The organism is Citrobacter sp. Cc139 (assembly GCF_030334645.1).
Taxonomy (GTDB): Bacteria; Pseudomonadota; Gammaproteobacteria; order Enterobacterales; family Enterobacteriaceae; genus Citrobacter; species Citrobacter werkmanii.
Genome location: NZ_JAOWDM010000055.1, coordinates 57,179 through 99,086, shown reverse-complemented (window position 1 = coordinate 99,086; position 41,908 = coordinate 57,179). Strand labels below are relative to the sequence as shown.

Here is a 41,908-nt window from a genome sequence, read left to right as displayed (position 1 = left end):
CGCACCACCGGTTCGGTATTGGAAGAGCGTAAATTGAAGCGCCAGTCGACAAACGACATGCTGATGCCATCCGTTCTGTCCACCGTCAGCGCTTCCCGGGAAAAGTGCTGCTCCACCCGCGCTATCGCTGCCGTCGGATCCGCCAGCGTGCTGTTTATTTCGCCACTCGCCGGGTATGCCGCCATCCGGTCACGGACCAGTTCGCCCAGCGACTGTCCTTTCAGACACAGCAGCTCCGCCACCAGCAGCCACGGGATCATCCCACTGTCGCAGTACGCAAAGTCGCGGAAATAGTGATGCGCGCTCATCTCGCCGCCGTAAATGGCATCTTCATGGCGCATCCGCTCTTTGATAAACGCGTGTCCGGTTTTTGACATCACCGGTTTACCGCCTGCCGCCGTCACCACATCCACGGTGTTCCAGGACAGGCGCGGGTCGTGGATAATTTTCGCCCCCGGATTCTTCTCCAGAAACGCTTCCGCCAGCAGACCGACAATGTAGTACCCTTCTATAAACTGGCCTTTTTCATCAAACAGGAAGCAGCGGTCAAAATCCCCGTCAAAGGCAATCCCCATATCCGCACCGTGTGCAATCACCGCGTTACGCGTGTCTGCCCGGCACTCCGGCAGCAGAGGATTGGGAATACCGTTGGGGAAATTGCCATCCGGCGTGTTGTGAATTTTGATGAACTCGACCGGCACGCCCAGCGCCTTAAAACGGGCTTCAATGGCATCCACCACCGGGCCTGCCGCGCCGTTACCGGCATTGAGCACCAGCTTCATCGGTTTCAGGTTGCCGGGATTGATGTAACCCAGCAGGTGGTCGATGTAGGCATCGCGAGGATTGATCCGCTGGTAGCGGCCACGTTTGCTCTCATCAACCGCCGGGAAGTCATTCGCTTCCGCCAGACGCTGCACGTCGCGCAGACCGGTATCACCGCTGATGGGCCGTGCCCCTTCCCGCACCAGCTTCATGCCGTTGTAATCCAGCGGATTATGGCTGGCGGTCACTTCAATGCCGCCATCAACGCCAAGATGGAAAGTGGCGAAATAAATCTCTTCGGTGCCCGACATGCCAATATCCAGCACATCCACCCCTGCATCCTGCAGGCCTTTCGCCAGCGCCAGCTTTAGCGCCTCGCTGGTCAGGCGGACATCGCCGCCGAGGACGATGGTTTTAGGCTGCAAAAACTCGCCGTAAGCGCGGCCAATACGCCACGCAATCTCTTCATTTAACTCTTCGCCCAGTCGGCCGCGGATGTCATACGCTTTAAAACAGGTCAGTTTTGTCATGATTTACCCTTTTTCAGGCAACAGGAGGCCCTGACTCTTAGTGAGCCTTTTTAATAAGTGTTAATGCATTGCCCGGTGCGCTTCCCTTACCGAGCCTACGCTGTTGCAGGCCGGATAAGCGCATCCGGCATCAGGCGCGCCCGTATCTGTCCGCAAACCGCACCACATCATCCTCATCGAGGTAAGATCCGGAGCGTACTTCAATCAGATCGAGCGGGATTTTTCCGGGGTTTTCCAGACAGTGGGTCGCTCCCAGCGGAATATAGACAGACTCGTTTTCAGCGAGCAGTTTGATATCATCATTAATTGTCACTTTCGCGGTACCTGCAACCACAACCCAGTGCTCAGCCCGATGATGATGCATCTGCACGGACAATCCCTCGCCAGGCTTGACGGTAATTCGCTTGACCTGGTAACGGTCTCCGGCATCAATGGAGTCATATTTGCCCCACGGACGATAAACTTCGCGGTGAATGTGGTGCTCATGGCGCCCGTCAGCTTTAATTTTCTCCACCACTTTTTTGACATCCTGTACCGCGTTGCGATCGGCAATCAGTACCGCGTCTTTGGTCTGCACCACCACCAGATCTTTCACCCCGACGGTTGTTACCAACCCGGATTCGGCATAGACGTAGCTGTTTTCCGTTTTGTGGCTAATGACATCGCCGTGATGCACATTACCTTCAGCAGTATGGGCGCTGATTTCCCACAATGATGACCAGGAGCCGACATCGCTCCAGCCTGCATTCATAGGCATCACCACCGCATCGGCCGTACGTTCCATTACCGCATAGTCCACAGACTCTTCCGGGCAGGCGAGAAACGCCTGTTCATCAACGCGAATAAAATCGAGATCGGGGTCGACGGTGCTCATGGCGTTTTCGCAGGCCTCAAGAATATCGGGACGATACTTTTTCAATTCTTCCAGGTAACGGCCTGCCCGGAACAGGAACATCCCGCTGTTCCAGTAGTAGTCGCCGCTTGCCACATACGCCTGTGCGGTTTCCAGATTAGGTTTTTCAACAAACTGCGCGACCTCAAAAGCCACCGCGTCAGTATTCGACGGTGAAACCTCGCCTCGACGGATATAGCCGTAGCCAGTCTCCGGTTGGTCCGGGACGATACCAAACGTCACCAGCTTACCCGCACTGGCATACGGCATTGCATTGCGAACCGCTTCGCGAAATGCCTCTTCGTCGGCAATCATGTGATCGGCCGCCAGCACCAGTAGCAGCGGATCGTCACCCGGACACTGACGTTTTGCCGCCAGCGCAGCCAGCGCTATGGCTGGCGCAGTGTTGCGTCCGGCTGGTTCGAGAATAATGTTCTCGGTCAGTTTGTGCAGTTGCCGTAACTGTTCCGCAACGATAAAACGGTGTTGTTCATTACAGATAACAACCGGGCTTTCGCACTCCACACCGTTCAGACGGCAAATCGTCGTCTGCAACATGGTGAGATCGCCTTTCAGACACAGGAACTGCTTTGGATACAGTACGCGGGACAGTGGCCATAAACGGCTACCCGAGCCACCGGCCATGACTACCGGAAAGAGTTTGTTTTGACTCATCATGTACCCCGAATATCAGCAATAAATTGATTCAGCACGTTTTCTTTATCCAACGAGCGTTCGGCATACTCACGTGCCACCGTGTTAACTTTTGGCATGGTTAGCGCCTGTTGAATCCCGCCAACCAGCGCATTGACTGATTCCGGCTCGACACACACCGCGATGCCAGGATAAGCGTCACACAACTGACCCAATTCGGTCTCAGGCTCAGCGGTAATCACCGCGTTACCGCCAACGGCGAGGATATTAGTCAGTTTGGACGGCAGTACTGCATCCGCCGCGCCACGCTTTTGTACGACCAGATGACAGTCCGCGAGCTTGAGCAGCGCAGGCAGCGCTGCATAAGGTTGCAGCGGAAAGAACATTACGTTGCGCAGGTCGCGTTCGCTGACCATAGTCTCCAGTCGCGCTTTGCCCCCGCCCTGCCCGACGATCGCAAACAGCCAGGGTTGCTCACTCAATTGGGCCGCCGCGTCGATGACGCACTCAAGCCCCTGCTTTTCACCGATATTGCCCGAGTAGAGAATGATTTTTTGATCCGCGGGCAATCCCAGTTTCTGGCGCAACGCCAAAGCATCGGCGTCGGTCACGTCACGAAAGCGCGCCACTTCCGACCAGTTCGGAAAGAAAATAACCTTGCGTGGCGCAACGCCTTTTTCCATGGCTTTGCGCATCATGGAACGGGAAATCGTCGAAATATTGTCCACGTTGTGCAAACCACTGCGTTCAAACACGCTGGCCAATTTCGCCACCATACCGCGCTTACCTTTGCCTGCCATGCCAAGTCCCAACATGGCATCGACTTCATAATCCTGAATGTGCAGCAGCGTGCGCGCGCCGCTGAGTTTTGCCAGCAAGCGCATCCCCGGCGTACAAAACAGCGTCGGCACCACGCCGATGATGCGATCCGGCTTCCAGCGACGTTGCGCCAGCAGCGGGAAGAAACTGCTCAGGGCGAAACTGCCCAAATGCAGCAGACGCTTGAGCGTTGAGGGTTGCTCAGGCACATACAGCGGACAACGCCAGACGGTGGCATCCCCCTCCTCGCGACGATAGCGCCAGGATGAATAGCGACCATTAACTTTCCATTGCGGATAATAAGGTGGTGCGGTGATCACCCGCACGTCATGACCTTGTTGCGCCATCCACTCCACCATTTCACCGGTGTACTTGCCGATACCGGTCAGCTCCGGCGAGTAGTTAATGCCATACACCAGGATCCTCATAGCCCAGGTACTCCGCTCTGACTTGCCTGGCAGAAGTAAGCCCGGCTGTTGGCGTGTACGCTGTCACTGGCCTGAATATCTGTCGCCGCCAGCCAGCGGTAGGCATCATGTTGTGCATCAGGCAGTTGCAGGTCGTTTTCTGATACGCGCAGACGAAATCCCAGCACGATGTAATGCGTTGAGAAATCATCCCCGGAAAAGTTGTCGTCATAGAAGTGCTGCCAGACACCATAAAACTCAGCGGCGGACAGCGGTAGACGCAACCCCAACTCAGCTTCAGTCAGCCGTTCAAAAGCCGCATGTAGCGATTCATCTTTTTGCACACGACCGCCGGGAACGAACCAGTAGCCCTGCGCCGGACGATTGAGACGCTTACCGAGCAGAAACTCTCCCTCGGCGTTTTCCACGATCAAGTCGATAGAAATCAGCGGGGTTGAACGTACGACGGTGGCAAAATCCTCATGACGTAAAAACATGCTTACCCCCGATAACGCTGCTGGTTTTCAAGGAACCACTGCCAGGTGCTGGCAAGCCCTGCCTCAAGTGATATCTCGTGATACCAGCCCAACTGATGCAAACGCGTAACGTCGAGTAATTTGCGCGGCGTCCCGTCAGGTTTGCTGGCGTCAAACACCACGCGCCCCTTGTAACCCACTACCTTGGCGATGGTCTGGGCCAGTTCACGGATGGTGCAGTCCACGCCGGTACCCACATTGATATGCGACAGCATCGGCTGGGTATATTCCTGCCAGACTTCATGAGCCAGCTCCATTACGTGGATGCTGGCCGCCGCCATATCATCCACATGCAGAAACTCGCGCATCGGCGTGCCGCTTCCCCACACCACCACATCCGGCGCATTTTGCTCGCAGGCTTCGTGAAAGCGGCGCAGCAGCGCCGGGATCACATGCGAATTGCTTGGATGAAAGTTGTCATGCGGCCCGTACAAATTCGTCGGCATCACCGAGCGATAATCACAGCCATACTGACGGTTATACGATTCACACAGCTTGATGCCAGCTATTTTGGCAATCGCATACGGCTCGTTGGTCGGCTCCAGTTGCCCCTGCAAGAGTTCGCTTTCGGCTATTGGCTGACTAGCATGTTTGGGATAAATACAGGATGATCCGAGAAACAGCAGTTTATTCACGTTATGCAGATGCGCCGCATGAATAATGTTGCTCTCAATCATCATATTTTCGTAAATAAAATCAGCGGGATACGTGTTATTGGCCACGATCCCACCCACTTTTGCCGCCGCCAGGTACACCTGGTCAATACGTTCAGCGGCGAAGAAGTGACGCACCGCGTCTCCATCCAGCAGGTTAAGCTCATCTCGGGTACGCAGCACCAGTTCGACATTATCTCGTTGGGCCAGCTGTCTTACGATGGCGGCCCCCACCATCCCGCGATGGCCCGCCACAAAAATACGTTGTTTCTTCATCCTCAGTACTCCAGCGCGATGGCAACCTCGTAACCGTGCGACTTCAGCAGGGAATGTTTCTTCGCTGCTTCAAGGTCGTTAGCGACCATTTCAGAGATCATCTGGCGCAGCGTAATTTCCGGTTTCCAGCCAAGTTTTTCATGTGCTCTGGCCGGGTCGCCCAATAGCGTTTCTACTTCTGCCGGACGGAAATAGCGCGGATCGACGGCGATTATCACGTCCCCAGGTTTCACGCCTGGCGCATCGTGTCCGGTCACGGAAACCACAATGCCTTTTTCATTCACGCCTTCACCTTCAAAACGCAGTTTGATACCCAGTTGCGCCGCCGCCATTTCTACAAACTGACGCACAGAATATTGCACGCCGGTGGCAATGACGAAATCTTCCGGCTGATCCTGCTGCAGCATCATCCACTGCATCCTGACGTAATCTTTGGCATGCCCCCAGTCACGCAGCGAATCCATGTTGCCCAGGTACAGGCACGACTCCAGGCCCTGAGCGATGTTGGCAATGGCGCGGGTGATTTTACGGGTGACGAAAGTTTCACCACGGCGTGGAGATTCGTGGTTAAACAGGATGCCGTTACAGGCATACATACCGTAGGATTCGCGGTAGTTAACGGTAATCCAGTAGGCGTAGAGCTTAGCCACCGCATAGGGCGAACGCGGGTAAAACGGCGTGGTCTCTTTCTGCGGAATTTCCTGTACCAGGCCGTAGAGTTCTGAGGTGGAGGCCTGATAGAAACGGGTCTTCTTTTCCAGACCAAGGAAGCGGATAGCCTCCAGCAAACGCAACGTACCTATTGCATCGACGTCCGCGGTGTATTCCGGTGAGTCAAACGACACCGCGACATGACTCATGGCGCCCAGGTTATAGACCTCATCCGGTTGGACCTCTTTTAAAATACGGGTCAGGTTGGATGAATCCGTTAAATCGCCATAGTGCAGATGGAATTTGGGGTTGCTTGAATGTGGATCCTGGTAGATATGGTCCACACGTTCGGTGTTGAATGATGAAGCGCGACGCTTAATGCCGTGCACTTCATACCCTTTTTCCAGCAGGAATTCTGCCAGGTAAGAACCATCCTGCCCGGTTACGCCAGTGATGAGAGCGACTTTTGACATGTTATTACCTCTTAAATGATCCCCTCAGGGAGTAACTTTCTCGACGCGTTCGCGTGTGACTACTGCGGGGTTTCCCCGACAAACGACATTTGCTGGCAGCGATTTAAATACGCTGCTGCGTGCTCCAACGACGGTGCCATCGCCAATCGTCACGCCTGGCGCGACAAAGACATCTGTCGCCAGCCAGCATTTATCGCCAACCACAATCGGTGTGGCGTTAATATCAAAATATTGGCTGGCGTAATCATGACTTCCGGTACATAAATAACTTTTTTGCGAAATAACCGCGTGTGCGCCAATCGTAATATTACCCAACGTATATAAAACCGCGTCATCACCCACCCAGGCATAATCTCCCAGGGTTAATTTCCACGGATAAGTAATTTTTACTGAAGGTCGAATAACTACGTTTTTTCCTATTTTTGCACCGAACATGCGTAATAAAAACGCACGCCAGCGATACATTACCTGGGGTGACCAGCGAAACAGTGTTGCCTGTACCGCCCACCATAATTGCACTTTAATGACACCGCTACCGCGAAAACCTTTCGGCACGCTGAAGCCGCTTAAATCCTGCATAATGCGCCCTTACGTTTTGCCATATAAAGTTTTTGTTTTACCGGTTGTACGCAGCCGTAAATATTCAGAAACCCCAGTCAAAAAACCTGGCATATGTAATATCTGCCGCTGAACTTTTTTTGCATCGCGGCATAATTCCAGATTATTCGTCGTTGACACTCCGCCCATCGAAAACTCCGACACCAGCCCGTCCAGTTTTTTGAAAGCGTAACCAGATTTATATAGTCTGGCAGCCAGCGCGTAATCGGACGATATTTTATATTGCAAATCATAGCGCCAGACATTCAGTCCTGAGAGCGGAAAAAAGATGGCCTGATGGCTGGCAGGCAGGCTGTGATAAATATACCAACCCGGCTTTGCCCGGCGCTTAATTTTGTTGCCATTGCCAAAATCCAGCAACGCGTCGCCGATAACCATGGCTTTATCACTCTGCGTTTTTAACTGGCGGATGAACTGAGCCGCATCGGCATGCAGAATATCCCCGGAATTGAGGAACAGCGCAAAGCGCCCGCACGCCATCGCAATGCCTTTGTTCATCGCATCATAAATGCCGTTATCCGGCTCGCTGACAAACCGCAACCGATGTTCATCACCGAGACCTTCAAGAAACACCGACGTACCGTCAGAGGAGCCGCCATCAACAACAATCCACTCAAAACTGATATCGCCTGCCTGCGCCAGGTGTGCCAGCGAGGCGTGAGTTTTGACGATCCCTTCCAGGTTGCGAAAGGCGACGGTAATAATACTAAGCAGCATGTGATTTACCTCGCGATATTCAGCGCCTTGCGCAAAATAAACGGACACACAATTAAGAAAGCGTATTCCGGACTAAATACTGACCCTGTAAAAAACATCGACAGCGGCGTAAAAAGATATAGCTGCACCCGATAATTCTGATTATCGCCAAAAGCAGTAATCATCATCTTCATGACTTTCCCCATATACCACAGGGTTAATATCACGGCGAACCACGAAAAATTAATAATCAGCAGATACAAACCATTGTCTATCGTTTTACCCACATCCGCACCGTTAAAAATTCCGAATGACGCGACATATTCATAAAGCGAACCGAATCTTACGACGCCATCAACATGCATTAACGAATAACCGACCATCACTAGCGGTCCCACGATTCGATAATACGATGACGACCCCTCGGTGCCTAAATCCCCAAGGCGCGTTGCGATGTATGGAAACGCAAATATCACACCGACTAAAAACACGCTTAATGAGATTATCGCCAGCGGCAACTTCTTTTTAATCGCATCCTTATTCAGGTACTGGAACGCCCACTCCAGGAGATAAAACAAAATAAACGTCATCACCCCGGAAAACGACCCTGATAATATTATCCCTGCCAGAATCATAGCATCGGACTTAGGCGTTTTGATACCAAACTGTTTGATACTGAGCCAAATTGAGATTAACGCCAGAGCGAAGAATGCCGGTTCGAAATAAAGCGCAGTGGTGCGTTTTCCGCCAAACTTAATAAAGTTCAGAACATAGCTGTTACTGTAAATAAGATATTTCGAAATAACTTCCATTAAACTGCTGCCGCCGCTGAGAATGATCTGCGCCATTTCAACTGCCGCTAACCCTACCACCAGCCCGACAACCAGCCAGAAAAAGCGCAGGATCTTAATATAGTTATGCGGCGAAATGGTTTTGAAGCGAATACTCCACACCATGCCAATAATCACCACGGTATAGACAAACAGCATCGCGGACGTGACGTACTTACTGGCATTCAGCGATTGACCGAACAGGTAGTTAAACGCCGTAAGCCCTCCCCCCACGCCCAGCGCAATCATTAATTTTTTAATATTGATGCGCTCGACAAACAGCAACAGCAGAACGGGCAAGAATGTGACAATCGTTATCGGGAAGCTCTCGCCAAGCTGGGCAAGTTTGACGTTAACCAGCAGATAAAGCAGCGGTAGCAGCAGATAGCTACAGATTCTGATAGAACGAGACATATTCCTCCAGCATCTGTTGTCCACTGTATGCCACCCGGCTGCGCTGGCTGAACGCGGCAAGCGATGTGTCGAATACCGCCTGCGCAATGTCTGATTTTTTCAGTTGTACCAGCCGCAATACATCCGCTTCACTGAACGTTTTACCGCCCGCTTTCGCCAGTACCTCTTGTGCCGCCTCGCTGTGCGTAGCAATCACCGGTACCCCGATGGAAAGCGCTTCGCACAGAATCAGCGGGTAATTATCAACGCGGGAGCTGAACACCAGTCCATCCATCTCGTTAAGCGCGCTCATCAACGCTCGCTTATCGCTTTCGAAGCCATGATTGATGACGTTATCGCCAGCAAAGGGAGAAAATTTGCCGAAGGTATGCAGCTCAATTTTTTCCCCGAGCGCCATCATCTCCTGCACCAGGCGCTGATTGGTTTTACCGTCATAGCGCAGGTCATGAGCCACCACCGCGATTTTCGGTCTGCCGTGTGGTTCATGTCTGGCGGGCAGTTCGGCAAGAATGGCTTCGGTTGCCACATCAATACCGTTGTTAATAATGCGGCAGCGCCCCATGCCATACAGACTGTTGAACGCGTCGGCCACATGCTGGCTGGGAGAGATAAACTGGCAGCCAAGCGCTAACATGTCGCGAAACCTCTGCCGCTTAGCGGGCACCTGCTGATGGGCTTTGTCGATTTTTACCGGCGGATAGTTGCTTAACATCGGGCATTTCTGGCAGCCTGTTTTCCAGCTTTCACACCCGTCTGTGAAAGCGCAACGCCCGGTCACGCTCCAGTGATCGTGCAGCGTCCAGACAAAGGTGATGTCCGGTTTATGCGCCTTCACCTTTTCGCAAAAGGTCACGACCTCTTCCAGGTTCAACCAGTAACTGTGCAGCACATGAAAATGCAGTACCAGCGGGCCGGATGTGCGGGTCACCGTACGATATAAACTGTTAAGATTGCCAAACAGGTCGCGGTTAGCGAAACGAAATAGCGCAATATTCGCCGCCGACGTCAGGCGCGGCGTATGTTTGATAACATGCGGATAATTACCGTGGCTGGCGCTTTTCTTGCCGCCTTTGCCATAGCCGTACACAAAGCGTGACGTCAACCCTTTCGCCAGCGCGCGCAGATGCAGATCTAACGCCACACCTGCCGCTCCACCTTCTGCGAGTCGCACATTAAATTGTAAGATATTCATTTTGTTACCTTCACTCGTGCTTTCTCGCCCACCACCAGCGTGTTGTCAGGGATGCTATCCACTACCACGCTCCCGGCGCCAATGGTCACGTTATCGCCAATAGCGACATCGCCGAGCACAGTGACGTTGGCCCCCAGTTCGACACCGTTACCGATGACCGGACAGGACAAATCTTTGCCGCCAGGATTACCAATGGTGACACCGTGGCGCAGAGTTAAATCGTCCCCTGCCACCACGTGTTTATTGATCACTACGCCATAACCATGATGGATAGTGAAACGACGACCGATAGATGCAGCGGCCTGAATTTCATAACCAAACAGGCATTCAGTAATCAGGCGATACAACACCAGCACCGGCGCAGCCCACAGGTTGTTCAAGATATTTTTTTTACGCCAGACGGAGCAAAAATGGGCAATCCGATAGGCCACTACCATGCAGCAGGGGCGCAGACTCCAGCCGTTCGCACGTAAATCTTCCAGCATACTTAGCGTCCTCGCAGTCCGTCGGCCAGACGCTTACTGTTGCGAATGGAAAGCAACGTCAGCAGCGTGCGCCAGTTCATTCGTTTATTGCGGATCTGATAGAGCGTAAACAGCTGATATTTCTTACTCGCCCGGTCAAATTTACCTTTGTGCTTACGATAGAACTGAAAGTAGCCGGAGAATTTATGCGGTGACGAGGTAATGCGCATCTCACCGTGGTTCACATGCAGGATCTGCGTCGCCTCTTTGACCTTCCACGGTTTGCCGTACGCCACCACCATCCTGAGAAAAATGTCGTAATCCTGCGCGGCTTTCAGTGTGGTATCGAACAGGCATGCTTTAAAACGCCATGCCCACGTAAAGACCTGATTACCAATAATATTGCGCTTGTAAAACTTGCGTCGGGAGTAAACTGACTTCGGATAGAGCGGCAGACTGGCCGGTTGCGAATACACTTCGCCTTCACAAACATAATCATTGGCATACAGAAACGCGTGCGTAACCAGTTGATGACGATGCTGCAGAAACACGCTCAGGCGATTCGGCGTCCATTCATCATCATCATCAATACCCGTAATATATTGCCCATTAGCCTGCATGATGGCCTGATTGCGCACCGCGCAGGCCCCGGAGTTCGTCGCGTTATGCGTATAGCACACGCGTGGGTCGTTCAGTTCCTCAACGAACTGCTGTAGTTGCTCATACGAGGAAGAACAGTCATCCACGATGATCATCTCCCAGTGAGGATAGTCCTGGCGCAACACCGATTTAATCGCCCGAATGGCCAGCTGTTGGCGATTCCAGGTTGGCATATAAATTGAAATGAGTGGGTTTTCTGTCGTCATTTTCGTTTCCCAAATAAAGTTGCCTGATGGCGCTACGCTTATCAGGCCTACATTCGATATGCGTTGCTGTTCGTTATCTATTTCGAATCCGACGTGTATTCGTATTCGTAGTAACCGTAATCCTGATAGCCACTGGCACGGCGGAAGATCGAGTTGAGGATCACCCCTTTAACCTGAATGCCGTTTTGCTCAAACCGACTCAGGCTGGTTTCCACCTCTTTCAGCGTATTGACCGCATAACGCGCCACCATCAGCGTGGTGCCGACATGGCGGCCAACAATTGCCGCATCGGTCACCGCCAGTATTGGCGGGGTATCTATCAGGACCAGGTCATAGTGCTCGCTGGCCCACGTAATCAGTTCGCCAAAGCGTTCACTCATCAGAAGCTCAGATGGATTAGGGGGGATTTGTCCGCGAGGGATCAGATCAAAATTCGCAATGGAGGTCGGTTTCGCGCTGGAGGAGATATCCCCCTTACCGACGAGGATCTCGGACAGACCGTTGACGTTACTGGTCCCCAGCAGTTCGTGGGTATAGCCTTTGCGCATGTCACAGTCGATCAACAGCACGCGCTTGTGGGTCTGGCTAATGACCGCCGCCAGGTTAGCGCAGACAAATGTTTTACCTATCGACGGGCTAACGCCGGTCAGCATCAACACGTTGTTGCGCGCCTGCATCATGGCGAAGTGCAGACTGGTACGCAGGCTACGGACCGCTTCTATGGCGAGATCCGTTGGATTCCCCACCGCCAGTAACTGGGTTTGTTTGTAACGCTTCACACCTTTAATGGTCTGAACGTTATCGCGCGCTTTTTGCCATTCTGAAAGCGGGATGCTGGCATAAACGCTGATGCCATGCTCTTCCAGCACCTGCGGGCTTTCGATGCCGCGGTTAAACAGGGAACGCAGCAATACGCCCACCACCGAAAGCATCAAACCAAGAATAATGCTACCGAGAATAATCAACGCCTTTTTCGGCTTCAGCACGCCTGGCTGGGCAATCGCGGGATCGACGATGCGCACATCTCCGACCGTACTCGCCTCGGTGATCTTCAGTTCCTGTTGCTTATTTAACAGCTGCATATAGACCTGCTGACCGGACTCCACATCGCGGGTCAGCCGGACAATTTCCTGCTGCGTTTTCGGCATTGCCGTAACACGCCCGTTCAGCTTGCTTTTCTCATCTTCCAGCGCCTGGCGTTTTTCCAGCAATGTGCGATACGCCGGGTGCGCTTTGGTGAATAACTTTGAGATTTCCGCTTCTTTAAAGGTCAGTTCGTTGAGCTGCGCATCGATATTTACCATGGAATCGAGCACCGCTTTAGCTTCCAGCGGCAAATCCACGGAGTCTTTATCCTGACGGAAGGCATTCAGCTTGTTTTCGGCAACGTCCAGCCGGTTACGCACCTCAGGTAACTGTTTTGCCAGAAACGCCAGACTTTTAGCGGCCTCTTCTGACTTACGTTCTACGTTTTGTTGCAGATAGTTGCGGGTAATACTGTCGAGGATCTGGCGGATTTGTTCGCGGTCTTCGCCGGTAAAAGTCAGGCTCAATACGCCAGTATCTTTGCCGGTTTCTGTCACCATCAGGTTATTTTGCAGGGTGTTAATCATGCCCAATGTGGAAAATTTGTTGACGGTAAATTGGCTCTCAGGGCTGGCATGAATCGCCTCAACCAGCATCGTCACGCCATCGTGATTCAACAATTGCCCAACCTGACCGCGGGCGCTAAATCCCCCATCACTGACTAATTGATAACTTTTATCGTTCAACACGCTTAGCGTAAAAGTCTGTTCCTTCATCGCCTTTGGCAGCGTAAAGGTGGTGACATTAACGGTTTCATTCTGGCGCCCCATCAACCGATCCCAGCCTGCGCCAAAAATCGGAAATGTATCTTTCGTCACCGCGATATCCAGATTGAGATCGTCTACCGTTTTTCCCAGTACCAGCCGTGACTGAATGAGCTGAATTTCCGCTTCCGAAGCCGGCGGTTTATTCGACAACGCCGAGCCAATATCCTGCACCAGGGAATTCCCGGTATTTTGCTCAATTTGCACCAGCGCATCCGCACTGTAGATCGGCGTGGCAAACAGCGTGTAGACCGCCGCACATAACGCAAACGTCGCCGTAATACCAAGCACCCACCAGCGAGCTTCCACCACCGTTCCTACCAGACGGCCAATATCGATTTCATCATTGCCCGTAACCGGCGCGGCAGACTGTTTTACTTTTTCTGTCATTGTTTTCCCTGCTCCGCGTTCAATGCCTGAGCCCACTGGCGGGCAGACCGTTCAAGTAATGCGTACACCGCGTCAAACGCATCCCGACTTTTACGGTATGGGTCGGGAATTTCACGTTCGCTGTCCCAGTGACCAAAAAGCATCACTTTGCCGCGCATCTCCGGCACCATTTCGCACAGGGCTGAAATATGGCGTTTTTCCATGGTCAGGATCAGGTCATACTCCCGGCACATGCGTCCTGAGATCTGGCGGGCACAATGATTTTCCAGTGACAGGTTGTGCGCCTGCGCGACGCTAATAGCACAGGGATCCGCACCTTTACCCACCAGCGCCCCGAGACCTGCAGAAGAGACCGTCAACGCCGGATGAAACTTCCTTAACAAGCGTTCTGCCGTCGGGGAACGGCAAATGTTCCCCACACAGACAACCAATATTTTGTTAAACATGACGATTACCAGTTGTGAAGGTCGCTGGCCGTGTCCGTCATATAGCGAACACCGCTAATGGTCGGCAGCAACTGATTGATCAAACGGTTCCAGCGGGCAACAGGCGCGGTCGTGACATACACCACATCGTAAGGCTGGAGTCGGAATGACGTCGCCATCACCAGCGAAGTCGCATCGGACATATCAAGCTGATAGATATTGGCGATCTTGCCGTTGTGCCCGCTTTCGCCTTTCAACGGACGAATAACGAAAATGCCGCTGGCGTTGGAGGTGGTCAGATCGATACCTTCCGCATTGCCAAGCGCTTCAGTGAGCGTCATACCGCTGAAGTCCATTTTGAGGGTGCTCTGCTTCTTCACTTCCCCCATCACGAAGACTTTCAGATCGTCATTACGCGGAACAAACAGAATGTCGCCAGGATAGAGCAGACGGTTCTGGCTCAGGTCGCCATTTTGCATCAGCGCTTGCAGTGAAATTCGTTGCTCCTGACCTTTGTGAGTCAGTACAACATTGCGCCAGTCAGCCGCCTCGGTAAGACCGCCTGCGGCGTTAATGGCATCAAGAATGGTAAGCGGTACGTTGGTGATGGCCTGCTGGCCAGATTTATTCACCTGCCCGGAGACATAAGCCTTCTGCGAGCGGAAAGCGGCGATATTAACGTCCACCTGCGGGTCAGCAATGTATTTCGCTAAGCGCCCGGTAATATCACTACGAATTTCTGCCAACGTTTTTCCCACCACGCTGACTTTGCCAATGTAGGGGTAAAACATGGTGCCATCAGGTTGCACCCAGTTGCCGGTATCGCTTGAGCTACGATACTGCCCGGCCGGGGTCGTGAGTTCAGGATGATCCCAGACGGTCACATTCAGGACATCGCCTGGACCGACCCGATACTGATATCCTGCAATCTCCTGCTCCAGCGACATGTTAGGCTGCGCAACATTCGGACGAGGACGTAATTGCTCGACCAGTCGCGGGGTCAGTGGATAAACATTCACCATCCGATTGATATCAAAATCAGCGTCCTGCTGTTTAATCACATCTTTGCCCATCGTAGACATATTGCTGCCCGGAAGCACGGTACAACCGTTTATCAAGATTACCGATACCAGGACTGGTATCAATTTAAGTTTGGAGTTCATCATTGATTATTTATCACTTTGGCAGAGTAATTATCACGTGCGTTCTAAATAGCGGCTTCGCCTGTACACATTTACCTTGCCGTTAATTGAAAAGGAATTTAACTGGCATCAGTCCTAAAAATAATGGATTCATCTGCGGTCTCTTGACAGAATAATTTAGGCTTGTTTTCAGGTGACCAGACACGCTACCGCCCCTGGCTTCATTAGCTACCAATGCACTGATTAATTTAAATTTTTATCTTCTCCTTTATTTTCATCATATTCAGAACAGCAACGCATCGGGAATAACGCCACCGGTTAATGAGGAAATATTATCTTTTGATTATTACCGCAAGAATTGTTGCAGCTAAGTGAATAGCAGGCAAGATAACAAGCCTCCGTTCACTTGCTTTTAAGATTAATATTAAGCGTGGAATTTATATGTTTTTAGGATTTTATCGATATTGACAGCATGACTAAATAAATACGCCACCTGCGATATTTCCTAAATATAATTGGCTAAAGAAGTTTATTTCCTGTAGTTACATTACGGCTATTATCCCGCTGGCATCCTGATATAACCGCCAGAGAAATCCCTTTCCGGCATTGCATTTTCCGCCAGTTTTACCCATGATCGAATTGTGACAATTGTCATACAACTATGGGTATAGCATTTACTATGGAATGGATGGCCGATCCGTCAATCTGGGCCGGACTCGTCACGCTAATCGTGATCGAACTTGTTCTTGGCATTGATAATCTTGTTTTTATTGCCATCCTCGCGGAGAAACTCCCTCCTGCCCAGCGGGATAAGGCGCGTATTACCGGGCTCCTGCTGGCGATGGTCATGCGACTGCTGCTACTGGCATCAATATCCTGGCTGGTGACGCTGACTACGCCACTGTTCAGCATTCGTGGCCTCAGTTTCAGTGCACGCGATCTGATTATGCTGTTTGGCGGTTTCTTCCTGTTGTTTAAAGCCACAATGGAGCTAAACGAACGGCTGGAAGGCAAAGACAGCGACAATCCCACCCAGCGTAAAGGCGCTAAGTTCTGGGGAGTGGTCGCGCAAATTGTGGTGCTTGACGCCATCTTCTCTCTGGATTCCGTCATTACCGCCGTCGGGATGGTCGATCACCTGGCGGTGATGATGGCGGCGGTGATTATCGCCATCAGCCTGATGATGCTCGCCAGTAAGTCGTTGACGCGCTTTGTCAACAGCCACCCAACCATCGTTATTCTGTGCCTGAGCTTCCTGCTGATGATTGGTTTCAGCCTGGTCGCCGAAGGGTTCGGTTTCCATATCCCGAAAGGTTACCTGTACGCCGCTATCGGCTTCTCGGTTATGATCGAAGCCTTGAACCAGCTGGCAATCTTTAACCGTCGTCGCTTCCTGTCAGCCAACCATACCTTGCGCCAGCGCACTGCCGAGGCGGTTATGAGGCTGCTGAGCGGTCAAAAAGAAGATGCCGAACTGGATGCCGAAACCGCTGCTATGCTGGCGGATCACCAGGAGGGTCAGATTTTTGCGCCTCAGGAACGGCGGATGATTGAGCGCGTACTGAATCTTAATCAGCGTACCGTCAGCAGCATCATGACCTCACGCCACGACATTGAACACGTCGATCTCAACGCACCCGAAGCAGAAATTCGCGCTTTACTGGAAAAAAATCAGCATACGCGCCTGGTTGTTACCGGGGAAGACGAGGAGGAAGAGCTGCTGGGCGTAGTACATGTCATCGATCTGCTGCAGCAGTCCCTGCGCGGCGAGGCGCTCGACTTACGCGTCCTGATTCGTCAGCCGCTGGTGTTCCCGGAAACCCTGCCGCTGCTTCCGGCGCTGGAGCAGTTCCGTAATGCCCGCACGCACTTCGCTTTTATTGCAGATGAATTTGGTTCTGTCGAAGGGATCGTAACGCTCAGTGACGTAATGGAAACCATCGCCGGTAATCTGCCAAATGAGGTAGAGGAGATTGATGCCCGCCATGATATCCAGAAAAATGCCGATGGTTCGTGGACAGCTAACGGTCACATGCCGCTGGAAGATCTGGTGCAGTACGTCCCTATTCCGTTAGATGAAAAACGTGAATATCACACCATTGCCGGGCTTTTGATGGAATATTTACAGCGTATTCCAAAAACCGGAGAGGAAGTTCAGGTTGGCGACTACCGACTAAAAACTCTGCAGGTGGAAAACCATCGCGTGCAAAAAGTCCAGTTGATACCGCTACACGGTGAAGAAGAGATGGATTACGAGGTGTAAATCACCCGCCGGATGGCGCATTAGCTGCCATCCGGCAATGTGAATCAGAGTTTATCCAGCAACTTTTTAACATCTTTACCGTTGCGGGAGTCTTTATTGCGATCGGCCCAATCGTTCAGACGACGTTTCGCTTCATCCTGCAGATGCTTACGCAGCAACTGATCGACCTGCAAGTTATAGTTCAGCGCCTGCCACTGGCCATAAACCCTGAGAGGAACCGGCGTGGCTTTCAGGAACTTAATCAGCTTGCTTTCGCCATCCCAACCGCCCAGCACGCGAATGTTAAACAGCGTGTCGCAATTCTGCTTCACCAGGTCTAACGTCCCCTTGCCAGTCAGCGCAAGCATCGCCGACTCACCGGCCATGTTATCCAGCGTAACCTCGCCGTTATCCAGCGTCATATCGGTGACAAAGCGATCCAGACGGGTGACGTTATCCAGATTTTGCTGTGATTTCACATCACCGCCGCTGCGTTCTACGGCTTGTTGTATCATCTGCTGGAAGTTCATCCCTTCCATTCGCGTATCGCTCATTTCGACATGAGCCTGGCCTTGCCAACTATGGCGAAACGCCTGGGCGTCAATATCCGAGCCGGAAAAATCTCCCGCCAGTGACAGCTTGCCGGTCAGCGCGATGGGGTAATTGAAGGCTTTGAGGATAGCGCCTATTTCTACGCCTTCCAGCCGCGGATGAAAGACTGCGCGCGGCGCATCTTTTCTGGCGTCCAACGTACCGGGAAGCGAAACACGTCCACCGTTACTTTTGCCTTCCAGCTGTGCGATATTCATTAAGCCGAACTGGTTATTTATTTTTGCCGAGACATTCTCAAACGCCATTTTACGCCACAATACTTTGTCAGCCTGTAACGTGATGTCTGCCGAAAATCCCTTGAGTCCCTGGTAAGAGACGGCATCAACCTGCGAAGCAATGACGGGGCGCGCCAGCGTCGACTGACTCTGCCCTTGCTGAACCTCACCGTTTGTCGCCGCCACGGCATCGCGTTGCACAATCAGATTGTCCAGATTGAGCTGACCAAATTTCAGGTCGACGAGCCATTCTGGTTTATCTAACAGCGACACCTGGGCTTGCCCGGCGAGAGAGCTGTCGTTAGCGGTTAAATGAATCTGGTTAAACGCGAGCTGTTTTTTCTCTTCCAGCCACTGCGCCTGAAGCTGTCCCTCACCTTTAATTCCCTGCGACGGAAGATCGGCCCCCTGTAGCTGCCAGCTTAACTGCTCAATATTAGCGGACAAATTATGCGGGTAGTCGGAGGCATCGACGGTGCCGTTAAACGATAGCGCAAGGTCACGCTGATCGCGGTTCACACGCCCGGAGAAATCAAACGTACCGCGGTGCTGGCTATCCTGTTCCATCTCCAGACGAATATCGCGAACCGTTACCTGCTCGTCGTCTTCATGCTGGAATACCAGAACGCTGTCGGCGACGCGCAGACGGGCGATATCAAACGACCATCCTTTGTCTTCCGCCAGATCGGGCAACGTATTGTCTTTGGGGGCAACGGGCGCATCTTGTCCACGCACCGCCTCAGTTTGCGGGGTCAGTTGAATCACAGCCCCCTTGAGCATCACCTGCTTCACACTGAGCTGATGACTCAACAACGGCCACAACGCGACGTCGAGGCGCATATTGTCGGCACGAATCAGGGGTTCGCTGGCACCTTCAGCCGTCAACGCCATGCGCCCCGAGAGGATGCTCAACTGAGGCCATACGTGCCAACGCAGAGGACCATCCAACTGCAGCTGATATCCGCTACGCACAGCAACCTGCTTGACCATATACGCGCGGAAATCATTCGGATTCACCAACAGTACTAACGCAGAAAAACCGGCCACCAGCACGACCAGAAGGATCATCAGCGTTGTCAGAAATCGTCTCATGCTATCCCCAATGGACTGAAAACATTCAGTCTTTATCGATCCGGCTGGCAACGGCGCCCTGCTGATCGCGATACTTTGCATCCTGACGACGATTGTAAGGTCGCGCAGCCGGACCGGAAAGCGGTTCGAAACTCAACGCGCCAATTGGCATGCCAGGGCGCAGGGCCAGCGGTAATTTTCCGGAGTTGTAAAATTCCAGTACGATGCACCCTGACCAGCCCGGATCGATACGGTGTGCGGTAACGTGTACCATCAGTCCCAGACGCGCTAATGAAGAACGTCCATCTAACCAACCGACGAGATCGGAAGGCAACGTCACGGATTCGAACGTCACCGCCAGCGCAAGCTCCCCCGGATGCAGGAAAAATGCCTCGCCGTCCTTAAGGACGATTTCATCGCTCATCACGCGATCCAGCGCAGCGCTGACTTCATCTTTCGGTCCACTCAAATCGATATACGCCGCCGTATGACCGCGGAACGTACGGAATTTGTTACCAAGACGCACATCTACCGTGGCGCCATTGATTCGCTCGACAGGAGGGCGTGGAGTGATCGACAGGCGACCTTCATCCAACCAGGCTTCAATATCTCGGTCACATAAACGCATGGCACTTTCTCCTTTCGTGCTTCAACCCCTTAATGCCAGGCGCGTTAAGGGTGAGCCAGGTTATCACTGAACGGTACACAATTCGCTGAACTTATTCAAAGAACTGACTGATTTTAGCCTTCAGAATATCGATGGCGATGCGGTTTTTACCCCCGCGCGGCACGATGATGTCGGCGTATTGTTTTGAAGGCTCAATAAATTGCAGGAACATTGGACGTACGGTTTTTTGGTATTGCGCCATCACCGAATCCATGGAACGGCCACGCTCGTTCACGTCCCGTTTAATACGGCGCATCAGGCATATATCCAGCGGCGTATCAACAAAAATAGAGAAGTTCATCTCGTCACGCAAACGCGCGTCTGTCAGCAGCAGAATGCCTTCCAGGATGATCACTTTCTTGGGTTCGATATGAATAGTGTCTTGCGTGCGTGTATGCTCAACATAACTGTAAACGGGTAGTTCAATGGCACTTCCGCGTTTAAGCGTCTGCAGATGTTGAAACAGCAGGCTGTGATCCATCGCGTTCGGATGGTCGTAGTTGGTTTTTACACGTTCTTCCATCGACAGATGGCTTTGATCTTTGTAATAGCTGTCTTCGGGAATAACGCCAATATGTTCGTCACCGACTTGTTCACGTAATTCGCGGTAAAGCGTGCTGGCAATAAGACTCTTGCCGGAAGCCGATGCGCCGGCGATGCCGATAATGACGCACTGATGGGACTGATCAGTCATAAATTTAGCGACCTGATTAACCTGGATGTTAAGGAAGGGCGGCGTCGAAACGCCAAACGCGGCAATTATAGGGATTTCAGCGGCGCGATGCCAGTCCAGCCTGCGCCAATGCTTTCCTTGTCGCAAATTAAAATGATCAGTTTTAAAGCAGGTGCTAAATTTATCTATCAGCCTTAGGAATTAATAGCTTGAGAGTGTTAATTTATGCGCAGCTGGCGTATAAATTGTAAATTATTTGTACTAGCATAATCGCAGATTAAACAAGATGTATTCGGCATATCTCCCGGACAACATCGGCTATTTGGGTAGAGTGGTAATGAGTAAACAATCCCAACATGTTTTAGTTACCTTACCTCATCCTCTACTGCGCATGGCCAGTTTAGGTCTGGTGGCTTTTATTTTTACGCTATTCTCGCTGGAACTGTCACGTTTCGGCGCGCAGCTGGCGCCGCTTTGGTTCCCAACGTCAATCATGATGGTGGCTTTTTACCGTCATGCGGGAAAGATGTGGCCGGGAATTGCGCTGGCTTGTTCATTTGGTAATATCGGCGCGTCCTTACTCTTCTTCCCCGGTGAATCGCTTAGCTTCACCTATACGGCTATCAACATTATTGAGGCTGTCGTTGGCGCAATGCTATTGCGTAAACTGCTGCCCTGGTACAACCCCTTACAAAATCTCAACGACTGGGCGCGCCTGGCTTTTGGCAGCGCCGTGGTTCCTCCCGTGTTGGGCGGCTTGCTACTGTGGTTATTGCTGCCAAAGGAAACCTCGTTAAATACCTTTCTTATTTGGGTGCTGTCAGAATCCATCGGCGCGCTGGCGCTGGTGCCGTTAGGTTTGCTGTTTAAGCCCCATTATCTGCTCCGCCACCGCGACCCACGGTTACTGCTTGAAACCGTCATCACACTTCTGGTGACCTTGACGCTCAGTTGGCTGTCCATGATGTATCTTCCATGGCCTTTTACCTGCGTTATCGTCCTGTTGATGTGGAGCGCTGTTCGTCTGCCGCGAATGGAGGCATTTTTAATTTTCCTCAGCACCGTAATGATGGTCTCGATGATGTTGGCCGCCGACCCTTCGCTGCTCTACATCCCAAAACCCAACTTGACGACCAGCCTGCCTTGGCTGCCGTTTTTGATGATCCTGCTGCCGGCCAATATGATGACGATGGTGATGTACGCGTTTCGGGCCGAACGCAAACATATCTCTGAAAGCGAATCGCGCTTTCGCAATGCCATGGAATATTCCGCGATTGGTATGGCGCTGGTGGGGACCGAGGGGCAATGGCTCCAGGCGAATAAAGCGTTGTGCCAGTTTCTGGGCTACAGCCAGGATGAGCTACGTTCGCTAACCTTCCAGCAATTAACCTGGCCGGAAGATCTAAATAATGATCTCGAGCAGTTAGATATGCTGGCGCGCGGGGAAATCAACAGCTACTCCATGGAAAAACGCTATTACACGCGCTCCGGTGATGTCGTCTGGGCCTTGCTGGCCGTTTCGTTGGTGCGTAATAGCGACAATACCCCACTCTACTTTATTGCGCAGGTTGAGGATATTAACGATCTGAAGCATACCGAGTGGATTAATAAACGGTTGATGGAGCGCATTACCCTCGCCAATGAAGCCGGGGGAATTGGCATCTGGGAATGGGAGCTGCAGCCTGACGTCATCAGTTGGGATAAGCGCATGTTTGATCTCTATGAAGTCCCTGCGCATATCAAACCCAGTTGGCAAGTCTGGTATGACTGCGTTGTGCCCGAAGATCGTGAACATGCTAAAAATGTCATTCGTGATTCGCTGGCCGCACGGGCCCCCTTTAAGCTCGAGTTTCGTATTGCGGTCAAAGATGGCGTGCGGCACATCCGCTCACTGGCAAACCGGGTACTGAATAAAGATGGCGAAGTTGAACGCTTCCTTGGCATCAATATGGATATGACCGAGGTGAAGCAGCTTAACGAAGCGTTGTATCAGGAAAAAGAACGTCTGCACATTACGCTGGATTCGATTGGCGAAGCAGTGATTTGTATTGATGTCGATATGAACGTGACCTTTATGAATCCGGTCGCAGAGAAGATGAGCGGCTGGCAGCAGGAAAGCGCCATCGGCATTCCGCTGCTGACGGTACTCCGTATTACTTTCGGCGACAACGGACCGCTGATGGAGAATATCTACAGCGCTGACATGTCGCGTACGGCCATCGAGCAGGAAGTCGTCCTGCATTGTCGCAACGGCAACAGTTATGACATTCAGTACAGCATCACCCCCCTCAGCACACTCGATGGCGGCAGCATTGGCTCGGTGCTGGTGATTCAGGATGTCACCGAGTCACGTAAAATGCTGCGCCAGCTTAGCTACAGCGCCTCTCATGACGATCTGACGCAGTTGGCAAACCGGGTCAGCTTCGAAAATCATCTAAAACAGTTACTGCATACGGTTCACGACACGCACCAACGTCATGCATTGGTTTTTATCGATCTCGATCGTTTTAAAGCCGTAAACGATAGCGCTGGTCACGCCGCAGGCGATGCCCTGCTACGCGAACTCTCTTCACTGATGCTCAGCATGCTGCGTTCCAGCGATATGCTGGCGCGCCTTGGCGGTGACGAGTTTGGTCTGTTGCTGCCAGATTGTAATATCGAAAGCGCCCGCTTTATCTCAGGTCGCATCATCAGCGCCATCAACGATTACCACTTTATGTGGGATGGACGCTTGCACCGTATTGGCGCCAGTGCGGGAATTACGCTAATTGATGAAAAAAACCATGTCGCGAGCGACGTCATGTCCCAGGCGGATATAGCCTGTTATGCGGCGAAGAACAGTGGACGTGGGCGAGTCTGCGTTTATGAACCCCAGCAAAGCGAGGCCCATGCGGCGCGAAGCCAACTGTCATTGGATGAACAAAGACACACCATTACGCACAATCCAATGTTAATCATCGCCAGGGGCGTGGCCTCCCCGCGTATACCAGAGACGTTTAGCTTCTGGCTGCTCTCACTACGCTTAGGGACAGCTGAAGGAGAAATTATTGAAGAGCACGCTTTCCGTGCCGGGCTGGTCGATTCTACATTGAATCAGGCGCTTGACCGCCGGGTATTTACCGAGTTCTTCCAGAGTGCAGCCCCGGCCGTCGCCAGTAAGGGACTCAGCATTGCCCTGCCCCTTTCCGCCGCCGGATTGCTGAATACAGAACTTGTTGACGAACTGCTGGGGCAACTGCAAAGAAGTCCGTTACCACCACGACTGCTGCACCTGACCGTTCCGTCTAACGTGATAAAAACAAACCCAACGCAGGCTATATCCACACTACATCGACTGCGACAGTGCGGATGTCGAATTATTTTAAGTCATGTCGGTCGCGATTTAGATCTTTTTGACAACCTGAAGTATCACATGGTTGATTACCTTCTACTCGACAGCGAGCTAAGCGCCAGTGTCCACGGTAACTTGATTGACGAAATGTGGGTGTCCATTATCCAGGGCCATGCTCAGCGTCTGGACATTAAAACCATCGCTGGCCCGGTGCAGTTGCCGCTAATCATGGATGCGCTTTCTGGCATCGGGATTGATATGATTTATGGCGATATCATTGCCGACGCCCAACCGCTGGATCTGCTACTGAATACCAGTAATTTCGCCATCAACTGACGGCTGCCAGCCATCCGTATACCAGATATGTAATAACGCATAGGAGCGCCAGGGCTTCCAGCGCTCTGCATACCGCCGAATCTGGGCGGGCGTCATGCCGGCAAAACGTTGTTTTATCAGATAGTCATCCGGCAGAAAAACATCTTTCGCCTGCCAGCCGCGCAGCGCAAAGTAGTTGGCAGTCCAGCGCCCTATGCCGGGGAAAGTTTGCAGATGTTTGACGCCTTGCTCGATATCGGCAGGCGCTTGTGTCGCAAGCGTTCCATCCAGCGTCGCGCGAGCCAGATGAATTAACGCTTCAGCGCGTTTGAGCGGCATCCCTAACGCTTTCAGGTGTAATGGATCGGCATCAGCGAGCGCTTCAGGGGTAGGAAAACACACATACTCTGGCGCATCCTCCAGCGTATCCCCATAAGTATGCGCCACTTTCGCCGTCAGTTTCGCCGCCATAGCTACGCTGACTAACTGCCCTAAAATCGCCCGTACTCCTTGTTCAAACGCATCAACACTGCCCGGCAAACGCAGTCCCGGACGCGCTGCCCCAAGGCTTCCCAGCGCGCTGACGATTTGCTGCGGGCAACAGGTAAGATCGAATAAGCGCGTCATTTTAGCCAGACACTCTGCGGCAACCGGCTGTAGCCCCGGACTCAACGTCACGTGTAGTTGATGGGTGTGTAGATCCGGTATCACGCGCACCAGACCACGATGATTCCCGACAGTCAGGCTTCTGGCATAACGCAGATCCCCCACGGTTTCTACCCCTTCCACCGCACGGGCGGCCAGGAACCCCAGCATCCAGGGCCAGTCATAAGGCGGTTGCCAACTCAGCGTGAACATTGCGTTTTCCTTTTCAAGCAAACCTACAGCATAAACGGTATTCAAACGATACGCCTTGCTTTCATATTCCAGTTGTCGGGACGTCGACATTTCGTTAAAGTCACGCCCCTTCTTCACTGGCATGGGGATTTTTACGGTGTTTATTGGTTTTGACTACGGTACGGCAAACTGTTCAGTGGCCGTTATGCAAGACGGGCAGCCACACTTGCTCAAAATGGAAAACAACAGCACGCTTCTGCCCTCAATGCTGTGTGCGCCAACGCGCGAAGCGGTCAGCGAATGGCTGTATCGCCATCACGACGTCCCAACCACGGATGACGAAACGCAGGCGCTGCTGCGTCGTGCGATGCGCTATAACCGCGAAGAAGATATTGAGGTTAATGCCAACAGCGTGCAGTTCGGTCTGGCTTCACTGGGTCACTATATTGACGATCCGGAAGAGGTGTACTTCGTTAAATCACCAAAATCCTTTCTCGGTGCCAGCGGTCTGAAACCGCAGCAGGTTGCGCTGTTTGAGGATCTGGTCTGCGCCATGATGCTGCATATTCGTAATCAGGCACAAAGCCAGTTGCCGGAAGCCATCACCCAGGCCGTTATTGGTCGCCCAATCAACTTCCAGGGTTTAGGTGGCGATGACGCCAATGCTCAAGCGCAGGGGATTCTTGAACGTGCGGCAAAACGCGCTGGTTTTCAGGATGTTGTTTTTCAATACGAACCGGTAGCGGCTGGCCTGGATTACGAAGCCACGCTGCAGGAAGAAAAACGCGTATTGGTCGTGGACATTGGCGGGGGTACGACCGACTGTTCATTGTTGCTGATGGGGCCGCAATGGCATCAACGCGCCGATCGCGAAAATAGCCTGCTGGGGCACAGCGGCTGCCGCGTAGGCGGTAACGATCTGGATATTGCGCTGGCATTTAAACACTTGATGCCACTCCTCGGCATGGGTGGAGAAACGGAAAAAGGCATCGCCTTACCTATTTTGCCCTGGTGGAACGCGGTCGCGATTAACGATGTCCCCGCGCAAAGTGAGTTCTACAGTAGCGCCAACGGACGCTTACTGAACGATCTTGTGCGCGACGCCCGGGAAGCCGATAAAGTCGCCCTGTTGCTCAAAGTCTGGCGCGAGCGTCTGAGCTACCGCCTGGTACGCAGCGCAGAAGAGAGCAAAATCGCACTGTCCGACCAGAACATCGTTACGGCGGCGATACCGTTTATCAGTGAAACGCTGGCCACCGATATCAGCCAACACGGACTGCAAGCCGCGCTCAATCAGCCCCTGGTGCGCATTCTCGAGCAGGTTCAACTGGCGCTGGAAAACGCGCAGGAAAAACCGGACGTGATTTACCTGACCGGCGGCAGCGCGCGTTCGCCGTTGATCAAAAAAGCTCTCGCAGAGCAGCTTCCGGGGATCCCAATTGCCGGTGGCGATGATTTCGGTTCCGTCACCGCCGGACTGGCCCGCTGGGCTGAGGTTGTTTTCCGCTAAGCCGCTCGCATGCTGAAAAGGACGTGTATTGACATCACCTTAGCTGTAGCTTATTTTCAGGAGTGAGGGTTAGGGAAGGTCTCCCCTCCCCCTGGTGTCTTAGTAAGCCGGTAAGCTAATCACTAAGAGTATCACCAGTATGATGACGTACTTCATCATAACCCTTTCCTTATTTTGGCCCCTTCCTCGGGAGGGGTTTTCCCGTTCCAGCGTCCCGCTGAAATCTCTGGCTTACCTCCTTTTTGCCTTGAACGCACTCTAACGCACTATTTCTTGTTCGCCGTTTTCACCGCTTAATGTTGCGTAATACCTCGCAAAGCCGCGTCAGCATTCAGACGAATCCCGACAGTGTTTCATAATTCCTCCATTTTTCTCCCTTGTTCGCTGGCTAAACTAGTATCATTCCGCGAATCGTTTCAGGATGAGAAACTCATAACAATGAAAGGCAGTAACAAATCCCGCCGGGTGATAGCAATTGTGATCGTCGTGGCCGCCATCGCCGCATTCTGGTTCTGGCAAAGCCGCAGTGAACCCCAGGGAACCGCACCAGGCGCGACCAAACCAGCACAGCACTCGCCAGGGGCTGGGCGTCGTGGTATGCGTTCCGGGCCGTTGGCTCCCGTTCAGGCTGCCACCGCCACTGAGGAAGCCGTTCCACGTTATCTGACGGGGCTAGGCACCATTACTGCCGCCAATACCGCTACGGTGCGAAGCCGGGTAGATGGCCAGCTCATCGCGTTACACTTCGAGGAAGGGCAACAGGTAAAAGCTGGCGACCTTCTGGCAGAGATAGACCCCAGCCAGTTTAAAGTTGCTCTGGCTCAGGCGCAGGGGCAACTGGCAAAAGATAAAGCCACGCTGGCGAATGCCCGTCGCGACCTTGCGCGTTATCAGCAGTTGGTAAAAACCAATCTGGTCTCCCGCCAGGAGCTGGATGCCCAACAGGCGCTGGTAAATGAGACGTTAGGGACAATCAAAGCGGATGAAGCCAGCGTCGCCAGCGCCCAATTGCAGCTCGACTGGAGCCGTATAACTGCCCCTGTCGATGGTCGGGTCGGTTTGAAGCAGGTGGATGTTGGCAACCAGATTTCCAGCGGCGATACCACCGGTATCGTCGTCATTACACAAACCCACCCTATCGACCTGATATTTACCTTACCTGAAAACGACATCGCCACCGTGTTACGGGCGCAAAAATCGGGGAACCCGCTGAAAGTCGAAGCCTGGGACCGTACTAATTCGCAAAAACTGAGCGAAGGCGTCCTGCTGAGTCTCGACAATCAGATCGACACGAGCACCGGAACCATCAAAGTTAAGGCCCGGTTTAACAATCAGGATGATGCCTTATTCCCGAACCAGTTCGTTAACGCCCGCATGCTGGTCGACACGGAACAAAACGCCGTAGTCATCCCCACGGCCGCCCTGCAAATGGGTAATGAAGGTCACTTTGTCTGGGTGCTGAACAGCGACAATAAGGTGAGTAAACACCTGGTGAAACCGGGTATCCAGGATAGCCAGAAAGTGGTGATTACCGCCGGGCTGTCCGCAGGAGATCGCGTGGTGACCGACGGTATTGACCGCCTGACGGAAGGGGCAAAAGTTGAAGTCGTGGAGGGGCAAGACGCCTCAGTGGCAGACGAGAAAACTGCGCCGCGCGGCTACGGCAAAAAAGGAGCTAACTCCTGATGCAGGTGTTACCACCCGGCAACTCAGGCGGCCCATCGCGCCTTTTTATTCTGCGCCCCGTCGCCACCACGCTGCTGATGGTCGCCATTTTGTTAGCCGGTATTATCGGTTATCGTTTCTTGCCGATCGCCGCCTTACCGGAAGTGGATTACCCCACGATTCAGGTCGTAACGCTCTACCCCGGCGCCAGCCCGGACGTCATGACCTCGGCAGTGACCGCGCCGCTTGAACGTCAGTTTGGACAGATGTCCGGCTTAAAACAGATGTCATCGCAAAGTTCCGGCGGCGCCTCGGTCGTGACATTGCAGTTTCAACTGACGCTCCCGCTGGATGTCGCCGAGCAGGAAGTACAGGCTGCAATTAACGCCGCGACCAATTTATTACCGGGCGATCTGCCCAACCCGCCGGTTTACAGCAAGGTAAACCCGGCGGATCCACCAATCATGACGCTGGCTGTCACCTCCAGCGCCATGCCGATGACGCAAGTTGAAGATATGGTCGAAACCCGCGTCGCACAGAAAATCTCTCAGGTTTCCGGCGTGGGTCTGGTAACGCTTTCCGGTGGGCAACGTCCGGCCGTCCGCGTCAAGCTTAATGCCCAGGCCATTGCCGCGCTCGGTCTGACCAGCGAAACCATCCGTACGGCAATTACCGGCGCTAACGTCAACTCGGCCAAAGGCAGTCTTGATGGCCCAACGCGCGCCGTCACCCTCTCAGCTAACGACCAGATGCAGTCTGCAGATGAATATCGTCAGTTGATTATTGCCTATAAAAACGGTGCGCCGGTACGTCTGGGCGATGTCGCGACCGTGGAGCAAGGGGCAGAAAATAGCTGGCTGGGCGCATGGGCCAATAAGCAACAAGCCATTGTGATGAATGTTCAGCGCCAGCCTGGGGCAAACATCATTTCCACTGCTGACAGCATCCGCCAAATGCTGCCGCAGCTCACTGAAAGCCTGCCTAAATCAGTAAAAGTCAGCGTGCTTTCGGATCGTACAACCAATATTCGTGCATCCGTAGCTGATACCCAGTTTGAGCTGATGCTGGCGATTGCGCTGGTTGTTATGATTATCTACCTGTTTCTGCGCAATATCCCGGCGACGATTATACCCGCGGTCGCCGTTCCGCTGTCGCTAATCGGCACCTTTGCGGTCATGGTATTTCTTGATTTCTCTATCAATAACCTGACCTTAATGGCGCTAACCATCGCCACCGGTTTTGTGGTGGATGACGCCATCGTGGTGATTGAGAACATTTCACGTTATATCGAAAAAGGCGAAAAACCGCTGACCGCCGCCCTGAAAGGTGCGGGCGAGATTGGTTTTACCATCATCTCTCTGACATTTTCGCTGATCGCCGTGCTGATCCCACTGTTGTTTATGGGCGATATTGTCGGGCGATTGTTCCGCGAGTTTGCCGTAACGCTGGCCGTGGCGATCCTGATTTCTGCCGTGGTGTCGCTCACCCTTACACCGATGATGTGCGCCCGCATGCTCAGCCAGGCATCGTTACGTAAACAGAACCGCTTCTCTCGCGCTTCGGAACGGATGTTTGATCGCGTCATCGCCGGGTACGGCCACTGGCTGGCAAAGGTGCTCAACCATCCGTGGCTGACGCTCAGCGTGGCGCTTGGCACGCTGGCGCTGAGCGTCATGCTGTGGATCTTTATTCCAAAAGGATTCTTCCCGATACAGGATAACGGCATCATTCAGGGCACGCTGCAGGCGCCGCAGTCCAGTTCGTTTGCCAGCATGGCCCAGCGTCAGCGTCAGGTTTCAGATGTCATCCTGCAAGATCCGGCGGTTGAGAGCCTGACCGCTTTTGTTGGCGTGGACGGCACCAATCCGGCATTAAACAGCGCACGTATGCAAATCAACCTTAAGCCACTGGATGAACGTGACGATCGCGTGCAGAAAGTGATCGCGCGGTTACAAGAGGCAGTAAACAACGTTCCCGGCGTCGACCTCTATCTTCAGCCTACGCAGGACCTGACGATTGATACTCAGGTCAGCCGGAGGCAATATCAATTCACGCTGCAAGCAACCTCCCTGGATGCGCTCAGCACCTGGGTTCCCCAACTGTTGGAAAAGCTACAACAGCTACCGCAGGTGTCTGATGTCAGCAGTGACTGGCAGGACAAAGGGCTGGTAGCCTATGTGAACGTCAATCGCGACAGCGCCAGCCGTTTAGGTATCAGCATGGCGGATGTCGATAACGCCCTGTACAACGCCTTCGGCCAGCGCCTGATTTCAACCATCTATACGCAGGCAAACCAGTATCGCGTCGTGTTAGAACATGACACCAACACGACGCCAGGGCTTGCGGCCATGGACACTGTTCGTCTGACCAGTAGCGACGGCGGCGTGGTGCCGCTCAGCGCTATCGCCAGCATTGAACAGCGTTTTGCCCCGCTGTCGATTAACCATCTCGATCAGTTCCCGGTGACAACCATCTCGTTCAATGTGCCAGACGACTATTCATTGGGCGATGCGGTACAGGCGATTCTGGATGCCGAAAAAACGCTTAACCTGCCAGCGAACATTACCACCCAGTTCCAGGGCAGTACGTTGGCCTTCCAGGCCGCGTTGGGCAACACTATCTGGCTAATTGTGGCAGCGGTTGTCGCGATGTATATCGTACTCGGCGTGCTGTATGAAAGCTTTATTCACCCGATTACCATTCTCTCCACGCTGCCCACGGCAGGCGTTGGCGCGCTCCTGGCGTTAATGATTGCCGGCAGCGAACTGGACGTCATTGCGATTATCGGCATTATTTTGCTCATCGGTATCGTCAAGAAAAACGCCATCATGATGATCGACTTTGCCCTGGCCGCAGAGCGCGAACAGGGTATGGCGCCGCGTGAAGCTATTTTCCAGGCCTGCCTGCTGCGTTTTCGCCCAATCCTGATGACCACGCTGGCGGCGCTGCTGGGCGCGTTGCCCCTGATGTTAAGTACCGGTGTGGGTGCTGAATTACGCCGTCCATTAGGGATTGGTATGGTCGGTGGTCTGCTGTTAAGCCAGGTATTAACGCTGTTCACCACCCCGGTGATTTATCTGCTGTTTGATCGTTTGTCGCTGTATGTGAAAAGCCGTTTCCCACGTCAGGAAGAGGAAGCGTAAATGAAATTTTTCGCGCTTTTCATTCATCGTCCGGTGGCGACTATTCTCATTTCTGTGGCCATCACTCTGTGCGGCATACTGGGCTTTCGTCTGCTGCCGGTGGCCCCGCTGCCGCAGGTGGATTTCCCGGTGATTATGGTTAGCGCCTCATTACCCGGCGCGTCTCCTGAAACGATGGCCTCCTCCGTCGCCACCCCGCTGGAGCGCTCTCTGGGCCGCATCGCGGGCGTGAATGAAATGACCTCAAGCAGTTCGCTTGGCAGCACACGCATTATTCTCGAATTTAATTTCGACCGTGACATCAACGGCGCTGCGCGAGACGTTCAGGCCGCGATTAACGCCGCACAAAGCCTGCTACCAAGCGGAATGCCCAGTCGCCCAACGTACCGCAAAGCCAACCCTTCCGACGCGCCGATTATGATCCTGACGCTCACTTCTGATACGTATTCTCAGGGTGAGTTGTACGATTTCGCCTCGACCCAACTGGCGCAAACCATCGCGCAAATCGACGGCGTCGGTGACGTGGATGTGGGAGGCAGTTCTCTGCCCGCCGTGCGTGTAGGACTCAACCCGCAAGCGTTGTTTAACCAGGGTGTCTCACTCGACGACGTGCGTAGCGCAATTGATAACGCCAACGTGCGTAAACCGCAGGGAGCTATCGAGAGTGAAACCCATCGTTGGCAGGTGCAAACCAACGATGAGCTGAAAACGGCAGCCGAATACCAACCCATTATCATCCACTACAATAACGGCGCTGCGGTGAGGTTAGGTGACGTTGCGTCGGTGAGCGACTCGGTGCAGGACGTGCGCAATGCGGGGATGACCAATGCCAAACCGGCCATCCTGCTGATGATCCGCAAACTGCCGGAAGCCAATATCATTCAGACGGTAGACAGCATCCGGGCCAAACTACCGGAGTTACAAGCCCTGGTCCCGGCCGCCATCGATCTGCAAATTGCCCAGGACCGCTCTCCGACCATTCGCGCCTCGCTGGAGGAAGTTGAACAGACGCTGATTATCTCTGTGGCGCTGGTCATCCTGGTGGTCTTTGTCTTTCTGCGTTCCGGACGCGCAACACTTATCCCCGCCGTCGCGGTTCCGGTCTCGCTAATCGGCACATTTGCCGCCATGTATTTGTGCGGATTCAGCCTGAACAACCTGTCGTTAATGGCGCTAACCATTGCCACGGGTTTTGTCGTCGATGACGCCATCGTGGTACTGGAAAATATTGCCCGCCATCTGGAAGCCGGAATGAAACCACTTCAGGCAGCGTTACAAGGCACGCGCGAAGTCGGTTTTACGGTGCTCTCCATGAGCCTGTCACTGGTAGCAGTGTTTCTGCCGCTGCTGCTGATGGGCGGCCTGCCGGGGCGGCTGTTACGCGAATTTGCCGTCACGCTGTCGGTTGCCATCGGCATTTCCCTGCTGGTGTCGCTGACATTAACGCCAATGATGTGCGGCTGGATGCTTAAATCCAGCGCCCAGACGCGTAAGCGGGGATTTGGTCGCGTGTTGGTAGCGCTGCAACAGAGTTACGGCACATCGCTTAAATGGGTACTGCGCCATACGCGCCTGGTGGGCGTGGTATTACTCGGTACCATTGCGCTGAACATTTGGCTCTACATTTCCATCCCGAAAACCTTCTTCCCTGAGCAGGATACAGGCGTATTGATGGGTGGGATCCAGGCTGACCAAAGCATCTCTTTCCAGGCGATGCGCGGCAAACTGCAGGACTTTATGCAGATCATCCGCGACGATCCGGCGGTGAATAATGTCACTGGCTTCACCGGCGGTTCCCGGGTCAATAGCGGGATGATGTTTATTACCCTCAAGCCACGCGATGAACGCCGTGAAAGCGCGCAACAGGTGATCGACCGCCTGCGCGTCGCGCTGGCAAAAGAGCCGGGCGCGAATCTGTTTCTGATGGCAGTGCAGGATATTCGCGTCGGCGGACGCCAGGCCAACGCCAGCTATCAGTACACATTGCTGTCAGACGACCTGGCGGCGCTGCGTGAATGGGAACCTAAAATTCGTAAGGCGTTAGCCGCCCTGCCCCAACTGGCGGACGTCAACTCCGATCAGCAGGACAATGGCGCGGAGATGAATCTGATTTACGATCGCGACACCATGTCCCGTCTGGGAATCGATGTTGCCGCCGCCAACAGCCTGTTGAATAACGCTTTCGGGCAACGGCAGATTTCGACAATTTATCAGCCTATGAACCAGTACAAAGTCGTGATGGAGGTCGATCGGCGCTATACCCAGGATATTAGCGCGCTGGACAAAATGTTCGTCATCAACAATGACGGTAAGGCGATCCCATTATCGTATTTTGCCAAATGGCAACCGGCGAATGCCCCGCTGTCGGTGAATCATCAGGGCTTGTCCGCCGCGTCAACGGTGTCGTTTAACCTGCCGACGGGCTCTTCACTTTCTGAAGCGACAGAGGCCATCAACAGGACGACGACCCAGCTTGGCGTGCCCTCAACGGTTCGCGGTAGTTTTGCCGGTACCGCGCAGGTCTTTCAGGACACCATGAACTCGCAGGTGATCCTGATTATTGCGGCCATCGCAACGGTCTACATTGTGTTGGGCATGCTGTATGAAAGTTATGTTCACCCTCTGACTATTCTTTCCACACTGCCTTCAGCGGGCGTCGGGGCGTTACTGGCACTGGAGCTATTCAATGCCCCGTTCAGCCTAATCGCCCTGATAGGGATCATGCTATTAATTGGTATTGTGAAGAAAAACGCCATCATGATGGTCGATTTTGCGTTGGAAGCGCAGAGAAACGGTAAGTTGCAACCCGAGGAAGCCATTTTCCAGGCCTGCCTGTTACGCTTTCGCCCAATAATGATGACCACGCTGGCTGCGCTGTTTGGCGCGCTGCCGCTGGTGTTATCCGCAGGCGATGGCTCCGAACTGCGCCAGCCATTGGGGATCACCATCGTCGGTGGGCTGGTAGTGAGTCAACTCCTGACGCTGTACACCACGCCCGTGGTCTATCTCTTTTTCGACCGTCTGCGTCTGCGTTTTTCGCGTAAAAATAGCAAACCGGTAGCCGAGTTATGACAGAACTTCCCGACAGCACCCGCTGGCAACTTTGGATTGTGGCATTTGGCTTTTTTATGCAGTCGCTGGATACCACCATCGTCAATACCGCGCTTCCTTCGATGGCCGCCAGCCTCGGAGAAAGCCCGTTACATATGCATATGGTCATTGTGTCGTATGTATTAACCGTTGCCGTAATGCTGCCTGCCAGCGGATGGCTGGCCGATAAAGTTGGCGTGCGCAATATCTTCTTCACCGCCATCATCCTGTTTACGCTTGGCTCACTGTTTTGCGCGTGGTCCGGCACGCTCAACGAGCTGGTGATGGCGCGCGTCTTACAAGGCGTTGGCGGCGCGATGATGGTGCCGGTTGGCAGGCTAACGGTGATGAAAATCGTCCCGCGTGAGCAATATATGGCGGCGATGACGTTTGTCACGTTACCCGGTCAGATTGGCCCATTGTTGGGTCCGGCGTTAGGCGGCGTTCTGGTTGAGTATGCCTCCTGGCACTGGATATTTTTGCTGAACATTCCGGTTGGTATTGTTGGCGCGATAGCAACGTTAATGCTGATGCCCAACTACACGATGCAAACGCGACGCTTTGATCTTTCGGGATTCGCGATGCTGGCGGTCGGCATGGCGGTGCTAACGGTGGCGCTCGATGGCAGTAAAGGAACCGGCATCTCCGGTATTACGCTGGCTGCGCTGGTTATCTGCGGGGTGTTGGCTATTGCGCTGTATCTGAAACACGCCCATCGTAATCCCCGCGCGCTGTTTAGTTTGAATCTGTTTCACACACCAACCTTCTCGTTAGGTCTGCTCGGCAGTTTTGCCGGACGCATCGGCAGCGGTATGCTGCCGTTTATGACGCCGGTGTTTTTACAGATTGGCCTCGGTTTTTCACCTTTTCATGCCGGGCTGATGATGGTCCCGATGGTGCTCGGCAGTATGAGCATGAAGCGCATTGTGGTACAGGTCGTTAACCGCTTTGGCTACCGTCACGTACTGGTCGCCACAACGCTTGGCCTGTCGCTGGTCAGCCTGTTGCTGATGACCACCGCGTTGCTCGGCTGGTATTACGCCCTGCCCTTGGTGCTGTTCTTACAGGGAATGGTCAACTCAACGCGTTTTTCATCCATGAATACCCTGACGCTTAAAGACCTGCCAGACGATCTCGCCAGCAGCGGCAACAGCCTGCTGTCGATGATCATGCAATTGTCGATGAGTATCGGGGTGACTATCGCTGGCCTGTTGCTAGGTATGTTTGGCCAGCAGCATATCGCTATCGACAGCGGCAGTACGCATACCGTCTTTATGTATACCTGGCTGTGCATTGCATTCATTATTGCGCTGCCCGCCATTATTTTTGCCCGCGTGCCGAACGACACGCAAACTAACGCGGTGATCTCACGGCGCAGAAGGAGCACCTGATGAAGTTCTGGCGGCCCGGTATTACCGGCAAACTGTTTCTGGCGATTTTCGCCACCTGCATCGTGTTGCTGATCAGTATGCACTGGGCCGTACGCATTAGCTTCGAACGGGGTTTTATTGACTATATCAAACACGGTAACGAGCAGCGTCTGCAAATGCTCAGCGACGCGTTGAGCGAGCAGTATGAACAGCATGGCAACTGGCGGTTCTTACGCAATAACGATCGTTTTGTTTTTCAGATCCTGCGCTCGTTTGAACACGACAACGACGATGATAAACCCGGTCCCGGCATGCCGCCGCACGGCTGGCGTACCCAGTTTTGGGTTGTTGATCAAAACGCTCGCGTGTTGGTCGGCCCGCGCGCTCCGGTCCCTCACGACGGTATGCGCCATCCTATCCGCGTCAACGGTAGCGAAGTGGGCGCCGTGATTGCCTCTCCCGTAGAGCGCTTAACGCGAAATACGGATATCAATTTCGACATGCAGCAAAGACGCTCCAGCTGGCTTATCGTCGCGCTCTCCACAATTCTGGCGGCGCTGGCAACGTTTACGCTGGCGCGCAGCCTGTTGGCCCCGGTCAAGCGACTGGTGGAAGGCACGCATAAACTGGCGGCAGGCGATTTCACCACCCGCGTTGCGCCGACCAGTACCGATGAGCTGGGCAAACTGGCGCAAGACTTCAACCAGCTTGCCAGTACACTGGAAAAAAACCAGCAGATGCGGCGTGACTTTATGGCCGATATTTCTCACGAACTGCGTACGCCGTTGGCGGTGCTACGTGGCGAGCTGGAAGCCATTCAGGATGGGGTACGCCAGTTTACCCCTGACTCCATTACCTCTTTACAGGCAGAAGTCGCAACGCTCACCAAACTGGTGGACGATCTTCATCAGCTCTCCATGTCCGATGAAGGCGCGCTGGCCTATCAGAAAACATCGCTGGATCTTATTCCCCTGCTGGAAGTAGCAAGCGGTGCATTTCGTGAACGCTTTGCCAGTCGTGGATTGACGATACAACTTTCTCTCCCGGACAGCATGACGGTATTTGGCGACAGAGATCGTCTGATGCAATTATTCAACAATCTGCTGGAAAACAGCCTGCGCTATACCGACAGCGGCGGTGGGCTGCATATCAGCGCCGAACAACGTGAACGCATGGTGTTATTAACCTTCGCGGATTCCGCTCCCGGCGTGAGTGAAGAACAATTGCAGAAGCTGTTTGAACGGTTTTATCGCACCGAAGGCTCGCGTAACCGCGCCAGCGGAGGTTCCGGCTTGGGGCTGGCGATTTGCGTCAATATCGTCCAGGCGCATAATGGTCTGATCCACGCCGCCCATTCGCCTTTTGGTGGGGTTAGCATTACAGTAGAGCTACCGCTCGAACGCGATTTACAGAGAGATGTATGACAGAGTTACCCATTGATGAAAACACGCCGCGTATTCTGATCGTGGAAGACGAACCCAAGCTGGGACAACTGCTTATCGACTATCTGCGGGCGGCAAGCTACGCGCCTACGCTCATCAGCCATGGCGATCTGGTTCTGCCTTACGTACGTCAAACGCCGCCCGATCTGATCTTATTGGATCTAATGCTGCCCGGCACCGATGGCCTGACCCTGTGTCGGGAAATTCGCCGTTTCTCTGAAGTTCCCATCATGATGGTAACCGCAAAAATCGAAGAGATTGATCGCCTGCTGGGACTGGAGATTGGTGCGGATGATTATATTTGTAAACCCTACAGCCCGCGCGAAGTCGTCGCTCGCGTGAAGACGATCCTGCGTCGTTGTAAACCTCAGCGCGAACTGCAACAAATGGATGCAGACAGCCCGCTGATTGTCGACGAAAGTCGTTTTCAGGCGTCGTGGCGGGGGAAAATGCTCGACTTAACGCCCGCGGAATTCCGCTTACTCAAAACGCTGTCACATGAGCCGGGAAAAGTGTTCTCCCGCGAGCAGTTGCTCAACCATCTGTATGACGATTACCGCGTCGTTACCGATCGAACCATCGACAGCCATATTAAGAACCTGCGACGCAAGCTGGAATCGCTGGATGCGGAGCAGTCATTTATCCGCGCGGTGTATGGCGTAGGGTATCGCTGGGAAGCCGATGCGTGCCGAATTGCGTAATCAGCGATAGTCCAAATGATATCGGGTAAGGCGAAGCGACCACCAGCACAATGACTTTACCTGCCCGCCCCTCAGCGCTACAATGCCCGCCCTTAATATGGGGGCACTCCCCTAACCGCCTCATTAAGTGAGGCGAGTCTGACCTGTCATCAGAACGAGATAATTATGTTTAAACCGGAACTCCTTTCCCCGGCGGGAACGCTGAAAAATATGCGTTACGCTTTCGCCTATGGCGCAGATGCTGTCTATGCGGGCCAACCGCGTTATTCACTGCGCGTACGCAACAACGAATTCAACCACGAAAACCTGCAGCTCGGCATTAATGAAGCCCATGAACTGGGTAAAAAATTCTATGTGGTGGTTAACATCGCGCCGCACAATGCCAAGCTGAAAACCTTCATTCGTGATCTGAAACCGGTGGTGGAAATGGGGCCGGATGCGCTGATCATGTCGGACCCGGGTCTGATTATGCTGGTGCGCGAGAACTTCCCTGACATGGATATTCACCTGTCGGTGCAGGCTAACGCCGTTAACTGGGCGACGGTCAAATTCTGGAAGCAGATGGGGCTGACCCGCGTGATCCTGTCTCGCGAACTGTCGCTGGAAGAAATTGAAGAGATCCGTACTCAGGTGCCCGATATGGAGATTGAGATCTTCGTTCACGGCGCATTGTGCATGGCCTATTCCGGGCGCTGCCTGCTCTCTGGTTACATCAACAAGCGCGACCCGAACCAGGGCACCTGTACCAATGCCTGCCGCTGGGAATACAACGTGCAGGAAGGGAAAGAAGACGTGGTGGGCAATATCGTCCATAAGTACGAGCCGATCCCGGTACAAAACGTCGAACCCACGCTGGGTATTGGCGCGCCGACAGATAAAGTTTTTATGATTGAAGAAGCCCAGCGACCGGGTGAGTACATGACCGCGTTCGAAGACGAACACGGCACTTACATCATGAACTCGAAGGATTTGCGTGCTATTGCCCACGTTGAACGTCTGACGCAGATGGGCGTGCATTCGCTGAAGATCGAAGGCCGTACCAAGTCATACTATTATTGTGCACGTACCGCGCAGGTTTATCGCAAAGCGATTGATGATGCCGCTGCCGGCAAACCGTTCGACCCGCAACTGTTGGAGACGCTGGAAGGTCTTGCGCATCGCGGTTACACCGAAGGATTCCTGCGCCGCCATACGCATGACGACTATCAGAACTACGAATACGGTTTCTCTGTGTCGGAGCGTCAGCAGTTTGTTGGCGAATTTACCGGCGAACGTAAAGGCGAACTTGCAGCCGTACTGGTGAAAAACAAATTCACCGTCAGCGACAGCCTGGAGTTGATGACCCCACAGGGCAATATCAACTTTACCCTTGAGCAGATGGAAAACGCGAAAGGCGAAGCCATGCCGGTTGCTCCGGGCGATGGTTACACCGTGTGGATGCCGGTACCTGAGGATATCGATCTGAATTATGCCTTATTAATGCGTAATTTTGCCGGTGAGTCCACGCGCAACCCGCATGCTAAGTAGTTAATTACGGTTATTTTTCAGCGATCGGAAGATTCTTAGAAATCGATCACATACCGTTTCGTTCATTAAGGGTATTATCCCACCCGCTGAAAAACATAACCCATAAATGCTAGCTGTACCAGGAACCACCTCCTTAGCCTGCGTAATCTCCCTTACGCAGGCTTATTTTTTGCCTGCCGGTTAAATACTCCGGGTACCCCCAATTCAAATCACAACATTCAGGCGAAAAAAAACCGGGCATTACGCCCGGCTCATTAGAGACCAGAACTTAATGTGCGGCTTCTGGCTTGTGCTTTTGCGCACTCTGGAAACCATAGGTCAGCTCATTTTTCTCTTTATCCAACTCAACGGTTACCTGACCACCATCCACCAGCGAACCGAACAGCAGTTCGTTGGCCAATGGTTTTTTCAGGTTGTCCTGAACAACACGCGTCATCGGACGTGCACCCATCGCGCGGTCATAGCCTTTCTCAGCCAGCCAGTTACGTGCTTCCTGGCTTACTTCCAGTGAGACGCCTTTCTGATCCAGCTGTACCTGCAACTCGACAATAAACTTATCAACAACCTGATGAATCACCTCGGTAGAGAGATGGTCAAACCAGATAATATTGTCGAGACGGTTACGGAACTCCGGCGTAAACACTTTTTTGATTTCGCCCATCGCATCAGTGCTGTTGTCCTGATGAATAAGCCCAATCGATTTACGCTCGGTCTCACGTACCCCGGCGTTGGTGGTCATGACCAGCACCACGTTACGGAAGTCCGCCTTACGGCCATTATTGTCGGTCAGCGTACCGTTATCCATTACCTGCAGCAGCAGGTTAAAGACATCCGGGTGCGCTTTTTCGATTTCATCCAACAGCAGGACCGCATGCGGGTGTTTAATGACCGCGTCGGTCAGCAAACCGCCCTGGTCATAACCGACATATCCCGGAGGCGCACCAATCAGACGACTGACGGTGTGACGTTCCATATACTCGGACATATCAAAACGCAGCAGCTCAATGCCGAGCGCTTTGGACAGCTGCACCGTGACTTCGGTCTTACCAACGCCAGTCGGTCCGGCAAACAGGAATGAACCGACAGGTTTATGCTCATGGCCGAGACCGGCACGGCTCATTTTGATCGCTTCAGTCAGCGCCTCAATGGCTTTATCTTGTCCGAATACCAGCATTTTCAGACGGTTACCCAGATTTTTCAGCGTATCACGATCGCTCTGCGACACGCTCTTCTCCGGGATACGCGCGATGCGGGCCACCACGGACTCAATATCGGCGACGTTAACGGTTTTCTTGCGTTTGCTGACCGGTAACAGACGCGCCCGCGCCCCCGCTTCATCGATCACATCAATAGCTTTATCCGGCAGATGACGATCGTTGATGTATTTCACCGCCAGTTCGACCGCGGCACGCACTGCTTTCGCGGTGTAGCGAACGTCATGGTGCGCTTCGTATTTCGGTTTCAGACCGTTGATAATCTGCACGGTCTCTTCTATCGACGGCTCAGTGATATCAATTTTCTGGAAACGGCGCGCTAACGCCCGGTCCTTCTCAAAAATATTGCTGAATTCCTGATAGGTCGTGGAGCCTATCACACGGATTTTACCGCTGGAGAGCAGAGGCTTGATTAAGTTCGCCGCATCCACCTGGCCACCCGATGCCGCGCCCGCACCGATAATGGTGTGGATCTCATCAATAAACAGGATGCTGTTGGTATCCTGTTCCAGCTGTTTCAGCAGCGCCTTAAAGCGTTTTTCAAAATCGCCGCGGTATTTGGTGCCCGCCAGCAGCGACCCGATATCCAGAGAGTAAAGGGTGCAGTCCGCCATAACTTCCGGCACGTCGCCCTGAACAATACGCCAGGCAAGGCCTTCGGCAATCGCGGTTTTACCGACGCCAGATTCACCCACCAACAGCGGGTTGTTTTTTCTACGGCGGCAGAGTACCTGAATGGCGCG

31 protein-coding genes (1 of these 31 only partly in view) are annotated in these 41,908 nt (G+C 53.2%); 10 read left to right on the top strand and 21 right to left on the bottom strand.

From position 1 onward, the window contains the following. The 15 genes from cpsG to OGV69_RS01800 form a co-directional block, all read right to left on the bottom strand. On the bottom strand, window positions 1-1,292 hold a 1,292-nt coding region (cpsG, locus tag OGV69_RS01870; RefSeq protein WP_286469028.1), incomplete at its 3' end, for a colanic acid biosynthesis phosphomannomutase CpsG. Window positions 1,293-1,422: 130 nt separating this feature from the next. Continuing rightward, a complete protein-coding gene (gene cpsB / locus OGV69_RS01865) occupies window positions 1,423-2,859 on the bottom strand; it encodes a mannose-1-phosphate guanyltransferase (RefSeq protein ID WP_038641772.1) in 1,437 nt (478 codons plus the stop codon). Next, window positions 2,859-4,085 carry a colanic acid biosynthesis fucosyltransferase WcaI gene (gene wcaI, locus OGV69_RS01860; protein ID WP_069323496.1) on the bottom strand — a complete coding sequence of 409 codons (1,227 nt, stop codon included), beginning with the start codon at window positions 4,083-4,085 and terminating at the stop codon, window positions 2,859-2,861. Before wcaI ends, cpsB begins: the two co-directional genes overlap by 1 nt. Continuing rightward, a complete protein-coding gene (locus OGV69_RS01855) occupies window positions 4,082-4,561 on the bottom strand; it encodes a GDP-mannose mannosyl hydrolase (protein ID WP_069323495.1) in 480 nt (159 codons plus the stop codon). The genes wcaI and OGV69_RS01855 overlap by 4 nt, the downstream gene beginning before the upstream one ends. Window positions 4,562-4,563: 2 nt before the next feature. Further along, window positions 4,564-5,529 (bottom strand): GDP-L-fucose synthase, encoded by a 966-nt coding sequence (gene fcl / locus OGV69_RS01850; RefSeq protein WP_069323494.1) that lies wholly within the window; start codon window positions 5,527-5,529, stop codon window positions 4,564-4,566. Window positions 5,530-5,531: 2 nt separating this feature from the next. Next, window positions 5,532-6,653 carry a GDP-mannose 4,6-dehydratase gene (gene gmd / locus OGV69_RS01845; RefSeq protein WP_038641779.1) on the bottom strand — a complete coding sequence of 374 codons (1,122 nt, stop codon included), beginning with the start codon at window positions 6,651-6,653 and terminating at the stop codon, window positions 5,532-5,534. 24 nt (window positions 6,654-6,677) lie between these two features. Beyond that, window positions 6,678-7,232, bottom strand: coding sequence for a colanic acid biosynthesis acetyltransferase WcaF (gene wcaF / locus OGV69_RS01840; protein WP_069323493.1), 555 nt, complete (start codon window positions 7,230-7,232; stop codon window positions 6,678-6,680). 9 nt (window positions 7,233-7,241) lie between these two features. Further along, window positions 7,242-7,988 (bottom strand): colanic acid biosynthesis glycosyltransferase WcaE, encoded by a 747-nt coding sequence (gene wcaE / locus OGV69_RS01835; RefSeq protein ID WP_069323492.1) that lies wholly within the window; start codon window positions 7,986-7,988, stop codon window positions 7,242-7,244. Window positions 7,989-7,993: 5 nt separating this feature from the next. Beyond that, window positions 7,994-9,211, bottom strand: a complete 1,218-nt coding sequence (gene wcaD / locus OGV69_RS01830) for a colanic acid polymerase WcaD (protein WP_069323491.1) — start codon at window positions 9,209-9,211, stop codon at window positions 7,994-7,996. After that, the gene (gene wcaC / locus OGV69_RS01825; RefSeq protein WP_069323490.1) at window positions 9,186-10,403 is read right to left on the bottom strand and encodes a colanic acid biosynthesis glycosyltransferase WcaC; all 1,218 of its coding nucleotides are present in this window, start codon (window positions 10,401-10,403) and stop codon (window positions 9,186-9,188) included. The genes wcaD and wcaC overlap by 26 nt, the downstream gene beginning before the upstream one ends. Continuing rightward, window positions 10,400-10,888, bottom strand: coding sequence for a colanic acid biosynthesis acetyltransferase WcaB (gene wcaB, locus OGV69_RS01820; protein WP_038641791.1), 489 nt, complete (start codon window positions 10,886-10,888; stop codon window positions 10,400-10,402). The genes wcaC and wcaB overlap by 4 nt, the downstream gene beginning before the upstream one ends. Before the next feature lie 2 nt (window positions 10,889-10,890). Then, entirely contained in the window at window positions 10,891-11,733 is an 843-nt protein-coding gene (gene wcaA / locus OGV69_RS01815) for a colanic acid biosynthesis glycosyltransferase WcaA (RefSeq protein WP_069323489.1), read from the bottom strand. A gap of 77 nt (window positions 11,734-11,810) precedes the next feature. Continuing rightward, window positions 11,811-13,973 (bottom strand): tyrosine-protein kinase Wzc, encoded by a 2,163-nt coding sequence (gene wzc / locus OGV69_RS01810; protein WP_069323488.1) that lies wholly within the window; start codon window positions 13,971-13,973, stop codon window positions 11,811-11,813. Continuing rightward, window positions 13,970-14,419 carry a low molecular weight protein-tyrosine-phosphatase Wzb gene (wzb, locus tag OGV69_RS01805; RefSeq protein WP_038641798.1) on the bottom strand — a complete coding sequence of 150 codons (450 nt, stop codon included), beginning with the start codon at window positions 14,417-14,419 and terminating at the stop codon, window positions 13,970-13,972. The genes wzc and wzb overlap by 4 nt, the downstream gene beginning before the upstream one ends. A gap of 5 nt (window positions 14,420-14,424) precedes the next feature. Further along, window positions 14,425-15,564, bottom strand: a complete 1,140-nt coding sequence (locus tag OGV69_RS01800; RefSeq protein WP_038641800.1) for a polysaccharide export protein — start codon at window positions 15,562-15,564, stop codon at window positions 14,425-14,427. 655 nt (window positions 15,565-16,219) lie between these two features. On the opposite strand from OGV69_RS01800, the gene OGV69_RS01795 reads away from it, so the two are divergent. Next, window positions 16,220-17,803: a TerC family protein gene (locus OGV69_RS01795; RefSeq protein WP_286469026.1), complete on the top strand. Its 1,584-nt coding sequence runs from the start codon at window positions 16,220-16,222 to the stop codon at window positions 17,801-17,803. A gap of 44 nt (window positions 17,804-17,847) precedes the next feature. Here OGV69_RS01795 and asmA read toward each other — a convergent pair whose 3' ends face one another. The 3 genes from asmA to udk all read right to left on the bottom strand — a co-directional run bounded on the left by asmA (window position 17,848) and on the right by udk (window position 21,041). Continuing rightward, entirely contained in the window at window positions 17,848-19,701 is a 1,854-nt protein-coding gene (gene asmA / locus OGV69_RS01790) for an outer membrane assembly protein AsmA (RefSeq protein WP_069323486.1), read from the bottom strand. Window positions 19,702-19,726: 25 nt separating this feature from the next. Next, window positions 19,727-20,308, bottom strand: a complete 582-nt coding sequence (gene dcd, locus OGV69_RS01785; protein WP_003834269.1) for a dCTP deaminase — start codon at window positions 20,306-20,308, stop codon at window positions 19,727-19,729. 91 nt (window positions 20,309-20,399) lie between these two features. Continuing rightward, a complete protein-coding gene (gene udk / locus OGV69_RS01780) occupies window positions 20,400-21,041 on the bottom strand; it encodes a uridine kinase (protein WP_003036776.1) in 642 nt (213 codons plus the stop codon). A 316-nt stretch (window positions 21,042-21,357) separates the two neighbouring features. Here udk and OGV69_RS01775 point away from each other — a divergent pair, with 316 nt between their 5' ends. Next, window positions 21,358-24,687, top strand: a complete 3,330-nt coding sequence (locus tag OGV69_RS01775; protein ID WP_038641812.1) for a diguanylate cyclase — start codon at window positions 21,358-21,360, stop codon at window positions 24,685-24,687. Here the strand turns inward: OGV69_RS01775 and alkA are convergent. Further along, window positions 24,655-25,524, bottom strand: coding sequence for a DNA-3-methyladenine glycosylase 2 (gene alkA / locus OGV69_RS01770; RefSeq protein ID WP_069323641.1), 870 nt, complete (start codon window positions 25,522-25,524; stop codon window positions 24,655-24,657). The two genes, OGV69_RS01775 and alkA, sit on opposite strands and share 33 nt — an antisense overlap. A gap of 136 nt (window positions 25,525-25,660) precedes the next feature. On the opposite strand from alkA, the gene yegD reads away from it, so the two are divergent. Beyond that, a complete protein-coding gene (gene yegD / locus OGV69_RS01765; RefSeq protein WP_069323485.1) occupies window positions 25,661-27,013 on the top strand; it encodes a molecular chaperone in 1,353 nt (450 codons plus the stop codon). Between the two features lie 99 nt (window positions 27,014-27,112). Here yegD and OGV69_RS01760 read toward each other — a convergent pair whose 3' ends face one another. Then, entirely contained in the window at window positions 27,113-27,172 is a 60-nt protein-coding gene (locus tag OGV69_RS01760) for a type I toxin-antitoxin system Ibs family toxin (RefSeq protein WP_106672390.1), read from the bottom strand. A gap of 279 nt (window positions 27,173-27,451) precedes the next feature. Between OGV69_RS01760 and OGV69_RS01755 the strand changes: the two genes are divergently transcribed. From OGV69_RS01755 to trhP, 7 genes are all read left to right on the top strand, one after another. Next, window positions 27,452-28,699: an MdtA/MuxA family multidrug efflux RND transporter periplasmic adaptor subunit gene (locus OGV69_RS01755; RefSeq protein WP_069323484.1), complete on the top strand. Its 1,248-nt coding sequence runs from the start codon at window positions 27,452-27,454 to the stop codon at window positions 28,697-28,699. Continuing rightward, window positions 28,699-31,821 carry an MdtB/MuxB family multidrug efflux RND transporter permease subunit gene (locus OGV69_RS01750; protein ID WP_069323483.1) on the top strand — a complete coding sequence of 1,041 codons (3,123 nt, stop codon included), beginning with the start codon at window positions 28,699-28,701 and terminating at the stop codon, window positions 31,819-31,821. Before OGV69_RS01755 ends, OGV69_RS01750 begins: the two co-directional genes overlap by 1 nt. Continuing rightward, on the top strand, window positions 31,822-34,893 hold the full coding sequence (gene mdtC / locus OGV69_RS01745) for a multidrug efflux RND transporter permease subunit MdtC (protein ID WP_069323482.1): 3,072 nt from the start codon (window positions 31,822-31,824) through the stop codon (window positions 34,891-34,893). It abuts the gene before it with no gap. Further along, the gene (locus OGV69_RS01740) at window positions 34,890-36,302 is read left to right on the top strand and encodes an MFS transporter (RefSeq protein WP_069323481.1); all 1,413 of its coding nucleotides are present in this window, start codon (window positions 34,890-34,892) and stop codon (window positions 36,300-36,302) included. Before mdtC ends, OGV69_RS01740 begins: the two co-directional genes overlap by 4 nt. Next, on the top strand, window positions 36,302-37,705 hold the full coding sequence (gene baeS, locus OGV69_RS01735; RefSeq protein ID WP_069323480.1) for an envelope stress sensor histidine kinase BaeS: 1,404 nt from the start codon (window positions 36,302-36,304) through the stop codon (window positions 37,703-37,705). Before OGV69_RS01740 ends, baeS begins: the two co-directional genes overlap by 1 nt. Next, the gene (baeR, locus tag OGV69_RS01730) at window positions 37,702-38,424 is read left to right on the top strand and encodes an envelope stress response regulator BaeR (RefSeq protein ID WP_038641831.1); all 723 of its coding nucleotides are present in this window, start codon (window positions 37,702-37,704) and stop codon (window positions 38,422-38,424) included. Before baeS ends, baeR begins: the two co-directional genes overlap by 4 nt. A 165-nt stretch (window positions 38,425-38,589) precedes the next feature. After that, window positions 38,590-39,951 carry a prephenate-dependent tRNA uridine(34) hydroxylase TrhP gene (gene trhP / locus OGV69_RS01725; protein ID WP_069323479.1) on the top strand — a complete coding sequence of 454 codons (1,362 nt, stop codon included), beginning with the start codon at window positions 38,590-38,592 and terminating at the stop codon, window positions 39,949-39,951. A gap of 268 nt (window positions 39,952-40,219) precedes the next feature. Here trhP and clpA read toward each other — a convergent pair whose 3' ends face one another. Further along, window positions 40,220-41,908, bottom strand: the 3' portion of a protein-coding gene (clpA, locus tag OGV69_RS01720; RefSeq protein ID WP_069323478.1) for an ATP-dependent Clp protease ATP-binding subunit ClpA. Its footprint extends 588 nt past the window's final position; only the last 1,689 of its 2,277 coding nucleotides appear in the window; its start codon lies off the right edge, out of view; the stop codon is at window positions 40,220-40,222.

Bases quoted from the DNA above. Each gene is read 5' to 3' on its own strand.
- wcaF (WP_069323493.1), bottom strand. From the start codon at position 7,232: ATGCAGGATTTAAGCGGCTTCAGCGTGCCGAAAGGTTTTCGCGGTAGC.
- baeS (WP_069323480.1), top strand. From the start codon at position 36,302: ATGAAGTTCTGGCGGCCCGGTATTACCGGCAAACTGTTTCTGGCGATT.
- OGV69_RS01795 (WP_286469026.1), top strand. From the start codon at position 16,220: ATGGAATGGATGGCCGATCCGTCAATCTGGGCCGGACTCGTCACGCTA.
- OGV69_RS01800 (WP_038641800.1), bottom strand. From the start codon at position 15,564: ATGATGAACTCCAAACTTAAATTGATACCAGTCCTGGTATCGGTAATC.
- OGV69_RS01775 (WP_038641812.1), top strand. From the start codon at position 21,358: ATGAGTAAACAATCCCAACATGTTTTAGTTACCTTACCTCATCCTCTA.
- wcaA (WP_069323489.1), bottom strand. From the start codon at position 11,733: ATGACGACAGAAAACCCACTCATTTCAATTTATATGCCAACCTGGAAT.
- alkA (WP_069323641.1), bottom strand. From the start codon at position 25,524: ATGTTCACGCTGAGTTGGCAACCGCCTTATGACTGGCCCTGGATGCTG.
- cpsB (WP_038641772.1), bottom strand. From the start codon at position 2,859: ATGAGTCAAAACAAACTCTTTCCGGTAGTCATGGCCGGTGGCTCGGGT.
- wcaB (WP_038641791.1), bottom strand. From the start codon at position 10,888: ATGCTGGAAGATTTACGTGCGAACGGCTGGAGTCTGCGCCCCTGCTGC.
- baeR (WP_038641831.1), top strand. From the start codon at position 37,702: ATGACAGAGTTACCCATTGATGAAAACACGCCGCGTATTCTGATCGTG.
- gmd (WP_038641779.1), bottom strand. From the start codon at position 6,653: ATGTCAAAAGTCGCTCTCATCACTGGCGTAACCGGGCAGGATGGTTCT.
- OGV69_RS01855 (WP_069323495.1), bottom strand. From the start codon at position 4,561: ATGTTTTTACGTCATGAGGATTTTGCCACCGTCGTACGTTCAACCCCG.
- wcaD (WP_069323491.1), bottom strand. From the start codon at position 9,211: ATGTCTCGTTCTATCAGAATCTGTAGCTATCTGCTGCTACCGCTGCTT.
- udk (WP_003036776.1), bottom strand. From the start codon at position 21,041: ATGACTGATCAGTCCCATCAGTGCGTCATTATCGGCATCGCCGGCGCA.
- OGV69_RS01750 (WP_069323483.1), top strand. From the start codon at position 28,699: ATGCAGGTGTTACCACCCGGCAACTCAGGCGGCCCATCGCGCCTTTTT.
- wzc (WP_069323488.1), bottom strand. From the start codon at position 13,973: ATGACAGAAAAAGTAAAACAGTCTGCCGCGCCGGTTACGGGCAATGAT.
- trhP (WP_069323479.1), top strand. From the start codon at position 38,590: ATGTTTAAACCGGAACTCCTTTCCCCGGCGGGAACGCTGAAAAATATG.
- wcaE (WP_069323492.1), bottom strand. From the start codon at position 7,988: ATGCTGCTTAGTATTATTACCGTCGCCTTTCGCAACCTGGAAGGGATC.
- fcl (WP_069323494.1), bottom strand. From the start codon at position 5,529: ATGAAGAAACAACGTATTTTTGTGGCGGGCCATCGCGGGATGGTGGGG.
- OGV69_RS01755 (WP_069323484.1), top strand. From the start codon at position 27,452: ATGAAAGGCAGTAACAAATCCCGCCGGGTGATAGCAATTGTGATCGTC.
- dcd (WP_003834269.1), bottom strand. From the start codon at position 20,308: ATGCGTTTATGTGACCGAGATATTGAAGCCTGGTTGGATGAAGGTCGC.
- wzb (WP_038641798.1), bottom strand. From the start codon at position 14,419: ATGTTTAACAAAATATTGGTTGTCTGTGTGGGGAACATTTGCCGTTCC.
- mdtC (WP_069323482.1), top strand. From the start codon at position 31,822: ATGAAATTTTTCGCGCTTTTCATTCATCGTCCGGTGGCGACTATTCTC.
- asmA (WP_069323486.1), bottom strand. From the start codon at position 19,701: ATGAGACGATTTCTGACAACGCTGATGATCCTTCTGGTCGTGCTGGTG.
- OGV69_RS01740 (WP_069323481.1), top strand. From the start codon at position 34,890: ATGACAGAACTTCCCGACAGCACCCGCTGGCAACTTTGGATTGTGGCA.
- wcaI (WP_069323496.1), bottom strand. From the start codon at position 4,085: ATGAGGATCCTGGTGTATGGCATTAACTACTCGCCGGAGCTGACCGGT.
- wcaC (WP_069323490.1), bottom strand. From the start codon at position 10,403: ATGAATATCTTACAATTTAATGTGCGACTCGCAGAAGGTGGAGCGGCA.